The following is a 57,671-nucleotide window of genomic DNA, read 5'->3' on the forward strand; positions in this document are numbered from 1 at the left end:
ACTCCCCCCCCCCCGCGCCCCCCTTTCTGGCCCCCCGCCCAACACCCCCCCCCCCCCGGGGGGGTGGGGGTTTTTTGGGGGGGGGGGGGGGGGCCCCCCCCCCCCCCCGCGGGCCCCCCCCCCCCACTCTCAGCTCAGCCGGCCTCGGACTCCGGGAACGCCGCGCCGATCGCGGGGGTCGGCGTGAACGTCGCCGGCATGCCGATGTAGCCGTTGATCGCGCCGATCGACGGATAACGCAGCGCGGCCTGCTCGTCGACGACGTAGTCGGGGATGCGGCGCAGGATCTCGTCCAGCATCACCACCGCCTCCACCTTCGCCAGGTGCGCGCCGACGCAGCGGTGCACCCCCGAACCGAACGCGACGTGCCGGTTCGGCGCACGGTCCAGCCGCATCTCGGCCGGGCAGTCGAAGGCCGCCGGATCGCGGTTCGCGGCGGCGAACGCCAGCATCACCCGCTCCCCGGCCGCGATGTGCTGACCGCCGAGCACCGTGTCCCGGGTCGCCGTACGCGACATGAACTGCACCGGGGCCAGCACCCGCAGGAACTCGTCCACGGCCGTGGGCAGCAGCCCCGGGTCGGCGATCAGCCGGTCGCGTTCGGCGGGGTTGCGGTGCAGCCAGTGCAGGGCGTGGGAGACCAGGGCCGTGGTGGTGTCCACTCCCCCGGCGACGACGAGCCCCGCGGTCGCGATGACGTGGTCCAGCGGGAGCAGTTCGCCGTCGTCGCCGGTCGCGGTGGCCAGCACGCTGATCAGATCGTCGGTGGGCGCGGTTCGGCGGGCCACGACCAGCGCGCCCAGCACCGCCATCATCTCGCCGACCGCGGTCATCGCCTCCGTCCAGGTCTCGCTGCCGGGCGGCGAATAGGTCAGGAGGTGGATCGGCCCGGCATAACGCTCCCAATCCGCCAGCGGCACACCGAGAATGCCGAGAGTGACGATCGCCGGTACCGGGTTGGTCAGCTCGGCGACCAGGTCGGCCTGGCCCTTCTCGGAGAACCGGTCCAGGCAGGCGGCGGTGACCTGGCGGATGAACGGCTCGCGGCGGCGGGACTGCTCCGGCGACAGCGGACCGTTGAGCAGCCGCCGGTAGACGGTGTGCAGCGGCGGGTCCAGTTCCTGCGGCACGTTCAGGGCCGGGATCGGCGGGTTGCTGGTGCCGCGCATCGGCCCGGCCGGGTCGGTGTGGTCCTGGTACGAGGAGTACACGGCGTGATCGCGCAGGGCCTCCACCACGTGCTCGTACCCGGACACGACCCAGGTCCCGCCGTGGGCGGCGGTGTGCGCGACCGGGCAGGACGCGACGTTGCCGTCGGAGATCTCCTGCCAGCGGTCGCGGTAGTCCGCGCTGTGGTGGTCGAGTTCGATCGTCGGCCGTGCCGCCGGGTCGCGTAGGCCGTCCGGGTGTGCCTGCATGGGCATCCTCCTCAGTCACCGTCCATGATGGACCGTGGCCGCCGCCCCGCCCAGCGTGAAGTTTCAGCCTCCCGGGCGGTGGTGCGCCGAGCAGGCCGGACCGATGATGACCGAGTGGTGGAACTTACCGTGCTGAGTACCGTGCTGGTGCTGTTCAAAGCTGCTTTCGCGGGCGAGGATCTGGACCGCAAGCTCGGCGCCGACGTCATCTCCACCGTGCTGGGCGGGTTGCTGCGCACCGCGTCGCCCACCGACCCGGTACTGCTCAAAGTGCTGGACCTGGCCGAGAAGCTCGACGTCAGGGACTACAAGCAGGCCATGGCCGCCGGACACCGCTACCTTGCCGAGGCGCACCTGGGCCCCACGCTGCGCACCGACCGGCTCCACCTCGCCCGCGCACAGCTCGTCGCCGCGGCCTCGGCGGCGGAGGCGATGGAGGTGCCGATGCTGGTGGCCAACGCGGAGTACGCCGTCGCCAAGTGCGACGCGCTGCTCGCCGCGCCCGCGGACGCCGCGATGGCGCTCGACCGCGCGACGGCGGCACTCGAAGGCGCCATCGAAGCCATCGACACCTCCGGGGCCGCATACCGCTGGCGTATGCTGCACGAGGCCAAGTTCACCCAGGACGGCTCGGTGACGAACTGGCTGACCCGCGCCGCCGACCGCAACCTGATCAGTCAGCGCGACCTCGACGCGGCGGGCAAGGCAGCCGACACCCTGCAGCGCGAGCTGCAGGAGCTGACAGCCCTGTACAGCGAGGTGCAGACCGCGCTCCTGGCCGGCACGGACGGGGCCCGCCCGGTGTTGTGGACGCAGCCCGCGGGCCAGACCGTGCAAGGCGGTCTCGACGCGAAGGCCGTGACGACGCTGGCCGGCGACGCCCCGGTCCGCGGGTTCGGCCTGAGTCTGCGAGTGGAGCAGCGCCGGGTCGGCCTCTCCGCGAGCGCGACACCCATCGTCGAGCTGGCACTGGACCTGACCGTGCACGACGACCGGATCCTGCACTGCCGCGGCGTGGTCCTGCCGTCCGTGGGGCCGCCGACCGCGGCGGCGGGTTCGGCGCCATACCTGCGCGGGCTGACCGCGCTGCTGGCTCCGCTCAACCCGCCCGGGGCCACCACGTTCACCGTGCCGAAGGGCCGGCACCGCCGGGTGCTCGCGCTGCCGCTCGACAACGACGCGGTCGACACCGTGAAGATCAGGATCTCGCGGCCGATGTCCGGGGGACGGCAGGCCCCCACCGGGGCATGCCTCTACATACCGCTGCCGCGGTGACCGCGGCAGCGCCGTAGCCTCGCTCGATCGGGCGAATGGCGGGTTCCGAGCCGCGGTGCCATCATCGCTTGATGGTCGTCGCTCGCCGTACGCTGCTGGGGGCCGGTCTGGCCGCGGTCGGCGCGGCCGTCACCGGATGCGGCGAGCCACCACGCGACCACACCGCCACCTGGGGGCCGCCCGACGGCACGCCCGCCGGCACCGCACCGGCGACACCGAACCCGACGACCACGCCCTCCCCGTCCGCGTCGCCGAGCCCACCGGGACAGGCCGCGTACGCCGCCGACGTCGCCAAGACCCTGCGCCGCTACCTGCCCGACGGCGCGCAGACGCTGCGGCATGACGGCTTCCCGGGCGCGGTCGCACTCGTGCTGGTCGACGGCCACGCCACGGTGCACACCGCGGTCGGCGAGGCGCTGCGCTACGACGCCGGGCCGAAGCTGCTGCCCGCCGGGCGGCGGGTGCCGATGCGCCCCGACTCGGTCTTCGACCTGGCCTCGGTAACCAAGGTCTACACCACGATCCTGCTGCTGCAGCAGGTCGACAAGGGTCGGGTGGAGCTGGCCGCGCCGGTCGCCGACTACCTGCCCGGATTCACCGGCGCCGGTAAGGACGCGGTGACCGTCGCGATGCTGCTCGCGCACACCAGCGGCCTACCCGTCGGCGCGAAGGTCACCGGCCTGCCCGACGACGCGGCACGGTGGAAGGCCGTGCTGGCGAGCCCCCTGGTGTCGGGCGCGGTGCCCGGCCGGACGTTCCGGTACTCCAGCGTCGGCCTCATGGTCGCCGGGAAGATCGTCGAGAAGGTCACCGGGCAGCGCCTCGACCAGGCGCTCAAGACCGGCCTCACCGGGCCGCTGGGGCTGCGCGACACCGGCTTCCTGCCGAAGACCTGGCTGTCGAGCGGGGCGCGCAGCACCCGGCTGGTCGCGACCGACGCCCGCTCATCGCGTGGCCTGCTGCGCGGCACCGTGCACGACGACGTCGCCGACCACCTGGGCGGCGTCGCCGGGCACGCGGGCGTCTTCGCCAGCGCCGCCGACGTCGCCGCGATCGGGCAGCTCCTCCTCGACGGCGGCGTGTACCAGGGCAGGCGCATCCTGGCCGAGGCCACCGTGCGCAGGATGCTGACCGACGCCAACACCGGCTTACCCGCCGTCGACCCGGAACGCCCCACCCGCACGTCCGCGCACGGCCTCGGCGTCGTGCTGAACCAGCGCTGGTTCATGGGCCGGCTCAGCAGCGCCCGCACGTTCGGCCACACCGGCTTCGCCGGGCCGTCGCTGCTCGTCGACCCCGGCCGCCGGCTCGTCCTGGCCCTGCTCACCAACCGGGCCCACCCGAACTGGAGCTGGGCCGACCCCGATCCGGCCCGCGTCGCCGTGGCCGACGTCCTCGCCCGGGCCGTCGGCTGACCAAGACCGCTCGACCTGCCCGGCACCTGGGCGAACACGCACTCAAGATACGCACAAACGCCAGGCAATTCGGTGGATCACGTACGCAGGTACGACGCGCCGTTGAGGTCGATGATCGTGCCCGACGCCCATTCCGCCTGCGGCGATGCCAGCCAGTGCACGGCGGCGGCGACCTCCTCCGGCTGCGCGACCCGGCCGAACGGGCTCTGCGCCCGGATCTCGTCGGCCCGGTCGGACTTGAGGTGCTCGCTGACCATGTCCGTCTCGACGAAACCCGGCGCGACCGCGGCCACGGCGATGCCGTGCGGGGCGAGCGCGACCGCCAGCGACTGCGTCAGCGAGTTCAGCCCGGCCTTGCTCGCGCCGTACGCGACCTGGCCGGGTTCGCCGCGGAACGCGCCGCGCGAGGACACGTTGACGATGCGGCCACCGCGCTCGCGCATGTGCCGTGCCGCGCACCAGATCGCGTTGGCCGCGCCGACCAGGTTCGTGTCGAGGGTGGCCCGCCACTGCTGCTGCCAGTCCTCGTAGGAGGTGTCGAAGATCGGGTGCGGGGTGAACACTCCGGCGTTGTTGACCAGCACGTCGAGCCCGCCCAGCGCCGCGGCCGCGCCGTCGACCATGGCGCGTACCGCCTCCGGGTCGGCCAGGTCGGCCTGGACGACGACGTGACCGTCGCCGGGCAGCGTGTCCCGCAGTTGCTCCGCGGAGCGCACCGACGCTCTGCAGTGGATCGCCACTCGGTCACCGCCGGCCGCGAACGCCTCCGCCACGGCCTTTCCGATGCCCCGCGAGGCCCCCGTCACCAGCACTGCGCGTCCCGTCATGTCGATCATCTTGCCAGCGGGCACGCCCTCGGCCAACGGTCCTGCGACCAGCGTCACCGCCACCCCGGCGGCGGGGCCGACGATCCGGAATCCGCGCGGCCCGCTGGGCGCGGTGGTGCCTGGATGTGCTGGAGTGGACCGGTGGACGCCATGGACATCGCGGCGCAGTTCGACCTCGGCGCGGGCGCGAAGCTGACGGAAGGTCCGGTCGCCGAGGGCCGCCAGGGCGCGGTCTGGCGGCTGGAGACCGCCGACGGCCGTTGGGCGGTGAAGACCCTCTTCCACCCGGCCGACGAGAACTCGGTTCAGGCGGCGACGCTGTTCCACGAGGCGGCGTACGCGGCCGGAGTGCCGACACCGCAGGTCCGGCGCACCACCACCGGAGCGGTGTTCGCCCGCGTCGGGAACCGCCAGGTCAGGGTGTACGAGTGGGTGGACCTGGAAGAGTCCGATCCCGGCCTCGATCCCGAGCTGGTCGGCACGGTCCTCGCCGCCGTACACCGGGTGCCTGGCGACGCGGATGGGCCGGTCGACCCGTGGTACCGCGAACCGGTCGGCCCCGACCGCTGGGACGAGCTGGTCCGGGAGCTGACCACCGCCGGGGCCCCCTTCGCGGGCCGGCTGGCCGAGGTGCGCGACGAGCTGGTGGCGCTGGAGGCATGGCTCGAACCGCCCGCGGCGGTACGGACCTGCCACCGTGACCTGTGGGCCGACAACGTCCTGCCCACCGCCGCCGGTGGCGTGTGCGTCATCGACTGGGAGAACAGCGGCCCCGCCGACCCGAGCCAGGAACTCGGGTGCGCGCTGTTCGAGTTCGCGCGCACCGACCCGGGCCGGGCCCGCGCACTGACGGCCGCCTACCGCCAGGCGGGCGGCCCCGGGACGGTGGCCCGGCGCGGCGACTTCTCGATGCTGATCGCGCAGCTCGGGCACATCACCGAGATCGCCGCGACCGACTGGCTCCGGCCGGAAGCCCGCTCCCGCCGGCGGTCCGACTCCGCGGCCTGGATCAGCGAGGTCCTCGACGAGCCGCACACCCGACAACTGCTGGACGCATTGGTGAACGCCGTCGGCGGCCGTTGACAGGCCGCCGGGGTCGCACTTGCCAGCCAACCCGGATGGAATCGCACGAGCGGTAGGATCAGGCAAGAGACAGCGAGCATGGTTCTAACATCTGACCTGTTCACGCTGATTAGCTGGTCACGTCGATATCTCAGGGGTGCGAGAGTGCTCCGTTGATCAGTGAGGCGGAACCATGCAGATCGCGATCGTCACCGGGGCCAGCTCCGGTATCGGGCAGAGCGTCGCCGTCCAGGCCGCCAAGCGCGGCTCGGGAGTGATCCTCACCTACCGCGGCAACCCGTCCGGGGCGCTGGACACCGTGGCGAGCATCGAGAAGGAGGGCGGCACGGCCGTCGCGCTGCCCCTGGACATGGGCGACAGCGCGAGCTTCCCCGCGTTCCGCGCGTCGGTCGTCGCGGCGCTGCGCGACACCTGGCAGCGGGACACGTTCGACCATCTGGTCAACAACGCGGGCTTCGGGCAGATGTCGATGTTCGCCGACACGTCCGAGGAGCTGTTCGACCGGTTCATGCGGGTGCTGCTCAAAGGGCCCTACTTCCTGACCCAGACTCTGCTGCCGCTGCTGGCCGACGGCGGCGCGATCGTCAACGTGGCCAGCAACTCGGCGATGCCGTCCGGAATGGAGCCCGGCTACTCCGCGTACGGGTCGATGAAGGGCGGCCTCATCGTGCTGACGAAGTACCTGGCCAAGGAGCTGAGCACCCGCGGCATCCGGGTCAACGCGGTCTCCCCCGGCCCGACCCGCACCGCCATCGCCGACTGGAGCCTGTATGCCGAGGCGGTCGCCTCGATCGAGGCCAGGACGGCACTCGGCCGGATGGGCGAGCCCGACGACATCGGCCTGCTGATCGCGGCGCTGCTCGGCGAGGAGGGCCGCTGGGTCACCGCGCAGAACATCGAGGTCGCGGGCGGATACAACCTGTGATCCGGTGGTGTGGCACGGCGTCGCCCGACGCCGTGTCACACCAGGGCCGAGGCCGTGCCGAGCGGCGAGTCGCGCAGCCGGGCCGCGTCCTGGCTGGGCGGCGCGCCGAACTGGCGGCGGTACTCGCGGCTGAACTGCGACGCGCTGTCGTAGCCGACGCGCAGGCCCACGCCGGTGACGTCGTTGGGGTGCGTGGCCAGCAGCAGCCGCGCCTCCTGCAGCCGGATCTGCTTCTGGAACTGGATCGGGCTCATCGCCGTGACCGCCTGGAAGTTGCGGTAGAACGCGGACACGCTCATCCCGGCCAGCTTCGCCACGTCCTCGACCCGGAACGTCTGCGCGTAGTGCTCGCGGATCCAGCGCACCGCCCGCGCGACGTGGGTGAGGCTGCTGTCGGCCAGGCCGAGCTGGCGTACGACGGCACCCTGCTCGCCGGTGACGAGCCGCCACAGGATCTCCCGCTTGATCAGCGGCGCGAGCACCGCGGCGTCCCGGGGCCGGTCGAGCAGGCGCAGCAGCCGGACGACGGCGTCGACGAGTTCGGCGGGCGCGTCGCTGACGACCATCGCGGACGGCGCGGCGGCGCCGGTGGGCGGCACGTCGCCCGGTGCGGCCTGCAGCAGCAGCTCGGCGACGGTCGGCGGGTGCAGGACGAGTCCGAAGCCCAGCGCCGGCCGGTCCGGGCCGGCCTTGGTGAAGTTGCCGGTGACCGGAAGGTCCACGGATGCGACGAGGTACTGCCCGGCGTGGTACTCGTACACCCGGTCGCCGAGCGCGATGCGTTTCGCGCCCTGCGCGATGAGCGCCATGACGCTGCCGGTCATCGACGGCGCGGGCCGGCTCTGCCGGTCGACCTTCGAGACGAGCACGCCGTCGATGGCGGTGCTCATGTCGGGCCGGGCGTGCCGATCCAGCAACGCGCGCAGCTCACCGAGGCCCATGACCCGATTGAAGCACGATCCGGCAGAGCCGCCGCCCGCGCCGGGCGTACCGCGGTGATCGCCGAACTTGCCGGGCACCTGTGCGCATCAACGGGCAAGATACGCACAGGTGCCCGGCAAGTCGGATGATCTTGGGGTGGCGCGGTCAGGCCGCGGCGGCCGCCATGCGCTCGCGCAGGGTGCGGGGACGCAGGTCGGTCCAGTTGGTCTCGACGTAGGCGAGGCAGGCCTCGCGGGTGTCCTCGCCGAACACGGTGTGCCAGCCCGCCGGGACGGCCGCGAAGGCGGGCCACAGCGAGTGCTGGTCCTCGTCGTTGACGAGCACGAGGTAGCGGCCGTCGGCGTCTTCGAACGGGTTGGTCATGACTTCTCCTGAACATCGGCGCCGACCGGGGCCGGCGGGTTTGCGGTCGCCGGGACGAGCCCGGACAGGGTCGATTCCGGTCGCGCCACCGCAGCGGTGAGCACGCTCACCAGGTCGGCGGCGATCCGGTCGGCGGTGGCCCGGTCGAAGCGGGCCGTGGCGTACTCCAGCTCCACGTGCACCGGGGTGTCCCCGGCGGGCTCGTAGAAGCTGACGGTCAGCTCGGCGCGTACCGTGCCGGTGGGGATCTGGTCGAAGCGCAGCACGCCGTCGCCGAGCCGGGCCTCCTCGTGGTGCACCACCATCACCCGCGGCCCGTCCAGCCCCGGCGCGGCGGCGTCGAGCACCGCCGCGAACGGCACGTCCTGGTGGTCGAGCGCGGCCAGGTCGGCGGCCCGGACCCGGTCGAGCAGCGTGGTGAACGCCGGGTCGCCGGAGGTGTCGGTGCGCATGACGACGGTGTTGTAGAAGCAGCCGGCCAGGTCGGTCAGCGCCTCCTCGGTGCGGCCCGCGACGAGGCTGCCGATCGGCAGGTCCGTGCCGCAGCCGTACCCGGTGAGCAGGGTCGCGAACGCGGCCTGGACCACCATGAACATGCTGGTGCCGGTGCGCCTGGCCAGCTCGTCGACGTCGCGGTGCAGGCCGGTGTCGAGCAGGAACTCGACCGTCTCGCCGCGCCGCGACACCACGCCGTCGCGGGCGCGGTCGGCGGGCAGGTCCAGGTCGGGCATGCCCGCCAGGGCCTGCGTCCAGTACGCCAGCTGCCGCGCGTGCCGGCTCGCCGGGTCTTCCGGGTCACCGAGCAGGCTGTACGCCCAGCGCGTGTAGTCGGCGTAGTCGACCGGCAGCGGCTCCCACGCCGGGGCGAGCCCTGTACTCCGAGCCGCGTAGGCGGTGGCCAGGTCGCGCAGCAGCGGGACCACGGACCACTCGTCCACGCCCAGGTGGTGCGTGGTGAGCAGCAGTGTGCGCCGCTGCGCGCCGTGCTCGTCGGAGCCGACGACCAGGCGGGCTCGCAGCGGCGGCTGCTCGCCCAGGTCGATCGTCTCCCGGGCCAGCACGTCGAGGCGCAACGCGAGCGGCGTGCCGTCGTCGGCGACCGGTTCGAGCACCCGGTCGCCCAGCGAGCGGCGCATCGTGCCATCGGCTCCGGCCACCGTGTGCAGCGGCTGGTGCCGGGTGATCACGTCGCGCAGGGCCGCGTCCAGGGCGACGACGTCCAGGTCGGACGCGGGCACCGCGAACGCGATGTCCCAGCCGGGCCGGTCCACGGCCCGGTGCAGCCGCCACGGGTGCAGCTGTACCGGCGCGAGCCGGTCGGCCAGGTCGCCGTCGGACTCCGCTGCCGCGCCGCAGGCCGCCCGGTCGTGGGGGCTGGTGTGGACGAGCCGCGGGCGGTCGCCCGCGACGGCGCGGTCGAGGCGTTCGGCCAGCTCGGCGACGGTCGGGGCGTCGAAGACGTCGCGGATCGCGAGGTCGGCACCCAGCGCGGTGCGCACGCGGCCGATCAGGCGCATCGAGGCCATGGAGTGGCCGCCCAGGTGGAAGAAGTTGTCGTGGACGCCGACCTCGGGCAGGCCGAGGACCTCCGCGAACAGTTCCGCCAGCTGGTGCTGCCTGGCCGTGGCCGGCTTGGCGTCGCCGGCCAGCGAACCCCAGTCCGGCGCGGGCAGGGCCTTGCGGTCCACCTTGCCGTTCGGGTTCACCGGCAGCGGGCCGTCGAGCACCACGACCAGCGACGGCACCATGTACTCGGGCAGCACCACGCCGACGTGCGCGCGCAGCGCCGCCGGGTCCGCCGCCCCGTCCGGGGAGACGTACGCGACGAGCCTGGTGGTTTCGCCGGTGCGGTCGGCGACCACGGCGGCCTGGCGGACGGTGTCGTGCCCGGCGAGCACCGCCTCGATCTCGCCCGGCTCGATCCGGAAGCCGCGGATCTTGACCTGGTTGTCGGCCCGGCCCAGGAAGTCGATGTTGCCGTCGGCCTTCCAGCGGGCCCGGTCGCCGGTGCGGTACATGCGCGCCCCCGGCCCGGCGAACGGGTCGGCGACGAAGCGCAACGCGGACAGGCCCGGCTTGCCGAGGTAACCCCGGGCCAGGCCGCGACCACCGACGTACAGCTCTCCGACGACACCGACCGGCACCGGCCGCAGCCGCTCGTCGAGGATGTACGTCACCGTGTTCGGGTCGGGGCGGCCGATCGGCACCGGCGCGTCCCACTCCGGCACGGCCCGCCACAGGGTCGAGTTGACCGTGGCCTCGGTGAGGCCGTACGCGGCGAACAGTTTCAGGTGGCCGGCCCAGCGGTTGATCAGGCCGGCCGGCACCGTCTCCGTGCCGACCAGCACGCACAGGCCCTCGGGCAGGTCGGCGTCGGGCGGCAGGATCGACACCAGCGACGGCGGCAGGATCGCGTGGGTGACCCCGTGCGCGTACAGCAGCTCCGACAGCGCCGCGCCCGGCGTGCGGGCCTCGTCCGGGGTGATGACCAGCGCGGCCCCGGTGCACAGCGCCATCGACACCTCGAACGCGAACACGTCGAAGCCGATCGAGGCGAACTGCAGCACCCGGCTGTCCGCGGTGACGCCCATCGGGTCGACCGCGGTCTCGACCAGGCTGCCGATGCCCTCGTGCGACACCGTCACGCCCTTGGGGCGGCCGGTGGAGCCGGAGGTGTAGATGACGTACGCGGCGTGGTCCAGGCCCTTCGGCGCGGGCAGCACCGGGCGGACCGGGGTCGCGTCGGTGACGTCGTCCAGCACCAGGACCGGGGTGTCGGTCTCGGGCAGCAGGCCCTTGGCCTTGCCCGTGGTCACCACCAGCACCGCCCCGGAGTCCTCGATCATGTACGCGAGGCGGTCGGCCGGGTGGTTGAGGTCCAGCGGCAGGAACGCGGCGCCCAGCCGGTTGACGGCGAGCACGGTCACGATGGTCTCCAGCGAGCGGGGCACGGCGACGCCGACCACGCTCTCGGGGCGTACGCCCTGGTGGGCCAGGACCCGCGCGAGCCGCCCGGCGCGCGCGGCCAGCTCCACGTAGGACACCTCGCGCTCCCCGTCGATGACCGCGACGGCCTCCGGGGCACGGGCCACCCGCAGCGCGAACGCTTCGGGCAGGGTCAGCTCGGCCACCGGCCGGGCGGTCTGGTTGAACCCGCGCAGCACCTGGTCCAGCTCGCCCTCGACGAGCAGGTCCAGGTCGGCCAGCGGCCGGTCCGGCTCGGCGCAGACCGCGTCGGCCAGTCGCGCCAGCCGACGCCCGAGCAGCTCGACCGTGGCCCGGTCGAACAGCGCGCCGCGGTACGTGAGCAGGCACTCCAGCTCGTCGCCCGCGCCTTCGAGCACCTCCACCACCAGGTCGAACCGGGCCGTGGTGGTCGCCAACGGTTCATCCGAGCAGTCCAGGCCGGACAGCCCGGCCCAGTCCTCGGCGTGGTTGCGGTGCACGACCATGACCTGGAACAGCGGGTTGCGGCCCGGCGAGCGGGCCGGGTTGACCGCTTCGACGACCGCGTCGAACGGCACGTCGGCGTTGGCGAACGCGGCCAGGTCGGTCTCCCGTACCCGGGCCAGCAGCTCGGTGAACGACGGTGACCCGGACAGGTCGGTGCGCAGCACCAGCGTGTTGACGAAGAAGCCGACGAGGTCGTCGAGCCCCTCCTCGCCACGGCCGGCGATGGGCGCGCCGAGCGGGAGGTCGTCGCCCGCGCCGAGGCGGTGCAGCAGCGTTGCGGCCAGCGCGTGCGCGGCCATGAACAGGCTCGCCCCGGCCGACGACGCCAGCTCGCGCAGGCGGGCTCCGGTCGCGGCGGGCAGGGTCAGGCCGACCGAGCCGCCGCGGGCGTCCGGCGTCGCCGGGCGGGCCCGGTCGGTCGGCAGGGCCAGCTCCTCCGGGGCACCGGCCAGGGCATTCGTCCAGTACGCGAGCTGCCGCGCGGCGAGGCTGTCCCGGTCGGCCGGATCGCCGAGCAGGTCACGCTGCCAGAGCGTGTAGTCGGCGTACTGCACCGGCAGCGGCGTCCACGCCGGAGCGTGCCCGGCGAGGCGGGCTTCGTACGCCGTGGACAGGTCGCGCAGGAACGGGCCGTCGGACCACTCGTCGGTGGCGATGTGGTGCAGCAGCAGTGCGAGCACGTGCTCGTCCGGCCCGGCCTCGATCAGCGTGCCGCGCACCGGCAGCTCACCCGACAGGTCGAACGGGCGGGCCAGCACCTCGTCAATCAGCTGCGCCACGGGTGCGACGGCCTGCGCCGAGACGTGATCGGCGCGGTTCACCGGGTGGGCGGCCCCGTCGCCGACGAGCAGCGCGCGCTGGGCGACATCAGCAGCCGTGACCAGGTTCAGCACCGGGCGGGCCCGGTCTGCGGGCAGGACATGTTGCGACGGCTCGCCCTCGACCGCGATGAACACGGTGCGCAGGGACTCGTGCCGGGCTACCACGTCGTGCAGGGCGTCGTGCAGCGCGGCCCGGTCCAGCGGTCCGCGCAGGCGGACGACCAGCGGAAAGTTGTACGCCGCCGACGGTCCCGCAAGCTGCTCCAGCAGCCACAGGCGCTGCTGTGCCGCCGACAGCGGCAGCTCGCCCGCCCGGGGACGGGCCACCAGCTCGGCCCGCGCCGTCGAGGCGGCCGGGTCGATCCGGGCGGCGAGCTGCGCCACCGTCGGGGCCTCGAACAGGTCCCGGATGGACAGCGTCGCGCCCAGCGCGGTGCGGGCCCGGCTGACCAGGCGGATCGCCAGCAGCGAGTGGCCGCCCAGCTCGAAGAAGCTGTCGTCCACGCCGACCGCGGGCACGCCCAGCAGCTGCGCGAACAGCTCGCACAGCGTCTCCTCCGCCGGGGTCGCCGCCGGGCGGCTCGCCGCGCCGGTGAGCACGGTCGCCTTCGGCAGAGCGCGCACGTCGAGCTTGCCGTTGACGGTCAGCGGCAGCCGGTCCACGGCCATCAGGGCCGCGGGCACCATGTAGTCGGGCAGGGTGCGCTTGAGGTGCTCGCGCAGCGCGGGCAGCACGGTCTCATCGGGGCCGGCCCAGCCGGGGCCGCGTACAACGTAGCCGGCCAGCCGCTTCGCGCCGTCACCGGAGCTGTCCACGATCACCGCCGCGTGCGCGACGGCCGGGTGGGTGCCCAGCGCCGACTCGATCTCGCCCAGCTCGACCCGGTAGCCGCGGATCTTGACTTGGTCGTCGGTGCGGCCGAGGAAGTCGATGTTCCCGTCGGCACGGCGGCGCACCAGGTCGCCGGTGCGGTACATGCGCTCGCCCGGCGCGCCGAACGGGTCGGCGACGAAGCGCTCGGCGGTCAGGTCCGGGCGCAGGTGGTAGCCCCGGGCCAGGCCGATGCCGGCGATGTACAGCTCACCGGGCGAGCCGGGCGGCACCTCGCGCAGCATGGTGTCGAGCACGTACGCGCGGGTGTTCCAGATCGGCGCGCCGACGGTCGGGGTGTCGCTGTCCAGGGTGCCGCCGCCGAGGGTGTTGATCGTGTACTCGGTCGGCCCGTACAGGTTGTAGCCCAGCGTGCCGGGGGTGTCGCGGAGTGCGGCCCAGACCGCGTCGGACACGGCCTCGCCGCCGAGCAGCACCAGCGGCGGCCGGTGCCGGCCCGGCCCGTCGGCCAGCAGCCCTTCCTCGATCAGGTGCTGGGCGTAGGTCGGGGTCACGTTGACGACGTCGACGCCGTGCCGGTCGCAGTACGCGACCAGCGCGGGCGCGTCGCGGCGCAGCTGCTCGTCGCAGACGTGCACCTCGTGGCCCTCGACCAGCCAGAGCAGCTCCTCCCACGACATGTCGAACGCGAACGACACGGTGTGCGCGACCTTCAGGCGGTGCCCGCCCGCGGCCTCGATCACCGGGTTGAAGATCGCCTCCCGGTGGTTGAGCTGCATGTTCGTCAGGCCGCGGTACGCCGTGACGACGCCCTTCGGGCGGCCCGTCGAACCCGAGGTGAAGATCAGGTATGCGGGGTGGTCCAGCCGCCCCGCCACCCCGGGCGCGAACAGCGGCCGCTCCGCGTCGGCCAGGTCCCCGCCGCCGTACGCGGCCAGCTCGGCGCGGGTGTCCGCGTCGTCCAGCAGCACCAGGTTCGCCAGGCCGCCGGGCAGCCGGCCGACGACCGCCGACGTGCTGAGCACGCACATCGGCGCGGTGTCCTCGATCATGAAGCCGAGCCGTTCGGCGGGCAGGTCCAGCTCCAGCGGCAGGTACGCCGCACCGGTGCGCAGCACCGCGAACAGCGCCACCACCATGTCCACGGTCCGCGGCAGGGCCAGCCCGACCACGGTCTCCGGGCCCGCGCCCCGCGACAGCAGCAGCCGCGCCATCCGGTTGATCCGCGCGTCGAACTCGGCGTACGTCAGCGTCAGCGCCCCGTCGACCAGCGCCGTCACGTCCGGTGTCCGGGCCGCCTGCTCGGCGAGCAGGTCCGCGACGGTCAGCTCGCCGATGCCATGCCCGGTGCGCGCCCACTCGGCGGTCTGCGCGTCGCGCTCGCCGGGCAGCAGCAGGTCCAGCTCGCGCACCGGCGCGTCCACGCCGGACACCAGCCGGTCCAGCACGACCAGCAGCCGGTCCAGGACCGCCTGGGCGGCCGGGCCGTCCACGATGTCGGGCCGGTGGTCCAGCGCCACCCGGATCGCCCGCTGCGGGGTCACCACCAGCGTCAGCGGGTAGTGGGTGGCGTCGACGCCGTCGACGGCCTCGATGCCGTGCCGGGCGCGCAGGTCGGCGCTGCCGTCCTCGTCCACGAAGTTCTGCAGCACATACAGCGTGTCGAACAGGGTCGCGTGCCCGCTGTCGCGCTGCACCTGGCCCAGGCCGACGTGGTCGTACGGCATCAGCGCCAGGCGCTGGTCCTGCACGCGGCGCAGCAGGTCGCCGACCCGCTCGCCCGCCCGCGGCGCGATCCGCATCGCGACCGTGTTCAGGAACAGGCCGATGACGTCCTCGACCCCCTCGACCTCGCTGTGCCGTCCCGCGACGGTCATGCCGAACACCGCGTCCGGGCGGCCGGTCAGCGCGCCCAGGGTCAGGCCCCACGCGGTGGTCAGCACCGTGTTCAGGGTCAGCCCCTGCTCGCGCGCCACCTGCCGGACCCGGTCGCTGACCTGCTCGGGCAGCCGCGCCTCGACGCGCCGCGGCACGGCCGGGGCCGGGGTCCGGTCCGCCGGGCCGATCAGCGTCGGCTCGGCCAGCCCCGCCAGCGCCTCGCGCCACGCGGCGGCGGCCTCCTGCTCGTCCTGCGCGCCCAGCCAGGCCAGGTGATCGCGGTACGAGCCCGGCACGGGCAGCCCGGTCGCGTCGCCGTCGCGCTCGTACAGGGTGAACAGCTGCTCGACGAACAGCTCCTCGGACCAGCCGTCCCACAGGATGAGGTGGTGCGTGATGACCAGGCGGTCGCGGCCGCTCGGCAGCCGGATCAGCAGCATCCGGCACAGCGGCGGCCGGGCCAGGTCGAACCGGGCCACCCGGTCGGCGGCCATCAGTTCGGCGGTACGCGCCGCGGCCTGCTCGTCGCTCAGCTCCGCCAGGTCGGCCACGCTCACCGGCAGGTCCAGCCCGTCGGCGACGAACTGCGCCGGGCGGGACAGCCCCTCACTGGTGAACCCTGCCCGCATCGCCGTGTTACGCGCCAGCAGCACCCGCCCCGCCCGCCGCAGCCGCTCCACGTCGACGCGGTAGCCGAGGTCGAACGCGTCCTGTCCGGTGTAGACGTCGAGCGTCGCGGTGTCGTAGCTGGCGTGGAAGAACAGGCCCTCCTGCAGCGGCGACAGCGGCCACACGTCCGACACCGGCCCCGGGCTGACCGCGGCCAGCCGCCCCACCTCGTCCGCGGTCAGCTCCAGCAGCGGACACGCCGGGGTGTCCCGCCGCGCGGGGGCCGCCGCCGCGAGGGCGGTCAGCGCCTGGTGCCACAGGTCGGCCAGCTCGTCGAGGTCGGTGGTGGTGAGCAGGCCGGCCGGCCAGGTCCAGGTGGTGGTGAGGGTGGTGCCCCGCGGGCCCTCGGCGGCCACGACGTCGAGTTGCAGCAGGTGCGTGGCGGGCAGGCCGCCGTTGACCGGGGTGGTCGCGGCGGACTCCGGGGCGGGCGTCCACGCGGCCCCGGTCGCGGCCGGGAAGCGGCCGAAGTAGTTGAACAGCACCTGCGGCGTCGCCAGGCGGGCCAGCAGCGGCGCGGTCTGCGCGTTGAGGTGGCGCAGCATGCCGTGGCCGATGCCGCCGTCGGGCACCGCCCGCACGCGCTCGCCGACGGCCGCCATCAGCGCGACCGGGTCGGCGTCGGCGACCGGCAGCCGCACGGGCTGCACGCTGGTGAACCAGCCGACGGCACGGGACAGGTCCAGGTCGGGTTCGAGCTGTTCCCGGCCGTGGCGCTCGACGTCCACGAGCAGTTCCCCGGCGGCCCGGCCGTGCCGTTCCTGCCAGCCCCGTACCGCCGTGGCCAGCGCGGCCAGCAGTCCATCGGTGATCTCGCCACCCAGCGCGGGCACCGCCGACAGCAGTGACGCGGTCACGTCGGCGGGCAGTGCGGTGATCCGGCTGGTGGCGGCGTTGCCGGAGTCCGTGGTGTCGGCAGCGCCCGGCTGAGCCGGCAGGACCGCGCCGGGCAGCAGGTCCGCGCCGGGGGCGAGCGTCTTCGCCCAGTGCTCCAACTCGCCGAGGCGCTGCGGCTGCTGCGCCTGCGCGGTGACGGCGTGGGCGAACCTGCGCAGTGACGTGTCCACGGGCGGCAGGCAGGGGGCGGTGCCTGAGGTGGCGGCGTGCCAGGCGGCGGCGAGGTCCTCGAACAGGATGCGCCAGGACACGCCGTCGACGGCCAGGTGGTGTGCTGCCAGCAGCAGGCGGCCCGGCCGGTCGCCGGCGTCGAACCAGACGGCGCGCAGCACGCTGCCCGCGTCGGGGTCGAGCAGCGCGGTGGCCGTGGCGGCGTGCTCGGCCAGCAGCTCCGGCAGCGCCGCGTCGTCCACGCCCGACACGTCCACACGCGCCAGCAGGTCGGCGGCGGCGATCGTGCCGGTCGGCTCGGTGCGCAGGGTCCACAGCACCGAGGCGATGCGCTGCAGGCGCAGCCGCAGGCCGTCGTGGTGGTCGAGCACGATCTGCAGCGTCGCGGCGATGGACCGCTCATCGGCTCCCGCGGGGGTGACGAGCAGCATCGGCATCGTGAACCGGTCGATCGCCACCCCGGTGTCGCGCAGCCAGTGCACGATCGGCAGCAGCGGCACGTCCCCTACCCCGTCGCCCGAGGTCACCGCTGCCCCGGCCACGGCGGCGGCCGACGCTGGGCCTGCCGACCCGGCACCGGCCGGACCCATCTCCGGCGCAGCGGAGGACATCCCGGTGGGTGAGTACATCGTTTTTGATGTGGCCACATCATTTTCGATGTGGTGCGACGACGGAGTACCTGCCGCCGCGGCGAGGTCTGCCAGGCGGCGCGGGGTGCGGGCGGCGAGCACGCCGCGCGGGCTGATCGGCAGCCCCGCGCGCCGGGCACGGCTGGACACGCCGATGGACAGGATGCTGTCGCCGCCGAGGGCGAAGAAGTCGTCGTCCGGCCCGACCGGCGCGGTCCCCAGGACCGCCCCGACGATCTCGCACAGCACCGCGACCGGTCCGGTCGCGGCCTCGCCCGTGATCGTCCGAGTTGCCTGGCACTCGTGCGTATCTTGACCGTGCTTTCGCCCACATGCCTGGCAAGTCGGGTGATCGAGCGGTGCCGGGTGGCCGAGGGCGGTCGGGCGGGGGGCGGGCAGGGCGGCGCGGTCGAGTTTGCCGCTGGAGGTGCGCGGGAGGGCGTCGAGGACGACGAGCGCGGCCGGGACCAGGGCCGGGGGCAGCGCGGCCGTGGCCGCCTCGCGGAGCGCGGCCGGGTCCAGCACGCGGCCGGAGGCCGGAACCGCGTAGGCGACCAGCTGGACGCCGCCGGGTCCGTCGGTGCGGGCGATGACGGCGGACTGGGCCACGTCCGGGCGGCTGGTCAGCCACGACTCGACGTCGGCCGGGTCGATGCGTACCCCCCGGATCTTGATCTCGTGGTCGGTGCGGGCCAGGTAGGTGAGCGTGCCGTCGGCGGCGCGGACGACGAGGTCGCCGGTGCGGTACATACGCTCACCGGGTGCGCCGGCCGGGTCGGCGACGAACCGGGACGCGGTCAGGGCGGCGCGGCCGAGGTAACCGCGGGCCAGCTGCGCGCCGGAGACGTACAGCTCGCCGGGCACGCCCACGGGCACGGGGCGCAGGCAGTCGTCGAGCACGTGCAGGCCGGTGTTCGCCACGGGGCCGCCGATCGGCACGGCCGGGCCGTGCTCCCCCACGTTGGGCCACCAGGTGACCTGCACGGCGGTCTCGGTCGGGCCGTAGAAGTTGTCCAGGCGGGTGCCGGTCGCCGACTCCCAGCGCCGAGCCAGGTCACCGGTCAGCGCCTCGCCACCGCAGGAGACCCAGCGCAGGTCGCGCACCCACGAGCGGTCCACGAGCAGGTCGTCGGCGAGCAGGAACGCCTCCACCATGGACGGCACGAACGTCGCGGCGCTGACCCGATGCGCCCGCATGAGCGCGGCCAGCTCGGCCGGGTCGTGCTGCGCGCCGGGCTCGGGCAGCACCACTGCCGCGCCGGCGGTGAGCGGCCAGAACAGCTCCCACACAGAGGTGTCGAACGTGGCCGGGGCGAGCTGCAGCATCCGGTCGGCGGTGTGCAGCCCGAAGGTGCGCTGCGACCACGCCAGCTGGTTGCCGATCGCGCGGTGCGTGACCAGCACGCCCTTGGGCCGTCCGGTGGAGCCGGAGGTGTAGATGACGTACGCGGGATGCTCGGGGTCCACGGGTGCCGGCGTGCCCGCGGCCTCGTCGGTCCCCGCGAGCACGTAGGACAGCCCGGCCCGGCGGGGCAGCCGGGACAGCAGGTCCGGGGTGGTGACCACGGTGGCGACCCCGGCGTCGGCGAGCACCGCGTCCAGGTTCGGCGACGCCGGGTCGACCGGCAGGTACGCGGCCCCGCTGTACAGCACGCCGAGCATGGCGGTGACCTGGCGGGCCGAGCGCGGCAGCGCGACGGCGACGACCTGCTCCGGCCCTGCGCCCCGGGCGGTCAGGCGCGCCGCCAGCGCGGCGGCGCGGGCCGTCAGCGTCGCGTAGCTGAGCTGCTCGTCGGCGGCGATGACGGCGGTCGTCTGCGGGGTGCGGGCGGCCTGCGCGGCGACGAGCCAGGCCAGGCCGGTGCCGTGTGCGCCGGGGACCGGAGGCCCTTCGTGCAGCGGATCGGCGGTGGACTCACCGCGCAGCGGCGTGGGGGCGTCACCGAGGTCGATCGCGCCCGCCGGCAGGTCCGGTGTGGTGAGCACGGCGTCGAGCAGCGCGGGCAGCCCGGTGCGCAGCCGGGCCAGGGTCGCCGCGGGAAGGCGGGCCGGGTCGTGCTCGATGACCAGCGACAGCTCGTCGCCGGGGACGGCGAGCAGGCTGACCGGGTAGTGGGTGGCCTCGCGGTAGGACACGTCAGCGGCCCGGACCGTGCCGGTGGCGTCGCGCAGGTCGCCGTCGGCGGGCAGGTTCTCGACAGTGACGAGGCTGTCGAACAGCTCGCCGCCGCCCGCGATGCGGGTGATCGCGGTGAGGCCCAGGTGCTGGTGGTCGAGCAGCGCGGTCTGCGCCCGCGCGAGCCGGGACAGGACCTCGCGCAGCGGCTCGTACGGGGCCCAGCTCACTCGGACCGGGACGGTGTTGATGAACAGGCCGATCATCGACTCGACGCCGGGGGTGTCACCGTCGCGACCGGACACGGTGCTGCCGAACAGCACGTCGCGGCGGCCGGTGAGGCGGCCCAGCAGCAGCCCCCATACGCCGTGGAGCAGCGTGCTCGCGGTCGCGCCGTACGCCCGGGCGGCGGCCGACAGCCGCGCGCCGGCGCCGTCGGGCAGGGTCACAGGCACCAGCCGGACCTCACCGGAGGCGTCCTCGGCCGCCGGTCCGGCGACCAGGGTCGGGCCGTCCACCCCGGACATCGCCGAACGCCACGCGCCCTCGGCTGCCGCGTGGTCGCGGGCCGCCAGGCGGCGCAGGTGCTCGCGGTACGGCGTCACGGCGGGCAGCCGGACGTCGCCGGTGGCGTACAGCGCCATCAGCTCGCGCAGCGCTACCGTGGCCGACCAGCCGTCGGTGACGATGTGGTGGTGCGTGAACACCAGCGTGTGCCGGTCGCCGCCGTGGTCGACGAGCAGATGGCGCACCAGCGGCGCGACGGCCGGGTCGAACACGGCCGCCTTCTCGTCGGCGAGGATCTGCGCGCACAGCTCGGCCGACGACGCGGCCTCCATGCGCGACAGGTCGACCTGCCGCCACGGCGCGGTCGCCGTCGCGGACACCGCCTGCACGAGCCGCCCGTCGGCCAGCTCGTGGAACGACGCGCGCAGCGGCGCGTGCCGGGCCACGATCGTGTCCACGGCCCGGCGGACCGTGTCGGCGTCGACGGGCCCGTGCAGCTCGACGACCTGCTGCACCTGGTAGCTGCCGTCCCCGGTGTACGCGTGGAACAGCAGCCCTTCCTGCAGCGGCGAAAGCGGCAGCACGTCGTCGAGCCCCGGCACCAGGGCCGCGAGCGCGTCCACGTCGGCCTGGACCAGCTCGACCAGCGGGAAGTCCGACGGGGTGTGCCCGCCCGCACCCGGCACGGCGGCGGCCTCGGCCAGCTCGCCGAGCGCGGCGAACCAGCCCTCGGCCAGCTCCCGCACCGCGTCCTCGGCCAGCAGGTCCGCCGGGAACGCCCAGGTCACCCCGAGCTCCGGCCCGTCCGGTCCCTCCTGCGCGAACGCGTTGACCTCCAGCGGGTACGGCGCGACCGGCATCGCCGCGTCGTAGCCTCCTGCCAGCATGCCGACGCCGGGCAGTGGAGTGAAGTCGCCCTGCTCGTCAACGCCGAAGCGGCCCAGGTAGTTGAAGCTGATCTGCGGCTGCGGGAGCGCGGCCAGCAGCGGCGCGGTCTCCGGGTTGACGTGGCGCAGCAGGCCGTAGCCGACGCCGTGGTCGGGCAGGGCGCGCAGCCGCTCCTTGACGTGCTTGAGCGCCGCGCCGAGGTCGTCAGGGTCCGGGCCGAGGTCCAGGCGCACCGGGAAGATGCTGGTGAACCAGCCGAGGGTGCGGGACAGGTCCGCGCCGGGCACGATCTCCTCCTCGCGCCCGTGGCCTTCGAGCGCCACCAGCACGGGCGGGGTCGGCATGTCCCGGGCGGCCCGCCACCGGTTGACGGCCGTGGCCAGCGCGGTGAGCAGCACGTCGTTGACGCCCGCGTGCCAGGCGGCGGGCACCGTGGTCAGCAGCGGCGCGGTCGCGGCGGCGGGCAGGTGCAGGGTGAGGTGGCGCACCGAGGCGAGGTCGGCGACCGGGTCGAGGGCGCGGTGCGACAGGGCCGGGTCGTCGCCGTCGAGCAGGCCGGTCCACAGGTCGAGTTCGGCGAGCCGGTCCGGGTGTTCGGCGGCGGCCGTGAGCTGCTGCGCCCAGGTGCGCAGCGGCGTGCCGATCGGGGCGAGGCGAGGCAGGCGGCCCACGGCGGCGTCGGCGTACGCGACGGCGAGGTCGGGCAGCAGGATGCGCCAGGTCACCCCGTCGACGATCAGGTGGTGCAGCATGACCAGCAGGTGGCCGGGGGTGTCGGCTCCGGCGTCGAGCCATACCGCCTGGAACATCACGCCGCCGGTCGGGTCGAGCCGCTGCCCGGCCTCCCGCGCGGCCGCGTCCAGCCGCTCGCGCAGCGCCTCGGGGTCCGGTGCGCCGCCGTCGGCGCGGTGGAGCCGGTCGGCCGCGGCGACGGTTCCCGGTGCGGTGACGACGAGCCGTCCGGCCCGGCCCGGGGCGGCCCGGTCCAGGCGGGAGCGCAGCACGTCGTGGCGGTCGGTGACGGCCTGCAGCGCGGCGGCCAGCGTCTCGCGCGTCGCACCGGCGGGCACGCGTACCGCGAGCCACTGGCTGAACGCGTCGACGTCGCCGCCGCAGCCGTCCAGCCACGACATGATCGGCGTCAGCGGCAGCTCGCCGACCCCGGCGAGCGGGTCGTCGGCGCGGGCCGGATCGGCGGCGACCGCGACCAGCGCCAGCCGGGCGACGGTGCGCCGCTCGAAGACCTGCCGCGGGGTGACGGTCAGCCCGGCACGGCGGGCCGCGATGACGAGCTGGATGGACACGATGCTGTCGCCGCCGAGGGCGAAGAAGTCGTCGTCGACGCCGACGCCGGTCAGGCCGAGCACCTGGCCGTACAGGTCGCACAGCAGCCGCTCGCGGTCGTCGCGGGCGGCCTGCCCGCCGGTCATCGCGGTGAAGTCGGGCGCGGGCAGCGCGGCCCGGTCGAGCTTGCCGCTGGTCGTCACGGGCAGTCGGTCCAGCATCACCACGGCCGCGGGCACCATGTGCTCGGGCAGGAAGCCCTGGGTGTACGCGCGCACCTCGGCCGGCGTGACGGCCTGCCCGTCGCGGCCCACCACGTACGCGACGAGCCTGCTGTCGCCGGGCCGGTCCTGTCGGACCACCGCGACGGCCTGCCCGACGGCGTCGTGCTGCAGCAGCACCGACTCGACCTCGCCCAGCTCGACCCGGTACCCGCGGATCTTCACCTGGTCGTCGGTGCGGCCGGTGAAGTCCAGCCGCCCGTCGGGCAGCCAGCGCACCAGGTCACCGGTGCGGTAGAGGCGCTCGCCGGGCGCGCCGAACGGGTCGGCGACGAACCGGGTCGCGGTCAGGCCGGGCCGGTTGAGGTAGCCGCGGGCCAGGCCGGGGCCGCCGAGGTACAGCTCGCCCAGCTCGCCGACGGGCACCGGGCGCAGCCGCGCGTCGAGCACGTAGCAGCGGGTGCCCGGGTCCGGCACGCCGATCGGCACGCTGGCCAGCGGGTCCATGTCGGGCTCGCACAGGCCCAGCGTCGAGTTCACGGTCGCCTCGGTGGGGCCGTACGCGTTGAACATCTGCCGACCGCGGGCGAAACGCGCCACCAGCGCGGTCGAGATGCGCTCGGTACCCGCCAGCAGCGTCGTGCCCTCGGGCAGGTCACAGCCCTCGGGCAGGGCGGCGAGCAGCGCCGGGGGCAGGATCATGAAGGTGATGCCGTGGGCGCGGGCATACTCGGTCAGCTCCGGCCCCGGCACACGCCGCTCGGCGGGCACCACGACCAGCCGCGCCCCGGTGAGCAAGCCGAGGCACAGGTCGAAGAACGCGACGTCGAAACTCGGCGACGCGAACTGCAGCACCCGGCTGTCCGGCCCGACGCCGAGCCGCTCGGTCGCCGTGGCGAGCAGTTTCACCACTCCGGCGTGGGACACGACGACCCCCTTGGGCCGCCCGGTCGAGCCGGAGGTGTAGATCACGTACGCCGCGCCGAGCGGGCTCAGCGACCCGCCCCGGTCCTCATCGGAGGGTGCGGTCTCCGGGGCCGTGGCCAGTTCGGCCCGGGTCGCGGCGTCGTCGAGCACCAGCACCGGCACGGCGGCTGGGGCGGTCCCGTCCGGCAGGGCGGCGGCGAGGTCCGTCGTCGTGACGAGGCACACCGGGCGCGCGTCGTCGACCATGTACGCGATGCGCTCGGCCGGGTAGTCGGGGTCGAGTGGCAGGTAGGCCGCGCCGGCCTTGAGCACGGCCACCTGCGCGACGATCATCTCCGCGGAGCGGGGCAGGCACAGTCCGACGACGCGCTCCGGACCCGCGCCGCGAGCGATCAGGGTGCGCGCGAGCCGGTTCGCGGCCGCGTCGAGCTGGCCGTAGGTGAGGCTCGTCTGCTCGTACACCAGCGCGATCGCGTCGCGCCGCGCCGCGACCTGGCCGGCGAACAGCTCCGGCCAGGTCGCGGGCGGTTGCCCGCAGTCGGTGTCGTTCCACGCCACGAGGATGCGGTGCAGCTCGGAGTCCGATACGGGCTGGGACACGGTCTCGGTCACGAGGAGACACCTTTCGGGGGCGGTACGGGTGGCGCGGTGGTGGAGGCGGTGGGGCGGGCTCAGCCGAGCAGCGGGACCAGCTGGTCCAGCGCGTACGGGATGCTCAGCACGGTGCCGAAGGACAGCGCGGCGCCGAGCGGCGGCGTCTCGTAGGGCAGGAACACCGCCCGGTTCTCCTTGGCGACCTGGAGCGTGGTGTAGACCTTGTCGGCCTTGACGGTCGTCTCGGTGGACTTGTCGGCGGTGAGGAAGACCAGCTTGTCGACGTCGATCAGGTCGAGCCGCTCCGAGCCGATCTCGGCGGCGTACTCGCTGCCCGCGGCCTTGACGATGGCGTCGGGCACGGTGAAACCGAGCTGCGTCATCAGCACGACCTTCGGGTCGCTGGGCGCGAACACGGCGTACTTGCCCGGCTCGTACGGCTCGACGACCGCGACGGTCTTGCCCGCGAACTGCGGGTTCTTGGCCTTCAGGTCGGCCAGCCGCTTGTCGATGTCGGCGATCAGCTGGGCGGCCTTGGCGGACTGGCCCAGCGCGCGGCCCGCGTGCATGGTCATCTCCTGCCACGGCGCGCTGTAGTCGTCGTAGCCCTTGACCTGCGCCACGGTCGGCGCGATCTGGGTCAGCTTGGTGTACTGCTCCTGGCTCATGCCCGAGTACATGCCGATGATCAGGTCGGGGTTCAGGGCCGCGATCTTCTCCAGGTTGTAGTCGTCGCGCTCGCCGACGACCTCGGGGGCCTTGCCGCCCCACAGCGGCTGCGCCCACGGCCACTTGCCGTAGGGGCGCTCGCCGAACCAGTCGATGGAGCCGACCGGCACGACGCCGAGGGCGAGCACCGGGTCCTGGTCGCTGAGCCCGAGGGTGACCACGCGGGCCGGGGCCTTGTCGATGACGGTGTCGCCGTACTTGTGCGACATGGTGACGGGGAACGCTGCGCCCTGAGCTGCGGAACCGCCGGGCGCGGGGGTCGCGGCCGGGTCACCGCCGCACGCGGTGAGGGCCAGCGCGGCCACGGCGAGCGCCGCGGTCAGCCGGCCGGCGACCGGCCACACACGACGTGCGCCGGTTTGCTTCGGCAGGGTGGACATGACTATCCCCTCGACTGGGACGGACAACTGAGGGGATGGTAAAGTAAGGCTAACCTAATTTCAAGATTCACCGCTTTTGCCCAGCTCATGCCCGGTCGTACGGTAAGGCAAGGCTCACTTAAGATACGGCCATGAGGTGGACGTGACCCCCGCTCCCCCGGCTCCCGCCCGGCTACGCCGCGCCGCCGCGTACCTGCCCGCGGCCGCGCTGCTGCTGGCCGTGCTGTGCCTGCTGTCGCTGGCCTTCGGCAGCCGCGCCGTCCCCATCGGACAGGTCGCCGACGCGCTGCTCGACCGCGGCACCGTCGACCCGCAGGTCGGCGCGATCGTGTGGAACGTGCGCCTGCCGCGTACCGCGGCCGGCCTGCTCGTCGGCGCGGCGCTCGGCCTGGCCGGGGCGCTCATGCAGGGCCTGACCCGCAACCCGCTCGCCGACCCGGGTCTGCTCGGGGTCAGCGCCGGGGCCTCGTTCGCCATCGTGGTCGCGGTCGCCGCGTTCGGCGCGAGCACCGCACCGACCAACCTCATCTGGTACGCCTTCGCGGGCGCGCTCGCCGGCGCACTCGCCGTGCACCTGCTCGGCGGCCTCGGCCGCGGCGGCGCGACCCCGGTCAAGACGGCGCTGGCCGGCATCGCGGTGACGTTCCTGCTCGGCTCCTTCACCAGCGCCCTCGTGCTGCGCAGCCCGCTCGCCCTGGACCGGTTCCGGTTCTGGGCCGCCGGGTCGCTCACCGCCGCAGACGCCGCCACGCTGTGGCAGGTGGCCCCGCTGCTGGCCGCCGCGGCGGTGCTCGCCCTGGCCACCGCGCCCGCGCTGAACAGCCTCGCCCTCGGCGAGGACGTCGCCGCCGCGCTCGGCCGCCGGGTCGGCCTGATCCGGCTGCGGGCCACCCTCGCCATCACCGTGCTGGCCGGAACCGCCGTCGCACTGGCCGGCCCGATCGTCTTCATCGGCCTGGTCACCCCGCACCTGGCCCGGATGGTCACCGGCCCCGACCACCGGCGCATCCTCGCGCTGACCCTGCTCGCCGCGCCGATCCTGCTCATCACCGCCGACGTGCTCGGCCGCGTCGTCGCCCGCCCCGAGGAGATCCAGGCCGGCATCGTCGTGGCGTTCCTCGGCGGGCCGTTCTTCATCGCCCTGGCCCGCCGCCGCCGACTGGCCGAGATGTGACGCCGTGCACCCACCGACCTCCGACACCCCGCCCGCCCCCGCCCCGCCACCAGCCAAAACGGCGATCGCCACGGCCGCCCGCCTGACAACCGACATCACGGGCAAGCAGGCCCGCACCGGTCGCGCGCTGCGGTCTTCCCTGCTCGGGCTGCCGCTGCGCCCGCGACTGATCGTCATGTGCGCCGTGCTCGCGGTGGCGGCGTTCGCGGCGTTCTGCCTCGGGCTGGCCCTCGGTGACTACCCCGTGCCGCTGGTCGACGTCGTACCGGCCCTGTGGCGCTCCGGGGCGCGCGGCACCGTCTTCATCGTCCACGAGGTACGCCTGCCCCGCGCGCTCACCGGCGTGCTGGTCGGCGCGGCGTTCGCGGCCTCCGGGGCGGTGCTGCAGGCGATCACCCGCAACCCGCTGGCCAGCCCCGACATGGTCGGCATCAACGCGGGTGCCACCACCGCGGTCGTCGCGGGCATCGTGCTCGGCTTCGGCGACCCCCTCGGCACGCCCACCCTCGGCCTGGCCGGCGGCCTGCTCGGCGCGCTCGCCGTGTACCTGCTGGCCTGGCGGCGGGGCAGCACCGGATTCCGGATCGTGCTGGTCGGCATCGGCGTGTCGTGGATGTGCACCAGCGCCACCGACTACCTGCTCACCCGGGCCAAGATGCACCAGGCGCAGGAGGCGGTCGGCTGGCTGGTCGGCAACCTCAACGGGCGCGGCTGGGAGGCCGTACGCCCGCTGGGTGTCGCCGTGGCGGTGCTGCTGCCCGCGGCGCTGCTGCTGGCCGGATGGAACCGCAACCTGCAGCTCGGCGACGACGTCGCCCGCGGCCTCGGCACCCCCGTGCAGCTCGCCCGTGGCCTGCTGCTGCTGGTCAGCGTCGCGCTCGTGTCGTTCGCCACCGCCGCGGCCGGGCCGGTGCTGTTCGTGTCGCTGGCCGCGCCGCAGATCGCGCAGCGGCTGGCCCGGCTGTCCGCGCCGCCGGTACTGCTGTCCGCGCTGACCGGCGCGCTGCTGGTGTCCGGCAGCGACCTGCTCGCCCGGCACCTGCTGCCCGACCTGGACCTGCCGGTCGGGGTGGTGACCGGGGCCATCGGCGCCGGTTTCCTGCTCCGGCTGCTGGTCCGCGCCAACCGCGCCGACAGCGGAGGCTGAAGTGATCTCCCCGTACCGCCCAGCCACGGAGGACGTCCCATGACAGCGCTGCGGGCCGAGGACCTGACCCTCGCCTACGACGACCGCACCGTGGTGTCCGGTCTCGACCTGCTGATCCCCCACGGTCGCGTCACCGTCGTCGTCGGGGCCAACGCCTGCGGCAAGTCGACGCTGCTGCGCGCCCTGGCCCGGCTGATGCGCCCCGAGCACGGGGCGGTGCTGCTCGACGGGCGGGCCATCCACACGCAGCCGACCAGGCAGGTCGCCCGCCAGGTCGGCATCCTGCCGCAGTCCCCCGTCGCCCCCGAGGGCATCAGCGTGCTCGACCTGGTCGGCCGGGGGCGCTCGCCGCATCAGACCTGGTGGCGGCAGTGGTCGGCCGCCGACGAGCAGGCCGTCGCCGAGGCCCTCGCGGCCACCGGCATGACCGAGCACGCCCACCGGCCCGTCGACGAGCTGTCCGGCGGCCAGCGGCAGCGGGCCTGGATCGCGATGGCCGTCGCCCAGCAGACACCCGTGCTCCTGCTCGACGAGCCCACGACGTACCTGGACCTTTCGCATCAGGTCGACGTGCTCGACCTCGTCACCGACCTGAACCGGCGCGACGGGCGCACCGTCGTCATGGTGCTGCACGACCTCAATCAGGCCTGCCGGTACGCCGACCACCTCGTGGTGATGCGCGACGGGCGGATCGCCGCCGAGGGCGACCCGGGCGTGGTGGTGACGGCGGAGCTGGTCACCGCGGTGTTCGGGCTGGGCTGCCAGGTCGTGCCCGACCCCGTCACCGGCACCCCGATGGTCATCCCGCTGAGCCGCCACCACCCCGCCCGGACCGTCACGGCGTGAGACGCGGCGGCGGCCCGGCGTACACCTCGTCCTCGGCGAACGCGGTCCGGCTGCCGCCGGACACGGGCGCGGCGGGGCGCAGGCCCGCCGGACCGGCGGCGCCGCTACCTGCCGTGGCCGCCGGCCCGCCGGCCGAGCGCCCACCGCGAGTGGCCGGCCACAGGGCGGCCAGGATCAGCAGGCCCGACAGGGGCAGCAGGTCCAGCGTCACCGGAGGCAGGAGGATGCCGATCAGCAGCACGACCGGGCTCCACCACGGCAGCCGCCGGGTCCGGGCCGCCAGGATCGCCAGCACGAGCAGTCCGACGAAGAACAGCTGCGGTCCGACCTGATAGACGACCAGGTCCACACCCGGGATGTCGCCGAAGTCACCGGACAGCGCCCGCATGCCGGCCTTGTCGTCGGCGCGCAGCGCGAACCAGATGTCCGCTCCGAACTGGACCATCGAGGCCGCGAGGCCGAACATGGTCACGGCGACGGTGCCGGAGCGCCACGCGCCGCGGGGCAGCAGCGCGCCCAGGCCCAGGATCGCGGGCACGAACAGGACGACTCCGGCGAGGGCGAGCAGGTGCGCGGCCTGCCAGTCCAGGCCCGGCCCGTACACGCCGTCGGACTTGCCGACGATGCGGACGACCCCGTAGGCGGCGAGCAGTAGCGGCGCGGCGATCAGCGCGACAGCGGCAGTTTTCTTCACCCGCCGATCGTCTGCCCGCGCGGCGGGACGCGCCTCCGGGCCGGACCCGGACCGCGACCCCGAGGCGCGGCCAGGGCTTCCACCGAGGCCGATGCCGGGCGGCCGGACCGCGCGGCACGGCGCACCGGCGCGTCCACCAACGTTCACCGCCCCCTCACGCCCAGGCCACGGCGGGGATCGGCACGGCTTCTACGGTCGACCGGTAAGTAGATCTTGACAGAACCGAGGTACCCCCATGTCCCTACGTCACGTCCTGGCGGCCCTGGCCGTGGTCCCGGCGCTCGCCGTCCCGGCCGCCGCTCACGCGTCGCCGCCCGCCGGCCACGGGCCGCTGCCGCAGAAGACGCACTTCGACCTGCAGGCGCACCGTGGCGGCATCGGCATGACCACCGAGGAGTCCCTGGAGGGCTTCGCCAATGCGCTGCGCCTCGGGGTCAGCACGCTGGAGCTGGACACCCAGATCACCAAGGACGAGAAGGTCGTCGTCACCCACGACCGCAAGGTCAGCGCCCAGAAGTGCGCCGACACCGCACCGGTCACACCGGGCGACCCGATGTACCCCTACGTCGGCAAGTACCTCAAGGACCTGACGCTGGCCCAGGTCAAGACGATGGACTGCGGATTCCAGCAGCTGCCGGGCTTCCCGGAGCAGGAGCAGATCAAGGGCCAGCGTCTGGCCGAACTGCGCGACGTGCTTGACCTGGTCAAGAGCCACCGCGCGCACGGCGTGACGCTGAACATCGAGACCAAGGTCGAGGCGGGCGCGCCCGAGCAGACCGCGCCCCGCGAGCTGTTCGTGCGCCGGGTGTACGAGGAGATCCACCGCTCGGGCATCGAGAAGCAGGTCAGCATCCAGTCCTTCGACTGGGGCGCGCTGATGGCCATGCACCGGCTCGCGCCGAAGATGCCGCTGGTCGCGCTGACCAACTACGACTTCCTGCAGGTCGGCAAGCCGGGCGCGTCGCCGTGGCTGGGCGGCATCGACGCCGACGACTTCGGCGGCGACTTCGTGGCCGCGGCCGCGTCGATCGAGGGCGTCACCGCGCTGTCGCCGAACTACGGCTTCCCGCAGAACGGCAAGATCGGAGACCCCGGTTTCCGCTTCTACCCCGACCAGGACATGGTCGACCGGGCGCACGCCCGCGGCCTGAAGGTCATCCCGTGGACCTGTGACGACATGCCCACCGTCGCGGCGCTGATGGACATGGGCGTCGACGGGATCATCACCGACTACCCGAACCGGGTGCGCGAGCTGATGGCCGAGCGCGGCATGAAGCTGCCGAAGGCGTACGACGCCCACTGACGGTCCCACCCCGGCGCGGCGGCGCGCACTCCTCCCCGACCGCCGCCGCGCCACCGCCAGCCTGCGCTGACCTGCACCGAAGCCAGGCGGCGGTAAGGAAGGGCACCTTCCACAACGCATAGCGATGTGAAGGTGCCCTTCCTTTCATGCGGCCCAGGGAAGCGGGAGTGGGGGTGGGAAGGTGGAGGTGACGTCGACGGGGGTGCCGGACTGCTGGGAGTGGGCGGCGGCGGTGAGGATGTCGACGATGTGGGCGGCGTGCTCGGCCGAGCAGCGGTGCGGGCGGCCCTCGTTGATCGCGGCGACGAACTCGGCGATGCCGCGACCCCAGGGGATGCCCGGGTAGGGGTCGCCGAGCAGCGGGACCGGCTCCGGGGGCAGGCCGACGCGGATTTCGGAGTCGAAGTTGGTCCAGTCGGCGATGTGGATGGAGCCGCGCTCGCCGTGCAGCTCGATGCCGGACTGGCGGGTACCCGCGCCGACGTAGAAGTTCGCGGTCAGGCGCACCGTCGCGCCGCCGGCCAGTTCCAGAACGACGACGGAGAAGTCGGGGGCCTGCGGGGAGAACATCTCGCCGGACAGGGTGACCCGGTCGGGTTTGAGGATCGTGCCGTACGCCCACACCCGGCGCGCGGGGCCGAGCATCGCGGTCAGCGCCGTCAGCGAGTAGACGCCGACGTCGAACAGCGGACCGGCCCGGTACGGCCCCTGCGGCGCGGGGTGCCAGGACTCGATCCGGTCGTGGTTGACCTCGGCGTACACCAGTTTGATCGGGCCGACGGCGTCGTCGCGGACCAGCTTCCACGCCGTCTGGATCGCCTCGCCGAGGTACGTGAACGGCGCGCAGCCCAGCCGCAGCCCGCGCGAGGCCGCCTCGGCGATCAGCGCCCGCGCCTGCTCGGCTGTCGGCGCGAGCGGCTTCTCGCTGAACACGTGCTTGCCCGCGCGCAGCGCTGCCGTGGTGACCGGCACGTGCGCGAACAGCGGGGTCAGGTTCACGACGACGTCAATCTTGTCGTCGGCGAGCAGCTCGTCGAGGCTGCCGTAGATCGGCAGGTCGTGCGCGGCGCCGAACGCCGCCGCCTGCGCCGGGTCGTTGTCGTAGCCGCCGAGCACGTCGATGCCGGGGTAGGTGCGCAGGTCGGTGAGGTAGCCGGCGGCGATGTTGCCCGTGCCGACGATGCCGATGCCGGTCATGGCGCCTCGATCCCCCCGTCGGGCCGGCGTACCCGCGCCGACCAGCGTTCGTGCAGGTGCGTGACGGCCGGGTACTTCGCCGCCGCCTTCTCGTCGACCTCGATGCCCCAGCCGGGGGCGTCGTTCGGATACAGGTAGCCGCCGCGCGGGTCGAGCGTGCCCGGGAACACCTCACGCACCGGATCCGGCCACAGGTGGCCCTCCTGGATCGAGAACGCCGGGCTGGACACGTCGAGTGCCACGTTGCAGGCCGCGCCGATCGGCGACACGTCCGCGGGCGCGTGCCAGGCCGTGCCGACGCCGGTCAGCTCGCACAGCGCGACCAGCTTGCGCGCCGGGGTAAGGCCGCCGATCGCCGAGATGTGCAGCCGCAGCAGGTCCACGCCGCCCCCGGCGACCAGCCGGGCCGCGTCGGCGACCGAGGCGACCTGCTCGCCGACCGCGATCGGCATCGGCGCGGCGGCGCGCACCTCGGGCAGGCGGTCGTACAGCTCCAGCGGGATCGGATCCTCCAGGAAGAACAGCCGGTACGGCTCCAGCGCGCGGGCCAGCGCCACGGCCTGCTTCACGGTGAGCCGGTGGTGCACGTCGTGCATCAGGTTCGGCTTCTCGCCCAGCACCTCCCGGGCCGCGGCGAACAGTTTCGGGGTGTCGCGCAGGTACTGCTGCACGTCCCAGCCGTCCGGGTAGGGCGCGTCCGGGTAGCCGCCCGGGGTGCCCGGCGCGCCGTAGGTGCCCAGGCCGGGGCCGCCGGCCTGCAGGCGTACGTGCCGGTAGCCGGAGTCGAGGATCTCCTGCGCGTGCTCCAGGGTCTGCTCGATGGTCGCGCCCGCGGCGTGCAGGTACGTGTCGGCGGCGGCGCGGACCCGGCCGCCGAGCAGCTCGTACACCGGCATCCCGGCGCGCTTGCCCGCGATGTCCCACAGCGCCTGGTCCACCCCCGACAGGGCGCTGTTGAGCACCGGGCCGCCCCGCCAGTACGACGACAGGTGCACCATGCGGGTGATGTCCTCGATGTCGGCCGGGTGCCGCCCGATCAGCATCGGGCCGACGTGCTCGTCGACGGCCGCCACGACAGCGTGGAAGCGCTGCGTGAACGTGGCGCAGCCGTAGCCGTGCAGGCCGGGGTCGCTGGTGTCGACGCGGACGACGACCAGGGGCAGGCCCTCGGGGGCGGTGACGATCGCGCGTACGCCGGTGATCCGCAGGCCGTCCCGCGCCGCCCACGGCGCCTGCGTCTCCGCCATCACGGCCGGCGGTCCGGAGCCCGCCGCTTGCTGCTGTGACATGACTGTCCTTCAGGTGCGTCAGAGGCCGGTCTGCGTGAGCGGACGCCGCCCGGCGGGGATCATCGCGACCCTACCCGCAGCAGGGCATATCGCAAGATCCGGTCCACGGACGGGGACGGCCGGCGCGTCCGCTCGGTGTCATCACCCGTTCGAGTCGAACAGCGGGTCTCGACTCGGTTCGGCGCTCCGATGCCCTAGTGGTCGGCTGATCACCGGCCGGTCACGGACCTCCGGCTCGGTCCGGGAGGTCCGTGACCGGCCACGCCGACGGGCATACGCCGACTGCGTCGGGGCAGTAGCCTGCATCGTCATGGGACGGTCGCCCGACGAGCCACGACTGGCGCCGATGTCGCCGGCGCCCGCCGAGGAGCGCAACGACCACCAGGGCAGTCGCGTACTCGTCGCCGTCAAGGCGCTGGCAGTCGCAACGCTGCTGGGGGTTGTCGGGTTCGTCGTGTTCATGTTCGTGGTGCTGAGCGGCCTGCTGAAGAAGTGGGTCGGCTGATGCCCGCCGCTTTCCCGCCGCAGCCCGCAGCTGATTGCTGGCTGCACCCCGGCGTCGAGGTCCGCGCATCTTCGATCTCCGGCAAGGGCCTGTTCGCGCGCATCGCGCTCCCGGCCGGAACCGTGGTATCCCGGCTGGGCGGCCACCTCGTCACCTGGGCGCAGCTGCGGCAACTGTTCGCCGAGGCGGCGCTCGAGGGCCGCTATGTCGATACGGTCAGCGTCGCCGACGACCTTCATCTCGTGCTGCCGCCGCGCCGGGACAACGGGTACGGCAACCACAGCTGCGACCCGAATCTGTGGTGGGTCGACGCGTACACCCTCGCGGCTCGGCGCGACATCGCTCCCGGCGAGGAAGTCACCAACGACTACGGCACCAGCACGGCCGTCGCGGAGTTCCGGATGGACTGCACCTGCGGTTCCGCTCGCTGCCGAGGCGTGGTCACCGGCCACGACTGGCAGCTCCCGGACCTGCGGGAACGCTACGGCGACCACTGGATTCCGCTGCTGCTCGACCGTATCCGCAGCACGGGCTCCGAAGCGCTACCCGGATCGGCGCCGATCAGCGTTGACGGCGGCCACCTCTCGATTCCCGAGCCACTCCGCGCGTTGATCACCACGACGGCCGCCGCCGAGCTTGCCCGCGTACACAATGATCAGGTCGTCTTTCCCCACCGGTTGCTGGTCGACGGTCCCGAAGACGAAGACCGGCGATTTCCCGGTTGGCCCACGCCCGTGCTGGTGATCGCCGACGAGAACCAGGGGGTCTGCAGCTGGGGCGTTCCCCTCGGCGTCGCGGCACCGCCGGTGCTCGTCGGCGGCGATCTCGCCGGCGACGCGGGTACCGCCATTTACGCACCTGACGTGTCCAGCTTCGTCGCGGCCCGGCGCTGGGACGGCACCTGCCTGGGCCGTGAGCCGCTCCTTCAGGCGCAGGCGGCTCCGCTGGATGAGGAATCTCTGGCATATCTGCGAGCGAACTTCGACGAACGCGCGTCCACGCACGGTTGGCCCGCGCAGGAGCAACTGCGGTTCGAGCGCGACGGAGTCAGGATTCTGCTGTGGTCGGGGAACGACCAATGTGATTGGTGGCTGTCCGGCACCCGGGACATCACACTCGGCGAGACCGCCGCCCGGTTGCTCGACCTCTCCGACCTGCGGAGATCGCTCTGGTCCAACGACGTTGCCGGGGAGGCCTTGCTCGACCGGCTACGGTGACGCGCATGGCGTCGAGATCGAGTGGGCAGGTCGTGCTGCGTGCCCTCCCGTTGTGGTTCTGGTGGGTCAGCGTGGCCGTGTTCGCTCTCGCGCCCGTGATGCTGCTCTTGACCTCCGGGCACCGCAGCGCCGCGTTCCTCACCCTCGTGAGTCTGGGCTACGCGGTGGGGCTCGGCCGCAAGTTGCAGCACCGCAGCGCCGAGCGGGAGCAGGCCGCACACGTCGCGCAGGGGACGGTGCCGAGCTGGTCGCTGCTGAAGGTCGAAGTCGTCGAGCTCGTCGAGGACGATTGGCCTGGCCTGGTGCGAGTGCGGCTGGTCGACGCCGACGGAAGGGCCGCCACCTTCGTCGACAAGATCCCGATCTTCTTCGAGGAGTTCACCTCCGCCACCGCGCTGCCCGCGCCCGGTCACGTCAGGTGCTGGGTGGTCGACTCCACCCGCGACGGCACTGGACGCAGGCTCGTCGTGTCGACCGTGATGGACGGCGTGACGAGCGAGGACGGCCGTGACGAGTTCCACGTCCGGCCGGATCAGGTCGAGGCGCCCCATGGGGGGCCCGCTCCTGAGCGGGTGCGACCGACGGCGCCGCCCGTGCGGAGTCCCCGGTCGTCGGCGACCGCCGCCCACGACCGGGGACTATCGGATCAGCAGCTGGCGAGCATGCTGTTGAGGGCGGACTTCTCCGCGCTGTCGACGGTGAGGTTGTAGTACCACTTCACCTGGATCCAGGAGCGGGCGTACGTGCAGCGGAACGACGACAGCGGCGGCTGCCACTCAGCCGGGTCCTTGTCGCCCTTGGCCTGGTTGACGTTGTCGGTGACGGCCCACAGCTCGGGCCCGCCGAGGTCGTTGGCGTAGGTCTGGCGCTGCGCGGTCGTCCACGCCCACGCGCCGGACGCCCACGCCTCGGCCAGCGGGACCATGTGGTCGATGTCGACGTCGGACGCGGCGGTCCAGGTCGCTCCGTCGAACGGGCTGTACCAGGACCCGGAGGTCGCGGCGCAGCTGCTGTTGACCACGACGCCGACACCGTCGCGCTTGAGGACCTGCTCGCGGGTGTTGCAGGCGCCGGTGATGGTGATCCAGTGCGGGAACAGGTCCCGGTTGTACGTGGAGCCGTGGGACTCGGCGGCGACGGTGAGCGCCGCGAGGCGGCTCACGGCCGTGCTGTAGGAGGGGATGTTGGGCGGGGTGGCATGGGCCGGGGTCGCGGTGAGGGTGAGCGACATGGCCAGGGCGGCCGCGGTGGCGGCCACCGCCTTGAGGACACGGGACATTGGAGGGTCTCCCGACTGTCCGCCGCCGCGGCCGGATGGGGGTTCCGGACTGGGGTAACGACGGGGACGGATGGACCATCGCAGATGGACGCCCGTGGATCCAGACCGGATCTCTACGACGGCATGAATTTCTTGTGAAACGCCGCCCGCACACGGCGGGGTTGAGCGATGGGAAGGGCACCTTCTTATACGCGTAGCGATAAGAAGGTGCCCTTCCTTGCTCTCGACGTGTCGGGAGAAGTTGACATGTCGGGGATCTCCGACGTATTGTTACCGACTGTGACCACTGACGTGTTCAGCGCATTGGCCAATCCCGTACGCCGGCAACTGCTCGACTCGCTGCGCGAGGGCCCGCGCGCAGCCGGCGAACTCGCCGGGCAGTTCTCGCTCAGCCGGCCCGCGGTCTCGGAGCACCTGCAGGTGCTGCGGGGCGCGGGCCTGGTCCGCGAGGAGCCGCGCGGCCGCCATCGGTACTACCACCTGCAGCCGCAGCCCCTGGCCGAGGTCGGGCAGTGGCTGCATCCCTACGAACACTTCTGGCGCGAGCGGCTCAGGTCGCTGCGCGACGTACTCGACGAGGAACTCTCATGACCGATCCCGCTGTCATCCGCTGCGACCAGTTCATCGGCCACCCGCCCGCACGGGTGTGGCAGGCGCTGACCGATCCCGAACTGCACGCCAGGTGGTGGGCGGCCGGCGACGTGCGGCCCGTCGTCGGCCACCGCTTCACCCTCGACATGGGCAACTGGGGCGAGCAGCCCTGCGAGGTGCTCGCGGTCGAGCCGGAGAAGCTGCTCAGCTACAGCTTCGCGACCGGTTCGCTGGACAACACCATCACCTTCCGCCTGGAGGCTGAAGGCACCGGCACCCGCCTGTTCTTCGAGCAGGCGGGCCTGGACCTCGACTCCCCCCTCGGCCGCACCGCCTACGAGGGCATGTCCCGCGGCTGGCCAGGCCTGCTCCGCCGCATCGAACCCGCCCTCGCCCCCTGACGCCCCACTCCCCGCCGCAACTCTTGAAGACTCGTGGCCTGCGGGATGTCCGGAAGGCGCGACTCTTCAAGAGTTGCGGCAGAGGGGGAGGCGGTCAGGCTTCGCAGTTGGTGGGGGTTTCGGTGTTGGCGCAGATGTCGATGCCGGGGCCCGCGTCGGCCGAGTCGGTGCCGACGCCGCCGTTGACCAGGTCGGTGAAGGCCAGGTCGCCGACGACGGTCAACTTGTCGTTGCCGGTCTTGGCGTCACTGAAGACGGTGTCGTCGCCGGGGCCGGCGTTGAGGGTGTCGCGCCAGCCGCTGCCGCCGACCGTGCCGGCCGTGGTGACGGTGTCGAAGTTGCCGTAGATGGTGTCGTTGTCGTCGCCGCCGGACAGGTTGTTACCGGCGACGTCGACGCCGAGCGCGCCGGCCACGTCGACGGTCAGGTTGCGGGCGTCGCCGTAGATCGTGTCGGCGCCGGGACCGCCGAAGACGCCGTCGGCGGCGAAGGCCGCGCCGATGGCCGCGGCGGTGACCGAGACATCGATCGCGTCGCCGTAGAGGGTGTCGGCGCCCTCGCCGCCGTACAGGTAGTCGTTCCAGCCGACGCCGCCGACGACCGTCGGGAACTCGGCCGCGCCGAAGTCGCCGACGACGATGTCGTCGCCCGGCCCGGCGAAGACGATGTCGTTGCCGCCGGCCGCGGCCACGTCGAGCGCGGCGGACTCGCCGTACACGGTGTCGTTGCCCTCGCCGGCGCAGATGACGTCGTTGCCGCCGAGGCCGCTGATGGTGTCGTCGCCGGCCAGCGCCAGGATGACGTCGTCGCCGGGCGTGCCGACGATGACGTCGGCCTCGGCGGTGCCCAGGTGGGTGACCGGTTTCTCGTTGCACAGCGCGACGGCGTGCGCGGGGGCCTGCACGGCGGCGAGGCTCAGGGCCGCGACGGCCACGGCGAGGGCGGTGCGTGCGATACGCATGGGCGGGTGCCTCCAGGTGTGTGCGGACGTACGCTCCCGGCGCAGGTCGGGACACCACCCTGATGGCGGCACACACTGCCGGGGCAATCCGAGATCAAATGCTATGACCGGACAAATGGGGCACAGTGGAACCACGCCGTCACGTCCTGATCTGCGGTTCTCCGGCGTCGGCGTTCGGATGTTCACCCGGCCAGTGCGGCCGCCCACGCGACCACGGCCGACTGCCGCGGATCGAGCAGGTTGACGTGCTCCCCTGCCGTCGGCACCTTCCGACCTGGCATGATGCCCGGCATGACCGCCCCTGTCACGCCTGATTCCGCCCGTCTCGCCCCCGTCGACGCCGCCAACTGGCGGGCCGTCACCGCGCTCACCGTCGCCGAGTCGCAGTCGGACTGGGTCGCCGCGCCCGCGTACTACCTGGCGCTGTGCCAGTACGGCGAGGCGGGCTGGCGGCCCCTGGCGGTGCTCGACGCCGACGGCGACGTCGTCGGTTTCCTCATGTGGACCGTCGACCCCGCCGACGGGGCGGCCTGGCTCGGCGGGATCATCGTCGACGCGGCACGGCAGGGCCGCGGGTACGGCCGCGCCGCGGTGCGCGCCGCGATCGCGCTGCTGTCGGCCGAGCACGGGCTGAGCAGCTTCGCGCTGTCGTACGAGCCGGCCAACACCGCGGCCCGGCGCTGCTACGCGGGCGTCGGCTTCACCGAGACCGGCGAGATCGAGGACACCGAGGTCGTCGCGCGGCTGCACGTCGCGGCCTGACGGGCCGCACCACCGGAGTCCGGGTGCTAGCGTGGCCCGCCATGGCGCACTCGATGCCCGCACCGCCCGTCGTCGCCGACGCCGACCTCGACGCCTGGTGCCGACGCTGGCTCGGATCCGGGGTCGACCAGACGCTGTTCACCGTCACCCACCTGTCGGCCGTCGTCGGCGTGCGGCTCAAGGACGACCGCGAGGTCGTGGTGAAGGTCCGCCCGGCCGCGCCCCGGCTGGCCGTGTGCACCGCCGTGCAGCAGGCGCTGTGGCACGCGGGCTTCCCGTGCCCCCGCCCGCTGCTCGGCCCGGTGCCGTTCGGCGGGTACGCGGCCCACGCCGAGGTCCTCGCCCCCGGCGGTGAGGTGCTGCCCGTGGACGGCGACGCGGCCGAGCGGTACGCGGCGCTGCTGGCCGACCTGGTCCGGCTCGCGCCGCGGCCGCAGGTGGCGGGCGTGCTCGCGCCGCATCCGCCGTGGACGGCCTGGGATCACGGGTACGGCGGCGTGTGGCCGCCGCCCGACGACCGCGACGCCGACCTCAACGCCCAGCCGGACAGCGCCTGGCTCGACGACGTCGCCCGCCGGGTCCAGCGGCGGCTGCACGCCCTGCCGGCCGGGCCGACGGTCATCGGGCACGGCGACTTCTACGCCGAGAACCTGCGCTGGCGCGACGGGCAGCCGTGGGCGGTGCACGACTGGGACAGTCTGATCAGCGCGCCCGAGGCGGTCATCGTGGGGCTCGCCGCCGCGGTCTGGCCGATCGGCGTCGTGCAGCGGCCCGCCACCGTCGCCGAGTCGGCGGCGTTCGTCGAGGCATACCAGCAGGCCTCGGGCCACTCGTGGAGCGCCGAGCAGGTGCAGGCGAGCTGGGCGGCGGGCCTGTGGGTCGACGCCTTCGACGCCAAGAAGCTCGCCCTGGACGGCACCGTGTGGTTGACCCCCGAGCAGGCCGAGCAGCGCCTCGCCCTGGCCGGGGCCTGAGCCCGCGACACGCCCGGCCTCGGCGTGCCGCGCCCCGGGCGGTGGCATCATCGGAGCGTGCGTGACGCCGACGCCTGCGGGACACCGTCCACGATCCTGCTCGTGATCAGGGGAAACTCCGGTTCCGGCAAGTCGTCGGTGGCGAAGGCGGTGCGGCTGGCGTACGGCCGCGGCTGCGCCCTGGTCGAGCAGGACCACCTGCGCCGCATCATCCTGCGCGAGCGCGACGACCCCGGCGGCCTGGCCCCGGCGTTCATCGACCACACGGCGCGCTACCTGCTCGACAACGGCTACCACGTGGTCCTGGAGGGCATCCTGCTCGAACGCAAGTACGGGGCGGTGGTGCGGGCGCTGCTGGCCGCGCACCGGGGGACCAGCAGCGTGTTCTATCTCGACATCCCGTTCGAGGAGACGGTGCGCCGCCACGCCACCCGCCCCCAGGCGAGCGAGTTCACCGCGGATCAGATGCGTGGCTGGTACACCGAACGCGACCTGCTCGGCGTCGACGGCGAGCACGTCATCGGACCGGAGTCGGCGTTCGCCGACACCGTCGCGCTGATCGCGGCCCGGTCCGGGCTGTCCGCCGCATCGCCCGGCCCGGACGCCGAACCCGCCGCCGCGCCACCGGCGCAGCGGCGGTAATGGCGTTGCGCCCGGCTGCCCGAGATCAGCAGGATGGCCGCCATGCCGATGCTCGAACAGACCGTCGCGGCCGCCGTCGCCGAGCTGCTGCCGCTGACCGGCGAGGACGACGAGGACCGCAGGTGGGAGCTGATCAGCTGGTTGCACGGATACGGCGGCCGGCCGGCGCTCGACGCCGCCACGCACCTGTCCGGGCGGACGGAGCCGTCGCACCGGCAGGCGGCCGCCGACATCGTCAGCCAGCTCGCCGCCGGGCCGCGCGGGTCGGCACGCGAGGGCCCGTACGGTGACGAGGCGCTGGCACTGCTGCTGAGCATGGTGGAGCACGAGCAGGACCCGCAGGTGCTCGGCTCGATAACCACCGGCTTCGGGCACATCGGCGACGAGCGGTGCCTGGAACACCTGGCCAGGCTGCACGTGCATCCTGACGCGACAGTTCGCTTCGGGGTCACGTACGCACTGGTCGGGCGGCCGGAGCCGGTGGCCCTGAAGCTGCTGATCACGCTGTCGGCCGACAGCGATCCCGACGTGCGCGACTGGGCCACGTTCGGGCTGGGCCGGCAGACCGAGGAGGACTTCCCGCGGCTGCGGGACGCGCTGGCCGCCCGACTGACCGACGACGACCCCGATACGCTCGCCGAAGCCGTCGTCGGCCTGTCGCTGCGCGGCGACACCCGGGCGATGCCGGCGTTGCTGGCCGCGCTGGAGCTTCCGCTACAGCGCCACGGCGTCGACCTGACCACCGAGGCGCTGTACGCGATGGCCGCCGCGACGGCCGACCCCCGGCTGCACCGGCACCTGATCGCCGACCGGGACGCCCGGCTGCGGCAGACACCGGACGACGAGGTGCCACCGGAGCTGCGCGCGGCCGTGATCCTCGAACGGCTGCGGCGGGCACCGGACGAACAGCTGCCGGAGGAACTGCTCGCGGCACTGGCCCGCTACCCCGCCGACGGCGAGCCTGGCTGAGTCAGCGAAGGTAGGGGTCGAGCAGTTTGCGGGCGCCGAGGGCGAGCAGTTCGTCGGCGGCCTGGCGGCCCAGCGCGGGCGCGGTGCTGCGGTCGCCCGCGACGACGGTCGTCAGCAGCCGGTCGCCCTCCGGGGCGTACACCGCGGCGCGCAGGGTCACCGTGTCCCGCTCGATGCTCGCGTGCCCGCTGACGGCGCTGTCGCAGCTCGCCCCGAACCGGTGCAGCAGCGCCCGCTCGGCCAGGCCCGCATCCCGGCTGTCCGGGTCGTCCAGCGCCATGACCAGGGTGTACGCCTCACCTGACGTCCGGGTGGCGACCACGACCGTGCCCGCGCCGACGGCCGGGCCCATCAGCTCGGCGGGCAGCACCTGGGTGATCCGGTGCTCCTGGCCGAGGCGGCGCAGCCCGCACGCGGCGACCACGATCGCGTCGACGTCGCCCGCATCCAGCCGCGCGATGCGGCTGTCGACGTTGCCGCGGATCGGTTTGACCCGCAGGTCGGGGCGGGCCCGCAGCAGCTGCGCCTGGCGGCGTACCGCGCTGGTGCCGACGACCGCGTCGCGGGCGAGCTGGTCCAGCCGCAGCCCGTCGCGGCTGATCAGGGCGTCCCAGGGCTCGTCGCGGGGCAGGTAGGCCGCGATGCCGACACCTTCGGGCAGCGCGACGTCGCCGGGGATGTCCTTGAGGCAGTGCACCGCCAGGTCGATGTCACCTGCCTGCAGCAGCGCGTCGATCTCGCCGGTGAACGCGCCCTTGCCGCCTGCCGTGGCGAGGCTGCCGATCCAGCGGTCGCCGTGGGTGGACACGGGCACGATCCGCACCGCGAGGCCCGCGTGCGCGGACTCCAGCTCGCGGGCGACGTGGCGGGCCTGCGCCAGGGCCATGGTGCTGCCCCGGGTGCCGAGGCGGACGGTCGTCGTCACCTGAGGAACCCTACGGCCAGGCGACATGAACAGGCCGTGAAGCGATCCAGGCGTGTCGTGCGGAAGCTTTTCTTCAGCATGAACGGTGGCATTGACGTACTTCTGCGGGCGTGATCTGATCTCGCGAACCGTTCTCACATTCCATTTCGGAGAGGAAGCTCAGTGCTGAGACTTCGCAAGGCGGCGGCCGGCGCGGCGGCGGTCGCGCTCGGCTGGGCGGCGTTCGCCGTCGCCGCCACCCCCGCCACGGCCGCCCTGCCCACGGCGGCCGTCGCCATCGGTGACAGCTTCATCAGCGGCGAAGGCGCGGGCGCGTACACGTCCGTCGTCGACGTCAACGGGGTCGCCCAGGGCTTCCCCGGCTGGTCGGCGGCCAACGCCAACGCCTACTTCTGCCACCGCTCGGCCAACGCGTCGCTGAACAAGGCCACGCTGTCGGGCATCAACGCCCGGTTCAACCTCGCCTGCTCGGGCGGGCAGCCGTACGACATCGCCAACGCCTCCAACACCCGCACCAGCGGCCGCTCGGTCGCCTCGCAGCTCGACCAGCTGCGTGCCGTGGCGCAGACCCACGACATCGACCTGGTGCTGGTCGGCCTCGGCTCCAACAACAGCTCGTTCACCTTCGGCGACGTGGCGACGCTGTGCGCCAACCGGTTCATCGCCGACGCGTGGACCGGCTGGTGGGAGTTCTGGGCCTACCTCAACGGGCCGGTGCCGCAGGAGCCGTGCACCGACGCCGACCTGGCCAGCGCCGCCGAGGTCGCCGCGGCCACCACGGAGACCACCAACGCGCTGCGCCAGCTGATCACGACGCTGAACCAGGTCGACGCCGACGGCCAGCACCGCATCGTGTTCCAGGACTACACCAACCCGCTGCCGACCGACGTCTACAGCTCGTTCATCGAGCAGGACGGCCGCGAGGACGACCGGGACAAGTTCCGTGACCTGGGCGCCGAGCGCTACGCGGCGGGCTGCCCGATCCACCGCGCGAGCCTGCCGCCCGGCCACCGCTTCTCGGCCAACCTCGGCAACGTCGTGCGCAACTCCCACGCCAACCTGTCCGCCGAGTTCCCCGGCCAGGACCTGGTCTACCTCAACGTGCAGCGGGCCTTCGACGGCGCGCGGCTGTGCGAGAACGCCAACAGCCCGACCGGCGCGCTGGCCACCCCCGTGCGCGTCATGGACGGCCCGACCGGCACGCACATCACCAGCCTGTCCGGATACGACAAGATCGCCATCCAGCGCATGGCCAACGCCTGCGTGACCTACTTCCAGACCTGCCAGGAGTCCTGGCACCCGAACGCGGCCGGCCACGCCGTCCTCGGCCAGTGCCTCGCCGCCGCGGCCACCACCGCCAACCGCACCATCGCCTGCATCCGCAACACCAACGGCACCCTCACCTTCCAGTGAGACACTGAGCAAAGGAAGGGCACCTTCACATCGCTCCGCGATGTAGAAGGTGCCCTTCCTAACATTTGCGGGACTTAGGCGCAGGTCACGGACTCAGCCGGGGAACAGCCACGCCATCGCGCCGACGCCCCGATCGAGGTAGCCGACCCGGCCGGTGTCCACGCCATACGCCAGATCCTCGAAGACGCTGCACCGGGCGTAGAAGACCGCACGTTCGACCAGCGACGTGATGTCGGCGGCAGCCGGGTAGCGTTCCAGCGCCGCCCGCAGCGCCACGGGGCCGAGATCCCGGTGGAGCAGCCCGAAGTCGTACGCCGGGTCCACGAGCGCGGCGTCGCTCCAGTCGATCACCCCGGTGACCGTCCACCCGCCCGGATCGACGAGCACGTGCTCGATGCCCAGGTCGTTGTGCGAGAACACGAGGTCGTGGCCCCGCTCGGGCGGCGGTGAGTCGAAGAACGCCTCCACCGCGTGGCGATGTGCCACCGGAACGTGCTCGGCGACCGCCTCGTGCAGCTCGGCGGCCTCCCGAAGCCACTCGGCCGGGGGTTGGTCGTCGACCTCCACCAGCCCGCGCCACCGCTCGACCGGCTCGGCATGCAGCACCGCGAGCAACTCCCCGAGCGTCGCCGCGATCGACGTGTCGTGCTCCGCCCGACCCGGCCGAGGCGACTCCGGCAGCGGCACGCCAGGCAGCTTCGCGTAGGCCAGGCAGCCCAGCTCAGGGGCCGCGAACACCGGTTCGGGCACGGGCAGTGGACTGACCCGGGCCACCGCCGCCAGCAGCCGGGCCTCGTGCCCGACCAGCTCGGCACGCCGCACCGGATCGGGCTCCCTGCTGAACCGCACCACGAGCGCGCCGTCGACCTCGTACGCCACGTTCTCCAGTCCCGCACCCAGTTCGACCACGGCGCCGCTCGGTTGACCGGGCAGGTGGACGGCCAGCACGTCGCGGACGTCGGCAATGGAGGGTCGGCCGGACATGCCTCACCTTAACCGGCTACGGCGCGGCAGTCAGCGCCGTACGCAGGTCGCCGACCACCGCGAGCGCGTCCTCGGCGTCACCGGTGTCCTCCCACAGCTCGCGCCACTCCGAGTCGTCGCCGACGACCCGGTCCAGGGCCCGGACCGCGAGCGCCGCGACGTCCTCGGGCACGACCAGCCCCTCCCCTTCGAGCAGGAAATCCGGGGCGTACGGCGAGGTCAGCGGCTCCGCACCGGGCCGCTGCGACACGATGACCGCGGCCGCCGCGATCGCGCGCACCCCGAGCCGGTCGTCGAGGTATCCGGTGTGGTCCGCCACGACGGCCAGTGCCTGCCGCACGATGCCCAACCGGTCGGCAGGATCGGCGTCATCCAGGTCACCACACCAGTCGGCGGCACTGTCGTTGTCGAACGGACCCGAGTCCCAGGTGCCCACCGATTACCTCCTCCGCAGGGCGCAGCGGGACGGTACCGGCCGCATGCGACAACTCTCCGGCCCGTTCGGCAGCGCGGGCCCGGCCGCGGCCGCGACACTCGACAGATGGCACATGACCAGGTGACGGAGTTCCACGACGTCCGGGTGTTCGACGGGGTCGACCCGGCGCTGTCCCCGCCCACCACCGTCACCGTCGCGGGCGGCCTCATCACCGGCGTGGGCCGGCCGCCCGACGACCGGGCCGACGGGCGCACCATCGACGGCGGCGGCCGGGTGCTGATGCCGGGGCTCATCGACGCGCACTGGCACGCCATGATGGCTGCCGTGCCGCTGCCGGTCCTGGCCACCGCCGACCCCGGCTACCTGCAGATCGTCGCCGCCCGCGAGGCCGAACGGACCGTGCTGCGCGGGTTCACCACCGTACGCGACGCGGGCGGGCCGGTGTTCGCCCTCAAACGGGCCATCGACGAAGGCCTCGTCACCGGCCCGCGCATCTACCCGAGCGGCGCGTTCATCAGCCAGACCGCCGGACACGGCGACTTCCGCTCGCTGCTGGAGGTGCCGCGTGAGCCGGGCGCGCCGCTGAGCATGGTGGAGCGCACCGGGACCGCGGCCATCGCCGACGGCGTCGACGCGGTCCTGCGGGCGACCCGCGAGCAGCTGATGCGCGGAGCGAGCCAGATCAAGGTGATGGCCGGCGGCGGCGTCGCATCGCCGTACGACCCGATCGACGTCACCCAGTACACGTACGCGGAGCTCGCCGCGGCGGTCGAGGCGGCCGGGCACTGGGGCACGTACGTGATGGTGCACGCCTACACTCCGGCCTCGGTGCAGCAGGCGGTCCGGGCCGGGGTGCGCTGCGTCGAGCACGGGCACCTGCTCGACGACGAGACCGCCGCGCTGATGGCCGAACGGGGCGTGTGGTGGTCGATGCAGCCGTTCCTCGACGACGCCGACGCCGTCCCGATCACCGACCCGGGCGGGCGCGAGAAGCAGCTCGCGGTCACCGACGGCACCGAGACCGCGTACCGGCTGGCCCGCAAGCACGGGGTGCGGCTGGCCTGGGGCACCGACACCCTGTTCGACGCCCGGCTGGCCACCCGCCAGGGCGCGCAGCTGGCCAAACTCGGCCGCTGGTTCTCCCCGGCCGAGGTGCTGCGGATGGCGACGTCGGAGAACGCCGCGCTGCTGGCCATGTCCGGCCCGCGCGACCCCTACCCGGCCCCGCTGGGCGTGGTGCAGCCCGGGGCGTACGCGGACCTGCTGCTCGTCGACGGCGACCCGCTGACCGACCTGGACCTGCTCGCCGACCCGGCCAACCTAAAAGTGATCATGAAGGACGGCGTACCGGTCCGCGACAGCCTGGCCGGATCAGGACGGCCCACCGGCGCGTAACGCCAACACCAGGAACCGGTCCTTTGCCCGAGCCATGACCCCATCATGCAGATGCGAACACGATCGCAGCTGGTGTCCACGCAACAGAGAGCCACTTAAGCTATACCACCTCGCTGATGCGGCCAGTAGGGTGATGCTGGCGGCTGGTGTCGGACGGGCCGGCGCATCCAGGGGAGGAAGCGAATGGGCAGCACAGGGATCCGCGCGGCGCTGACCGCGCTCGCGCTGGCCGCGGCCATGACGGCCACCGCGTGCGGCGGCGGCCAGACCCCGGCCCCGGCGACCAGCGGCGGCGTCTCCGGCGACGTCACCGTGTTCGCGGCGGCCTCGCTCACCGAGGCGTTCACGAAGATCGGCAAGGACTTCGAGGCCGCGAACCCGGGCACGAAGGTGACGTTCAACTTCGCGGGCAGCTCCGCGCTGGCCACCCAGATCACCCAGGGCGCGCCCGCCGACGTGTTCGCCGCCGCCAGCCCGGCCACCATGAAGACCGTCGTCGACGCCGGCGACGCGGCCGGCACCCCGGTCGTGTTCGTCAAGAACCAGCTCGTCATCGCGGTGCCGAAAGGCAACCCGAAGGGCATCACCACGCTGGAGAACCTCAGCAAGCCCGACCTGAAGGTGGCGCTGTGCGCCGAGCAGGTCCCGTGTGGCGCCGCGGCGAAGAAGGCCCTCGACACCGCCGGGGTCAAAGTCACCCCCGTCACCCTCGAACAGGACGTCAAAGCGGCACTGTCCAAGGTGAAGCTCGGCGAGGTCGACGCGGCACTGGTGTACCGCACCGACGCCAAGGCCGCCGCCGCCGACGTGGACGGCATCGAGTTCCCCGAGTCCGCGACCGCGATCAACGACTACCCCGTCGTCGCCCTCAAGGACGCCCCGAACAAGGCCGGCGCCGAGGCGTTCCTGGCCTACCTGCAGTCCGAGCCCGCGAAGGCCGTGCTGACCGCGGCCGGGTTCCAGTCTCCGTAATCTGAGCCCATGACCGTCGAGCACACCCAGCACCCCGGCGCGGCGGCACCGCCGCGCCGGCACGGCCGGCGGCGCATCCCGTTCTTCCTGTTCCTGCCCGCCGGGCTGGGACTGGCGTTCCTGGTGCTGCCCCTGGTCGCGCTGCTGCTGCGCACCCCGTGGGGCGAACTGACCCAGCACCTGGCCGAGCCCGCGATCCTCGCCGCGCTGCGCCTGTCGCTGCTCACCGCCTCGCTGGCCACGGTCTGCTGCATCCTGCTCGGCGTGCCGCTGGCCTGGCTGCTGGCCAGGGTCGAGTTCCCCGGTCGGCGGCTCGCCCGCGCACTGATCACGGTGCCGCTGGTGCTGCCACCCGTGGTCGGCGGTGTGGCGCTGCTGCTGCTGTTCGGCCGCCGCGGCCTGATCGGATCCTGGCTCGACGAGACCTTCGGGTTCACCCTGCCGTTCACCACCGCCGGGGTCGTCGTCGCCGAAGCGTTCGTGGCGATGCCGTTCCTGGTCATCGCCGTGGAGGGCGCGCTGCGCGGCGCGGACACCCGCTACGAGGAGGCCGCCGCGACACTGGGCGCGGGCCGCTGGACCACCTTCCGGCGGGTCACCCTGCCACTGGTCGCGCCGGGCATCGCCGCCGGCGCGGTGCTCTGCTGGGCGCGGGCGCTCGGCGAGTTCGGCGCGACGATCACGTTCGCCGGCAACTTCCCGGGGCGTACGCAGACCATGCCCCTGGCCGTGTACCTGGCGCTGGAGACCGACCTCGAAGCGGCGATCGTGCTCAGCCTCATCCTGCTGGTCGTCTCGGTGACCATCCTGGCCAGCCTGCGCGACCGCTGGATCAGCAGCCCCTGACCGGCTCAGCCGCCGCTGCGCTCCAGATCACCGGGGGCCGGACGGGACTGGTCGAGCCCGGCCGCGTCCTCGCGCAGCGGCCGCCACGTCTGCTGCGCCACCCGCTCCCCTGCCCGCCTGCTGCGCGACCGGCCCGCCAGCCCGAGCCCGATGCCGAGCAGCACCAGCGCCGCGGCCACGCACAGCACGGCCGCCCACAACGGCATCACCTCGGCCAGCCCCAGCACACCCCCCACGACCAGCGCCGGCAGCACCCAGATCAGCAGCAGCCCGGCGGTGCTGATCCGCCCCTTCGCCGTGCCCGCATCGTCCCGCAGCCACGTCCGGGCCAGGGCGGACTCGGCACGCGACAGGCTGGCCAGCTGCTCTGCCGCCGGGCCCGGCTCCTGCGGCAGCGGCGGGCGGCGCGTCTCGGACATCAGTTCACCTCCACCTGTCTACCTTCTGCCCTGATCCCAGTGTGCCGAATCATTTCCGGCGGCCTGCCCCATGATCTTCACCCGCACGTGTGAACCCGCCGTGAAGGAACCGCCAACACCACCGCATGATCGACGCGGCGCCGCCGTACTAGGCTGGCCGTCATGCAGATCGCCGCACGGGGCCTGGTGTTCGACGTCCAAGCGGGCGGCCCGGAGGACGGGCCGGTCGCCCTGCTGCTGCACGGCTTCCCGCAGCACGCCGGCGAATGGGAACAGGTCACGGACCGCCTGCACGACGCCGGCATCCGCACCTACGCCTTCGACCAGCGCGGCTACTCCCCCGGCGCGCGCCCGTCCGCCGTCGCCGACTACGCCATCGGCGAATGCGTCGCCGACGCGCTCGCGGTGCTCGACGCCCTGGGCGTGGACCGCGCGCACGTGGTCGGCCACGACTGGGGCGCCGTGGTGGCCTGGCACCTGGCCGCCGAGCACGCCGACCGGGTGCCCACCCTCACCGCGATCTCCGTGCCGCACCCGGTCGCGTTCGCCAAGACCATCGCCACCGACCCCGACCAGCAGCAGCGCTCGGCCTACATCGGACTGTTCCAGCAGGAGGGCAAGGCCGAGGACCTGCTGCTCGAGGACGAGGGCCGGCGGCTGCGGGAGATCTTCACCGGGGTGCCCGCCGACCGCGTCGAGCGCTTCGTCACCCCGATGCTGGACCGGGCCCGCCTCACCGGCGGCCTCAACTGGTACCGGGCGCTGACGCTCGGCGCGGGCTTCACCCCGGCCGGCAAGGTCGCCGTGCCGACCACGTTCCTGTGGAGCGACGGCGACTGGGCCATCGGCCCGAAGGCGGCCGAGGGCTGCGCCGCGTACGTCACCGGCGACTACCGCTTCGTCAACCTGTCCGGGGTCAGCCACTGGATCCCGGACGAGGCCCCCGACGACACCGCCCGCGAGATCCTGGCCCGCATCACCGGACAAGCCTGAGCGGAGGCACCCGTGTTCGTGAAGATCTGCGGCCTGTCCACCGCCGAAACCGTCGCCACCGCCGTGGAGGCCGGCGCCGACGCGGTCGGCTTCGTGCTGACCCGCAGCCCGCGCCAGGTCACCCCGGACACCGCCCGCCGGCTGGCCGCCGCCGTCCCGCCGCACGTGCTGACCGTCGCCGTCGTCGCCGGGGCGGACATCGCGACCGTGCGAGAGCTGGTCCGCGACACCGGCCTGCGGGCACTGCAACTGCACGGCGACTACACCCGCGCCGACTTCGCCACCGTCGCCGACCTCGGCCTCACCCTCATCCGGGCGGTCAGCTACGAGGCCCCCGACCTGCGCATCGGCGCGTACGGAGAGGACCTGCTGCTCGTCGACGCCACCGAACCCGGATCGGGCGGCGCCTGGGACTACGCGATGCTGCGCGGACGCGGCCTCGGCGACGGCTGGATCCTCGCCGGCGGGCTGGGCGTCGACACCGTCACCGACGCGATCCGGCTTTCCGGGGCGGGCGGCGTGGACGTGTCCAGCGGCGTCGAATCCGCTCGCGGTGTCAAGAGCGAAGCCCTGATCAGGGAGTTCATCGCCGCCGCCCGCAAAGCGGGCTGACCGCCCGCACCGTGGGAACGATCCCACCGACCGGCGCCGCCGGCCGTAGACTGCCGTCGATCGAAGGAGGCGGGATGAACGGCGCTCTCGTACGGCTGGCCGCGGTCACCGGCGCGGCCGTGCTCGCCGCGACGGCACTCACCGCACCGGCCCACGCCCAGGGCGGCGGCGTCGACTGTGCCTACCTGCTCACCGCCTACCCCGGCGGGTTCAGCGCGTCGGTCCAGCTCGCCAACACCGGCCCCGCCGTGAACGGCTGGGTGCTGAGCTGGTCCTTCCCCGCCGACACCACCATCCACGGCGTATGGCAGTCCCGCATCACCCAGCCCGACCCGCGTACCGCCATCGCCGTCAACATGCCCTGGAACGCGCGCATCCCGACCGGCACGACCCTCGGCTTCGGCTGGACCGCCGCCGCCCCCACCACCGACATCCCCACCGACCTCACCCTCAACGGCGTGCCCTGCTAGACCCGCTCACGCAGCAGCCGAGCCCGCGGCACGCCCAGCTCGATGTAGATCACCAGCGCCCGCCGCCAGAACTCCCGCGCCGCCCCCGCCTGCCCGGCCGCGATCGCGTCGCCGAGGCCTTCCAGGGCGCGGGCCTGCTCGAAACGATCGCCGGTGCGCTCGGCCAACGCCAGCGCGGCGCGGTGGCGCTCGCCCGCGTCCCCGCAGCGGCCCAGCGCCAGCAGGGTCTCGCCGAGCCCGTTGAGGGCCTCCGTCTCCAGCCCCCGGTCACCGGTCTCCCGGCCCGCGGCCAGCGCCCGGCCCAGCAGGTCGAGCGCCTCGGCGTGACGGCCGGTCCGCCGGCGCACCGACGCGAGCGCCGCCAGCGCCGAGCCCTGACCGGCCGGATCACCGGCCGCCCGGCAGCCGGCCAGCGCCCGCTCCAACGCGCCTGCCGCCTCGTCGTACCGGCCGAGCAACTCGTAGGTCACCCCCAGGTTGCCCAGCGCGTACGCCTCCAACCGCACGTCGCCGAGCCCGGCGAAGATCCCCGCAGCACGGCGCTGGTGCGCGACCGCGTGCGCGCACCGGCCCAGCCGCCGATGCAGCGAACCCCGGTTGAGCAGCAGTGAAGCCTCGCCATGCCGGTCACCGGACGTCCGCGCCATCCCCAGCGCCTCGCCGAGACACTCCATCGCCTGGGCGTACGCCCCCAACCGCTCGTGCACCGCCGCCAGCCGCGACAGCGCCCGCGCCTGCCCCGGCCCGTCACCGGCCGCCGCGAACCCGCGCACCGACTCCGCGAACTCGTCCCGCGCCTGCCCGTAAGCGCCCAGCCACCAGTGGATCGTGCCCAGGTTGGCCAGTACCGCCGCCCGCTCCGCGGCCTCGGGGTCCAGCGCCGCCAGCGCCCCGGCGTGCACCGCGAGCGCCTCCTCGTGATGCCCGCCCACCTCGAAGTACCGCCAGAGCAGGCTCGACAGCCCGGCACTGTCGGCGGCACGGTCGTGCCCGGCCGCGAACACCGCCAGCCGCACCAGCTCACCCCGCCGGATGTCGAGCCAGCGCCGGGCCGCGCCGGGCTCAGCCGCGAACGGCAGCGGCCGGGCCGAGGCTCCGACCGCCGGGCGGGCCGGGCGTTCATGCGGGAACAGCAGGTCCATCGCGGCCGCGGCCGCCGCCAGGTGGTCGCGCAGCAGCCGGGTCACCGCGTCCCGGCGTTCCGGCACGGTCAGTCCGGACAGCGCCAGCTCGTTCGCGTACGCCCGCAGCAGGTCGTGCATCGCCCACCCGGCCGCGGACGGCTCGACCAGGTGCGCCCGGGCCAGATCCGACAGCGCCCGCTCCGCCGCCTCGAAGCTCACCTCGGCGAGCGCGGCCAGCGACGGGGCGTCGACGTCCCGGCCGGGATACAGCCCGAGCACCGCGAACGCTCGCGCCGTCGGCACGGTGAGGTGCCGGTGCGACCAGGACAGCACGGTGCGCACCGCCGACGGCGGGTCGTCGGGCAGTTGCAGCGTGTCCAGCGCGGCCACGCCGGTCAGCTCCGCCGCTATCGCACCCAGCCCGGCCGACGCCCGCGCCGCGGCTACCTCGGCGGCGACCCGCAGCGCCAGCGGCAGCCCGGCGCAGCGGGCCGCCAGCAGGGCCGCCGCGGCGGGCTCGGCGTCGACCCGGTCGCCGAGCAGCGTGCGCAGCAGCGCGACCGACTCGGCCGCAGGCAGCACCTCCAGTCGCACCCGGCGCGCCCCGTCCCGCGCGACCAGCCCGGCCAGGTCGTCACGGCTGGTCACGAGCACCGCACAACCGGCCGCGCCGGGCAGCAGCGGTCGCACCTGCGCGGCACTGTGTGCGTTGTCCAGCAGCACCAGCATCCGCCGTCCCGCCAGCAGGCTGCGGTACGCCGCCGCCCGCTCGTCGGCCCCGGCCGGGATCTCCGCGCGGCCGAGCCCGAGCGCGCGCAGCAGCACGCCGAGCGCGTCGGTGGCCGGCAGTGGCCGCCCGGGGCTGTAGCCGCGCAGGTCGAGGTGCAGCTGCCCGTCGGGGTACCGGCCCGCGGCCCGGTGCGCCCAGCGCAGCGCCAGCGCGGTCTTGCCGACCCCACCGGTGCCCGACACGACCGACACCGTCGAACCGCCCACCGCATGCAGCGCGTCCAGTGCGGACAGCTCCGCTTCGCGACCGGCGAAACCCGGCACCTCGGCGGGGAGCTGCCGGGGCACGGGCCCGCGCGGGCGGCGCAGCTCCTCGACCCGGTCCCGGGCGGTGGCCAGCGCGCCCTGTTCGGCGGGCGCCGCCCCGAGCAGCCGGACCAGCACGTCGAACCGGTCCGTGGGCGGCAGCACCCGGCCGGTCAGGTACTCCCCGATGATGCCGTGCGACCAGCCGGTCGCGGCGGCCAGGTCCCGATAGGACAGCTGCGGCGCGGCACAACGGCGGGCGTGGCGACGGCGCAGCCCACGCAGCAGCCCGGCCAGCTCGTCCAGGGTCCGCACGTCGCCGACGGCGGGCACGCCACGGGTCGCGCGCCCGCCCGGCATGTCGGTAAGTTCGTGGCCGTCGATGCGTCGAGTCTAGGTTCAGTCGTCGTCGAGCTGCTGCGAGATCACCACCGCGTTCACCCAGGGCACCGGCTGCGCGCCGGACACGGTGAGGTTGAGCTGGCCGGTCTGCCCGGTGGTGTCGGCGTCCTGCGGCGAGCTGACGGCGACCGTCTGCGGCACGGCCCAGTTCGCCGGGGTGAACACCAGCGACGCCGGGGACGCGCTCATCGCCGGGTTGGCGGCCCCGCCCACGGGCACGGTGACCGCCGCCGCCGGGGCCTGGCTCAGCCGCACCGCGAAGGTCGCCGTGCCGCCTTCGGGCACCACCGGCCGGGCCGGGCTCGCGATCACGTACGGCTGCGGGCTGTACGCGCACGGCTGCCCGTTGACGGTGAACGCCGCCGGTGGCGTGTTGGTCAGGTTCGGATTGGTGTGCACGCCGATCAGCGCGGTCACCGAGCCGCCCGCTGGCACCGTGCCGTTGAACGACGCGTTGGCCAGGGTGACGTGCGTGCCGGACTGGCCCAGCCACGCGTACGCCGCGAAGGTCACCGCCTGCTGCGGGTCCGGCAGGTCGAACTCGGCGGTCCAGGCGGTCACCGCCGCACCGGGTGTGATGGTGACCTGCGCCTGGTAGCCGGTGCCCCAGTGCACGGTCACCTGGTGCCGGACGGTGCAGGTAGGGACCGCACCGGCCGGCGACGGCGGGGCCACGGCCGCGGCGGCCAGCACGAGCAGTGTGAGCAGCCGCGCCGCCGGACGGCGGGCGGGATGGGAACGGAGGTTGTCTGCCATGGCCATGATGGTCGGTGCCGCCCGGAGCGCACCGGCCCGCCGTTGGACACCACTGGACAGCGGTGTACGCCTGGCTCCTGACGGGTACAAAGGAATTGCAGGTCAACGGGGATGGAGTGAGGTCGGGTGGCACTGGGCCCGGAGGACGAGCGCCGGCTCGCGGAGCTGGCCGAGCAGACCCGCGCCGCCGACCCGCACTTCGCGCTCGGCCTCGGCACGGGCGACCCCCACCCGCCCGCCGAGTATCGCCGGCCGCGGCGGACCGGGCTGCGCGTCGCGCTGGCCCTGACCGGGTTCGCGCTGGCCGTGTTCCTGTTCGCGACGGGAACCCCGGGCGGCGGGTTCCTCGCCGCGGTGGGCGCGGTGCTGGCACTGGCCACCGTCGGCGACGGGTTCGCCGGCACCGGCGACTGACCGGGCTAACCCGCCGCGCGATAGGCCCGGCCGGCCGCGGTGGGGCTGTCGCCGTCGCGGTACAGCGCGGTGCCCTGGTGGCCCTCGGTCGGCCACGGCAGCGCGAACCAGGCGTAGCGCTCCACGTAGGACAGGCCCTGCATCATCTTCGTCGAGCCGGTGACGAACGCGGCCTGCTGCGCGTCGCTCGGGTACACCGCCCCGGACGCGCCCCACTTGATCAGCGCGTACTCGGTGACCCAGATCGGCATCTTGTAGCGCTGGTACACGGCCTGCAGGTAGTTCCTCAGGTGCCCGACGGCCGCCGAGGAGAAGTCCGCGCCGTACCAGTGCAGGGTGATGAAGTCGACCCGGTAGCCGCGCGACTTCGCCCCGGCCAGGAACCGGTCGAGCCAGCCGCCGGCCCTGTCCGCGCCGACCGCCACGGCGGGGCTGCCCAGCCGCATCCCGGTCGCCTGCAGCCGCGGCCACAGGTCCAGGGCGCGCTCCACGGTCATGTTGGCCTGGCTGGCGAAATCGGGCTCATTGAAGCCGAGCAGCACCTTGCCGTTCTGCTTGGCGCGAGCCAGCTCGGCATCGGTCACCGACTTCTCGCCCCAGATCATCGGCACGAACGCGGCGCTGGTGCCCGCGTCCTTGCTCGGGGAGCTCGACCAGTTGTAGTACCAGCTGGCCCGCACGTCGGCCAGCGCGGCTTTGAGGCCGCCGAAGTTCCAGACGCTGACGCCCTTCTTCGCCGACGTCTTCGCGGGGCCACCCGCCGGGGCCTTCGGGCTCGCCGACGCCGACGGTTTCGGGGCGGCGGACGCGCTCGCCGACGGCTCGGCCGAAGCCGAAACGGACACCGCCGGGTCCGGTGCAGCCTGCGTCGCACCGACGGGCTCCCCCGGACCAGCCGCCGCCGCACCCGGATCGCCGCCCCAGACCCGGACCGCCGCGTACGAGCCTCCGATCAGGACCGCGACGGTCAGCGCCACCGCCAGCCACAGTTTCCGGCGGTCGCGCCGCACGTGCCTGCCCGGTAGCCGCTGCGAGGTCTCGTCCACGAGGCGACACCCTAGCCCTCGTTGATGAACGGGGCACGCCAGGGCACCGGCCGCTCCCACGGAACGGCCGGTGCCCTGGCACACCACCTCTCATGTGTCCTAGGCAGCTGGGTCGATACCGACCTGCCGCAGACCCGCTGAAGCACGCCGTCACGCCGTGACCGGGGCCTGCCAGTCGATCGGGTGGACGAACTGCCAGGCCATCTTCTCCGGCTTGGCCAGCAGCTTCATCGCGGTCGGCAGCAGCGCGTCGCGCAGCACCCGGGCCACCGGACCCGCCGCCTTGTTGCTGTTGGTACGGGCCGCCGCGGCGATGATGCGCTCGACCCGCTCCCGGCGCAGCCGCTCGTACGCGCCGAACGCCTGCTCGGCGGGCAGGTCGCGCAGGCAGCGGGCGAGCTGCACCGCGCTCTCCGCGGCCAGCGACGCGCCCTGGCCCGACGACGGCGACGTGGCGTGCGCGGCGTCGCCGATCAGCACCATGCGGCCGCGGTGCCAGTTCGGCACGCGTGGGATGTCCTCCATGCCGCCGACCGCGACGAACTGGGACAGGTCGGCGGTGCGCAGGATGGCCGGCACCGGCAGGCGGTCGTCGGCGAACGCCTCGGTCAGCACCCGCATCCACTCCTGAGGGCTGGTCCGGTTGGCCTCTGACCAGGACATCGGCTGCGGGTGCGGCAGGTTGGCGAACCAGCCGCAGCTGCCGTCGGCGTACACCTGGTAGCCGAAGAACGCCCGCTTGCCGAACATCATGTGCATCGCGTCGCCGGTGCTCGGCAGGCCGGTGCCGGTCGACAGGCAGCCGAAGCCGAGCAGGCCGGTGTAGCGCGGCTTCGGCGCGGCCGGGTCGATGAGCGTGCGCACGGTGGACCGGATGCCGTCCGCGCCGATCAGGACGTCGGCCTCGGCGCTGGTGCCGTCGGCGAAATGCGCCCGGACACCGGTCGGCGCGGCGGGCGAGCCCAGGTGCTCGGCGGAGACCAGGCGCTTGCCGTGCTCGACGGGGATGCTGCGGCGGGCCGCCTCGCCGTAGAGGGCGCGGTAGAGGTCGGGCCGCATCACGAACTGCTGCGGCTCCAAGCCGGGCGGGCCGCCGAACGAGGCCAGCCGCTTGCCGGTCCAGCTGTGCATCACGATGCTCGACATGGGCACGCCGATCGCGCGTACGGCCTCGTCGGCGCCGATCACCTTCAGCGCGGCAAGGCCGTTGGGCGCGATGCTCAGGCCGCCGCCGACGTTCTCGGCGGTGCTGCCGTACGCCTCGTACACGCGGGCCTCGATGCCCGCCTGCCGCAGGGCCATCGCGGCCACCGGACCGGCGATGCCGCCGCCCACGACCAGCGCGGTCTTCACCTTCGTCATGACTGTTGCTCCCCAGGGGTCAGCCGGCCGGTCGCTCGACCGGCGCGGGTTCGGTCGCACACCGAACCGGCAGGGGACGCCCGGCTATCCTTGCGGTTGCCACCTCTCGTGGCCGGGCCCCTGCGGTGCGGTGCGAGGGTTGAGGTCTCCGGCGGTGTGTTGGCGCACGCCGCCGGGGACCGTTTCAGAAGGTCACTGCGCGTGCAGGCCCCTCTCCATCAGCTCGGCCAGCTCCGGCGGCACGATCCCGGTCTCGCTGAACGCCTGCCAGTCGGCCAGGCCCGGGAACGTGCCGGAGGTCAGCTCGCCGAGCAGCCCGCGCACGAAGCCGATCTCGGCTTCGGCGACGGCCAGCTCGTACTCCTCCTCGATCAGGAACAGTCGCGGCACCTCCCGGGCGGCCTCGGCCAGCGCCGCGCGTCGCGCCGCGAGCGCCTTCTCCAGCGCGGTGAGCCGCTGGGCCAGCAGGTCGGCCGCCTCGCGGGGCGACAGCACCGCCATCACGGACAGCGCGGCGGTGAACCGGGACTGCTCCTGCTCGGGGGTGGACAGCAGCTCGCGCACCCAGTCGGTCAGCTCGGCCCGGCCCGCCTCGGTGATGCGGTAGACGGTCCGCTCGGGGCGGCCGCCCTGGCGCACGCTCTCGGCGGCTTCGACCAGGCCGTGCTTCTCCAGGTTCTGCACGACCGTGTAGAGCGAACCCCACTTGATCTTCATGTTCTGGTCCTTGCCGTGCTCGCGCAGGACCGAGGCCATCTGGTACGGGTGCATGGGCTGCTGGACGAGCGCGGACAGCACGGCCAGTGCCATCAGATTGCCGACCTTGCGCCGTTTCGCCACGCCTGCCGCCCGCCCTTCAACTCCGTCTTGAT

General features: G+C 73.7%; 45 protein-coding genes. 25 read left to right on the forward strand and 20 right to left on the reverse strand.

Annotated features, from left to right (window positions below):
• Window positions 1-134: 134 nt before the first annotated feature.
• Window positions 135-1,418 (reverse strand): cytochrome P450, encoded by a 1,284-nt coding sequence (locus AB0B35_RS32665; protein ID WP_361052855.1) that lies wholly within the window; start codon window positions 1,416-1,418, stop codon window positions 135-137.
• 114 nt (window positions 1,419-1,532) lie between these two features.
• On the opposite strand from AB0B35_RS32665, the gene AB0B35_RS32670 reads away from it, so the two are divergent.
• Entirely contained in the window at window positions 1,533-2,693 is a 1,161-nt protein-coding gene (locus AB0B35_RS32670; RefSeq protein ID WP_361052858.1) for a hypothetical protein, read from the forward strand.
• A gap of 71 nt (window positions 2,694-2,764) precedes the next feature.
• Window positions 2,765-4,108, forward strand: a complete 1,344-nt coding sequence (locus AB0B35_RS32675) for a serine hydrolase domain-containing protein (RefSeq protein ID WP_361052861.1) — start codon at window positions 2,765-2,767, stop codon at window positions 4,106-4,108.
• 77 nt (window positions 4,109-4,185) lie between these two features.
• On the opposite strand, the gene AB0B35_RS32680 is transcribed toward AB0B35_RS32675, so the two are convergent.
• A complete protein-coding gene (locus AB0B35_RS32680; protein WP_361052864.1) occupies window positions 4,186-4,935 on the reverse strand; it encodes an SDR family oxidoreductase in 750 nt (249 codons plus the stop codon).
• 150 nt (window positions 4,936-5,085) lie between these two features.
• On the opposite strand from AB0B35_RS32680, the gene AB0B35_RS32685 reads away from it, so the two are divergent.
• Window positions 5,086-6,018: a phosphotransferase gene (locus AB0B35_RS32685; protein ID WP_361053012.1), complete on the forward strand. Its 933-nt coding sequence runs from the start codon at window positions 5,086-5,088 to the stop codon at window positions 6,016-6,018.
• Between the two features lie 172 nt (window positions 6,019-6,190).
• Window positions 6,191-6,943 carry an SDR family oxidoreductase gene (locus AB0B35_RS32690; RefSeq protein WP_361052866.1) on the forward strand — a complete coding sequence of 251 codons (753 nt, stop codon included), beginning with the start codon at window positions 6,191-6,193 and terminating at the stop codon, window positions 6,941-6,943.
• Between the two features lie 35 nt (window positions 6,944-6,978).
• Here the strand turns inward: AB0B35_RS32690 and AB0B35_RS32695 are convergent, their stop codons facing one another.
• The 4 genes from AB0B35_RS32695 to AB0B35_RS32710 form a co-directional block, all read right to left on the reverse strand.
• Complete coding sequence (locus AB0B35_RS32695; RefSeq protein ID WP_361052869.1) at window positions 6,979-7,884, reverse strand: AraC family transcriptional regulator; 906 nt, start codon at window positions 7,882-7,884, stop codon at window positions 6,979-6,981.
• 145 nt (window positions 7,885-8,029) lie between these two features.
• Entirely contained in the window at window positions 8,030-8,248 is a 219-nt protein-coding gene (locus AB0B35_RS32700) for an MbtH family protein (RefSeq protein ID WP_361052872.1), read from the reverse strand.
• Complete coding sequence (locus AB0B35_RS32705) at window positions 8,245-24,153, reverse strand: amino acid adenylation domain-containing protein (protein ID WP_361052875.1); 15,909 nt, start codon at window positions 24,151-24,153, stop codon at window positions 8,245-8,247. The genes AB0B35_RS32700 and AB0B35_RS32705 overlap by 4 nt, the downstream gene beginning before the upstream one ends.
• A gap of 59 nt (window positions 24,154-24,212) precedes the next feature.
• Complete coding sequence (locus AB0B35_RS32710; protein ID WP_361052878.1) at window positions 24,213-25,244, reverse strand: iron-siderophore ABC transporter substrate-binding protein; 1,032 nt, start codon at window positions 25,242-25,244, stop codon at window positions 24,213-24,215.
• A gap of 142 nt (window positions 25,245-25,386) precedes the next feature.
• Between AB0B35_RS32710 and AB0B35_RS32715 the strand changes: the two genes are divergently transcribed.
• From AB0B35_RS32715 to AB0B35_RS32725, 3 genes are read left to right on the forward strand one after another with little or no spacing between them, the layout of a single operon-like run.
• Window positions 25,387-26,418 (forward strand): iron chelate uptake ABC transporter family permease subunit, encoded by a 1,032-nt coding sequence (locus AB0B35_RS32715; protein WP_361052882.1) that lies wholly within the window; start codon window positions 25,387-25,389, stop codon window positions 26,416-26,418.
• A 4-nt stretch (window positions 26,419-26,422) separates the two neighbouring features.
• On the forward strand, window positions 26,423-27,565 hold the full coding sequence (locus tag AB0B35_RS32720) for an iron chelate uptake ABC transporter family permease subunit (RefSeq protein ID WP_361052885.1): 1,143 nt from the start codon (window positions 26,423-26,425) through the stop codon (window positions 27,563-27,565).
• A 39-nt stretch (window positions 27,566-27,604) separates the two neighbouring features.
• A complete protein-coding gene (locus AB0B35_RS32725) occupies window positions 27,605-28,411 on the forward strand; it encodes an ABC transporter ATP-binding protein (RefSeq protein ID WP_361052888.1) in 807 nt (268 codons plus the stop codon).
• Here the strand turns inward: AB0B35_RS32725 and AB0B35_RS32730 are convergent.
• Window positions 28,401-29,105: a hypothetical protein gene (locus tag AB0B35_RS32730; protein WP_361052891.1), complete on the reverse strand. Its 705-nt coding sequence runs from the start codon at window positions 29,103-29,105 to the stop codon at window positions 28,401-28,403. The two genes, AB0B35_RS32725 and AB0B35_RS32730, sit on opposite strands and share 11 nt — an antisense overlap.
• 235 nt (window positions 29,106-29,340) lie before the next feature.
• Between AB0B35_RS32730 and AB0B35_RS32735 the strand changes: the two genes are divergently transcribed.
• A complete protein-coding gene (locus AB0B35_RS32735; protein ID WP_361052894.1) occupies window positions 29,341-30,408 on the forward strand; it encodes a glycerophosphodiester phosphodiesterase family protein in 1,068 nt (355 codons plus the stop codon).
• Between the two features lie 144 nt (window positions 30,409-30,552).
• Here the strand turns inward: AB0B35_RS32735 and AB0B35_RS32740 are convergent, their stop codons facing one another.
• Both AB0B35_RS32740 and AB0B35_RS32745 read right to left on the reverse strand, forming a co-directional pair.
• A complete protein-coding gene (locus AB0B35_RS32740; RefSeq protein ID WP_361052897.1) occupies window positions 30,553-31,605 on the reverse strand; it encodes a Gfo/Idh/MocA family oxidoreductase in 1,053 nt (350 codons plus the stop codon).
• Window positions 31,602-32,894 (reverse strand): enolase C-terminal domain-like protein, encoded by a 1,293-nt coding sequence (locus tag AB0B35_RS32745; protein WP_361052900.1) that lies wholly within the window; start codon window positions 32,892-32,894, stop codon window positions 31,602-31,604. The genes AB0B35_RS32740 and AB0B35_RS32745 overlap by 4 nt, the downstream gene beginning before the upstream one ends.
• A 310-nt stretch (window positions 32,895-33,204) precedes the next feature.
• Between AB0B35_RS32745 and AB0B35_RS32750 the strand changes: the two genes are divergently transcribed.
• From AB0B35_RS32750 to AB0B35_RS32760, 3 genes are read left to right on the forward strand one after another with little or no spacing between them, the layout of a single operon-like run.
• Complete coding sequence (locus AB0B35_RS32750; RefSeq protein ID WP_361052903.1) at window positions 33,205-33,399, forward strand: hypothetical protein; 195 nt, start codon at window positions 33,205-33,207, stop codon at window positions 33,397-33,399.
• On the forward strand, window positions 33,399-34,616 hold the full coding sequence (locus AB0B35_RS32755) for an SET domain-containing protein (protein WP_361052905.1): 1,218 nt from the start codon (window positions 33,399-33,401) through the stop codon (window positions 34,614-34,616). Before AB0B35_RS32750 ends, AB0B35_RS32755 begins: the two co-directional genes overlap by 1 nt.
• A 5-nt stretch (window positions 34,617-34,621) precedes the next feature.
• Entirely contained in the window at window positions 34,622-35,326 is a 705-nt protein-coding gene (locus AB0B35_RS32760) for a hypothetical protein (protein ID WP_361052908.1), read from the forward strand.
• Here the strand turns inward: AB0B35_RS32760 and AB0B35_RS32765 are convergent.
• Complete coding sequence (locus AB0B35_RS32765) at window positions 35,263-35,895, reverse strand: HNH endonuclease family protein (protein ID WP_203688509.1); 633 nt, start codon at window positions 35,893-35,895, stop codon at window positions 35,263-35,265. The genes AB0B35_RS32760 and AB0B35_RS32765 overlap by 64 nt on opposite strands.
• A 279-nt stretch (window positions 35,896-36,174) precedes the next feature.
• On the opposite strand from AB0B35_RS32765, the gene AB0B35_RS32770 reads away from it, so the two are divergent.
• A complete protein-coding gene (locus AB0B35_RS32770) occupies window positions 36,175-36,486 on the forward strand; it encodes a metalloregulator ArsR/SmtB family transcription factor (protein ID WP_239167089.1) in 312 nt (103 codons plus the stop codon).
• The gene (locus tag AB0B35_RS32775) at window positions 36,483-36,887 is read left to right on the forward strand and encodes an SRPBCC domain-containing protein (RefSeq protein WP_361052911.1); all 405 of its coding nucleotides are present in this window, start codon (window positions 36,483-36,485) and stop codon (window positions 36,885-36,887) included. Before AB0B35_RS32770 ends, AB0B35_RS32775 begins: the two co-directional genes overlap by 4 nt.
• A 94-nt stretch (window positions 36,888-36,981) precedes the next feature.
• On the opposite strand, the gene AB0B35_RS32780 is transcribed toward AB0B35_RS32775, so the two are convergent.
• On the reverse strand, window positions 36,982-37,848 hold the full coding sequence (locus AB0B35_RS32780) for a calcium-binding protein (RefSeq protein ID WP_361052914.1): 867 nt from the start codon (window positions 37,846-37,848) through the stop codon (window positions 36,982-36,984).
• A gap of 291 nt (window positions 37,849-38,139) precedes the next feature.
• Between AB0B35_RS32780 and AB0B35_RS32785 the strand changes: the two genes are divergently transcribed.
• The 4 genes from AB0B35_RS32785 to AB0B35_RS32800 are packed head-to-tail and all read left to right on the forward strand — an operon-like array spanning window position 38,140 to window position 41,195.
• Entirely contained in the window at window positions 38,140-38,610 is a 471-nt protein-coding gene (locus AB0B35_RS32785) for a GNAT family N-acetyltransferase (RefSeq protein WP_361052917.1), read from the forward strand.
• Window positions 38,611-38,651: 41 nt separating this feature from the next.
• Window positions 38,652-39,584, forward strand: a complete 933-nt coding sequence (locus AB0B35_RS32790; RefSeq protein ID WP_361052920.1) for a phosphotransferase — start codon at window positions 38,652-38,654, stop codon at window positions 39,582-39,584.
• A gap of 57 nt (window positions 39,585-39,641) precedes the next feature.
• A complete protein-coding gene (locus AB0B35_RS32795; protein WP_361052923.1) occupies window positions 39,642-40,226 on the forward strand; it encodes a kinase in 585 nt (194 codons plus the stop codon).
• A 42-nt stretch (window positions 40,227-40,268) separates the two neighbouring features.
• On the forward strand, window positions 40,269-41,195 hold the full coding sequence (locus AB0B35_RS32800; protein ID WP_361052926.1) for a HEAT repeat domain-containing protein: 927 nt from the start codon (window positions 40,269-40,271) through the stop codon (window positions 41,193-41,195).
• Window position 41,196: 1 nt separating this feature from the next.
• Here AB0B35_RS32800 and hemC read toward each other — a convergent pair whose 3' ends face one another.
• A complete protein-coding gene (hemC, locus tag AB0B35_RS32805) occupies window positions 41,197-42,120 on the reverse strand; it encodes a hydroxymethylbilane synthase (protein ID WP_361052929.1) in 924 nt (307 codons plus the stop codon).
• A 162-nt stretch (window positions 42,121-42,282) separates the two neighbouring features.
• Between hemC and AB0B35_RS32810 the strand changes: the two genes are divergently transcribed.
• Window positions 42,283-43,533, forward strand: a complete 1,251-nt coding sequence (locus tag AB0B35_RS32810; RefSeq protein WP_361052932.1) for a hypothetical protein — start codon at window positions 42,283-42,285, stop codon at window positions 43,531-43,533.
• A gap of 93 nt (window positions 43,534-43,626) precedes the next feature.
• On the opposite strand, the gene AB0B35_RS32815 is transcribed toward AB0B35_RS32810, so the two are convergent.
• Complete coding sequence (locus AB0B35_RS32815; protein WP_361052935.1) at window positions 43,627-44,517, reverse strand: phosphotransferase; 891 nt, start codon at window positions 44,515-44,517, stop codon at window positions 43,627-43,629.
• 16 nt (window positions 44,518-44,533) lie between these two features.
• Window positions 44,534-44,953, reverse strand: a complete 420-nt coding sequence (locus AB0B35_RS32820; RefSeq protein WP_361052938.1) for a DUF4259 domain-containing protein — start codon at window positions 44,951-44,953, stop codon at window positions 44,534-44,536.
• Window positions 44,954-45,058: 105 nt separating this feature from the next.
• Here AB0B35_RS32820 and AB0B35_RS32825 point away from each other — a divergent pair, with 105 nt between their 5' ends.
• From AB0B35_RS32825 to AB0B35_RS32835, 3 genes are all read left to right on the forward strand, one after another.
• Window positions 45,059-46,348, forward strand: a complete 1,290-nt coding sequence (locus tag AB0B35_RS32825; protein ID WP_361052941.1) for an amidohydrolase family protein — start codon at window positions 45,059-45,061, stop codon at window positions 46,346-46,348.
• A gap of 237 nt (window positions 46,349-46,585) precedes the next feature.
• On the forward strand, window positions 46,586-47,320 hold the full coding sequence (modA, locus tag AB0B35_RS32830; RefSeq protein WP_360526305.1) for a molybdate ABC transporter substrate-binding protein: 735 nt from the start codon (window positions 46,586-46,588) through the stop codon (window positions 47,318-47,320).
• Between the two features lie 9 nt (window positions 47,321-47,329).
• Complete coding sequence (locus AB0B35_RS32835; protein ID WP_361052944.1) at window positions 47,330-48,166, forward strand: ABC transporter permease; 837 nt, start codon at window positions 47,330-47,332, stop codon at window positions 48,164-48,166.
• 5 nt (window positions 48,167-48,171) lie between these two features.
• On the opposite strand, the gene AB0B35_RS32840 is transcribed toward AB0B35_RS32835, so the two are convergent.
• The gene (locus AB0B35_RS32840; RefSeq protein WP_361052947.1) at window positions 48,172-48,585 is read right to left on the reverse strand and encodes a phage holin family protein; all 414 of its coding nucleotides are present in this window, start codon (window positions 48,583-48,585) and stop codon (window positions 48,172-48,174) included.
• Window positions 48,586-48,747: 162 nt separating this feature from the next.
• On the opposite strand from AB0B35_RS32840, the gene AB0B35_RS32845 reads away from it, so the two are divergent.
• From AB0B35_RS32845 to AB0B35_RS32855, 3 genes are all read left to right on the forward strand, one after another.
• A complete protein-coding gene (locus tag AB0B35_RS32845; protein WP_361052950.1) occupies window positions 48,748-49,578 on the forward strand; it encodes an alpha/beta hydrolase in 831 nt (276 codons plus the stop codon).
• Between the two features lie 12 nt (window positions 49,579-49,590).
• Window positions 49,591-50,190 carry a phosphoribosylanthranilate isomerase gene (locus AB0B35_RS32850; protein WP_361052953.1) on the forward strand — a complete coding sequence of 200 codons (600 nt, stop codon included), beginning with the start codon at window positions 49,591-49,593 and terminating at the stop codon, window positions 50,188-50,190.
• A 74-nt stretch (window positions 50,191-50,264) separates the two neighbouring features.
• Window positions 50,265-50,660, forward strand: coding sequence for a cellulose binding domain-containing protein (locus tag AB0B35_RS32855; protein ID WP_361052957.1), 396 nt, complete (start codon window positions 50,265-50,267; stop codon window positions 50,658-50,660).
• On the opposite strand, the gene AB0B35_RS32860 is transcribed toward AB0B35_RS32855, so the two are convergent.
• A complete protein-coding gene (locus AB0B35_RS32860; RefSeq protein ID WP_361052960.1) occupies window positions 50,657-53,179 on the reverse strand; it encodes a tetratricopeptide repeat protein in 2,523 nt (840 codons plus the stop codon). The two genes, AB0B35_RS32855 and AB0B35_RS32860, sit on opposite strands and share 4 nt — an antisense overlap.
• 39 nt (window positions 53,180-53,218) lie before the next feature.
• Window positions 53,219-53,977: a cellulose binding domain-containing protein gene (locus AB0B35_RS32865; protein WP_361052963.1), complete on the reverse strand. Its 759-nt coding sequence runs from the start codon at window positions 53,975-53,977 to the stop codon at window positions 53,219-53,221.
• A gap of 126 nt (window positions 53,978-54,103) precedes the next feature.
• Here AB0B35_RS32865 and AB0B35_RS32870 point away from each other — a divergent pair, with 126 nt between their 5' ends.
• Window positions 54,104-54,391 carry a DUF3040 domain-containing protein gene (locus AB0B35_RS32870; RefSeq protein ID WP_361052966.1) on the forward strand — a complete coding sequence of 96 codons (288 nt, stop codon included), beginning with the start codon at window positions 54,104-54,106 and terminating at the stop codon, window positions 54,389-54,391.
• Window positions 54,392-54,396: 5 nt separating this feature from the next.
• On the opposite strand, the gene AB0B35_RS32875 is transcribed toward AB0B35_RS32870, so the two are convergent.
• The 3 genes from AB0B35_RS32875 to AB0B35_RS32885 form a co-directional block, all read right to left on the reverse strand.
• A complete protein-coding gene (locus tag AB0B35_RS32875) occupies window positions 54,397-55,437 on the reverse strand; it encodes a glycoside hydrolase family protein (protein ID WP_361052969.1) in 1,041 nt (346 codons plus the stop codon).
• A gap of 150 nt (window positions 55,438-55,587) precedes the next feature.
• Complete coding sequence (locus AB0B35_RS32880; protein ID WP_361052972.1) at window positions 55,588-56,799, reverse strand: FAD-dependent monooxygenase; 1,212 nt, start codon at window positions 56,797-56,799, stop codon at window positions 55,588-55,590.
• Between the two features lie 192 nt (window positions 56,800-56,991).
• Window positions 56,992-57,639, reverse strand: coding sequence for a PadR family transcriptional regulator (locus AB0B35_RS32885; protein WP_361052975.1), 648 nt, complete (start codon window positions 57,637-57,639; stop codon window positions 56,992-56,994).
• Between the last annotated feature and the right edge of the window lie 32 nt (window positions 57,640-57,671).

It is taken from the genome of Catellatospora sp. NPDC049133, from assembly GCF_040648455.1.
GTDB classification, from domain to species: Bacteria; Actinomycetota; Actinomycetes; order Mycobacteriales; family Micromonosporaceae; genus Catellatospora; species Catellatospora aurea.

What these genes read in the sequence shown, in the direction of transcription:
- AB0B35_RS32665 (WP_361052855.1), bottom strand. Translation starts at nt 1,418, where the DNA reads ATGCAGGCACACCCGGACGGCCTACGCGACCCGGCGGCACGGCCGACG.
- AB0B35_RS32675 (WP_361052861.1), top strand. Translation starts at nt 2,765, where the DNA reads ATGGTCGTCGCTCGCCGTACGCTGCTGGGGGCCGGTCTGGCCGCGGTC.
- AB0B35_RS32680 (WP_361052864.1), bottom strand. Translation starts at nt 4,935, where the DNA reads ATGACGGGACGCGCAGTGCTGGTGACGGGGGCCTCGCGGGGCATCGGA.
- AB0B35_RS32685 (WP_361053012.1), top strand. Translation starts at nt 5,086, where the DNA reads ATGGACATCGCGGCGCAGTTCGACCTCGGCGCGGGCGCGAAGCTGACG.
- AB0B35_RS32690 (WP_361052866.1), top strand. Translation starts at nt 6,191, where the DNA reads ATGCAGATCGCGATCGTCACCGGGGCCAGCTCCGGTATCGGGCAGAGC.
- AB0B35_RS32695 (WP_361052869.1), bottom strand. Translation starts at nt 7,884, where the DNA reads ATGGGCCTCGGTGAGCTGCGCGCGTTGCTGGATCGGCACGCCCGGCCC.
- AB0B35_RS32700 (WP_361052872.1), bottom strand. Translation starts at nt 8,248, where the DNA reads ATGACCAACCCGTTCGAAGACGCCGACGGCCGCTACCTCGTGCTCGTC.
- AB0B35_RS32710 (WP_361052878.1), bottom strand. Translation starts at nt 25,244, where the DNA reads ATGTCCACCCTGCCGAAGCAAACCGGCGCACGTCGTGTGTGGCCGGTC.
- AB0B35_RS32725 (WP_361052888.1), top strand. Translation starts at nt 27,605, where the DNA reads ATGACAGCGCTGCGGGCCGAGGACCTGACCCTCGCCTACGACGACCGC.
- AB0B35_RS32735 (WP_361052894.1), top strand. Translation starts at nt 29,341, where the DNA reads ATGTCCCTACGTCACGTCCTGGCGGCCCTGGCCGTGGTCCCGGCGCTC.
- AB0B35_RS32740 (WP_361052897.1), bottom strand. Translation starts at nt 31,605, where the DNA reads ATGACCGGCATCGGCATCGTCGGCACGGGCAACATCGCCGCCGGCTAC.
- AB0B35_RS32745 (WP_361052900.1), bottom strand. Translation starts at nt 32,894, where the DNA reads ATGTCACAGCAGCAAGCGGCGGGCTCCGGACCGCCGGCCGTGATGGCG.
- AB0B35_RS32750 (WP_361052903.1), top strand. Translation starts at nt 33,205, where the DNA reads ATGGGACGGTCGCCCGACGAGCCACGACTGGCGCCGATGTCGCCGGCG.
- AB0B35_RS32755 (WP_361052905.1), top strand. Translation starts at nt 33,399, where the DNA reads ATGCCCGCCGCTTTCCCGCCGCAGCCCGCAGCTGATTGCTGGCTGCAC.
- AB0B35_RS32760 (WP_361052908.1), top strand. Translation starts at nt 34,622, where the DNA reads ATGGCGTCGAGATCGAGTGGGCAGGTCGTGCTGCGTGCCCTCCCGTTG.
- AB0B35_RS32765 (WP_203688509.1), bottom strand. Translation starts at nt 35,895, where the DNA reads ATGTCCCGTGTCCTCAAGGCGGTGGCCGCCACCGCGGCCGCCCTGGCC.
- AB0B35_RS32775 (WP_361052911.1), top strand. Translation starts at nt 36,483, where the DNA reads ATGACCGATCCCGCTGTCATCCGCTGCGACCAGTTCATCGGCCACCCG.
- AB0B35_RS32780 (WP_361052914.1), bottom strand. Translation starts at nt 37,848, where the DNA reads ATGCGTATCGCACGCACCGCCCTCGCCGTGGCCGTCGCGGCCCTGAGC.
- AB0B35_RS32785 (WP_361052917.1), top strand. Translation starts at nt 38,140, where the DNA reads ATGACCGCCCCTGTCACGCCTGATTCCGCCCGTCTCGCCCCCGTCGAC.
- AB0B35_RS32790 (WP_361052920.1), top strand. Translation starts at nt 38,652, where the DNA reads ATGGCGCACTCGATGCCCGCACCGCCCGTCGTCGCCGACGCCGACCTC.
- AB0B35_RS32800 (WP_361052926.1), top strand. Translation starts at nt 40,269, where the DNA reads ATGCCGATGCTCGAACAGACCGTCGCGGCCGCCGTCGCCGAGCTGCTG.
- AB0B35_RS32815 (WP_361052935.1), bottom strand. Translation starts at nt 44,517, where the DNA reads ATGTCCGGCCGACCCTCCATTGCCGACGTCCGCGACGTGCTGGCCGTC.
- AB0B35_RS32825 (WP_361052941.1), top strand. Translation starts at nt 45,059, where the DNA reads ATGGCACATGACCAGGTGACGGAGTTCCACGACGTCCGGGTGTTCGAC.
- modA (WP_360526305.1), top strand. Translation starts at nt 46,586, where the DNA reads ATGACGGCCACCGCGTGCGGCGGCGGCCAGACCCCGGCCCCGGCGACC.
- AB0B35_RS32835 (WP_361052944.1), top strand. Translation starts at nt 47,330, where the DNA reads ATGACCGTCGAGCACACCCAGCACCCCGGCGCGGCGGCACCGCCGCGC.
- AB0B35_RS32840 (WP_361052947.1), bottom strand. Translation starts at nt 48,585, where the DNA reads ATGTCCGAGACGCGCCGCCCGCCGCTGCCGCAGGAGCCGGGCCCGGCG.
- AB0B35_RS32845 (WP_361052950.1), top strand. Translation starts at nt 48,748, where the DNA reads ATGCAGATCGCCGCACGGGGCCTGGTGTTCGACGTCCAAGCGGGCGGC.
- AB0B35_RS32855 (WP_361052957.1), top strand. Translation starts at nt 50,265, where the DNA reads ATGAACGGCGCTCTCGTACGGCTGGCCGCGGTCACCGGCGCGGCCGTG.
- AB0B35_RS32860 (WP_361052960.1), bottom strand. Translation starts at nt 53,179, where the DNA reads ATGCCGGGCGGGCGCGCGACCCGTGGCGTGCCCGCCGTCGGCGACGTG.
- AB0B35_RS32865 (WP_361052963.1), bottom strand. Translation starts at nt 53,977, where the DNA reads ATGGCAGACAACCTCCGTTCCCATCCCGCCCGCCGTCCGGCGGCGCGG.
- AB0B35_RS32880 (WP_361052972.1), bottom strand. Translation starts at nt 56,799, where the DNA reads ATGACGAAGGTGAAGACCGCGCTGGTCGTGGGCGGCGGCATCGCCGGT.